The following is a 56,373-nucleotide window of genomic DNA, read 5'->3' on the forward strand; positions in this document are numbered from 1 at the left end:
CAGAGGTTGTTGCGGAGATCCCGCAGCATCGCAACCTGCGTGAGGCAACGGAGTCATTCCAGCGGGAGATGATCCGCCGGGCGTTGGCGCAAAATAATCACAGTTGGGCGGCAAGTGCGCGGGCGCTGGAAACAGACGTCGCCAACCTGCACCGGCTGGCGAAACGTCTGGGGCTGAAGGATTAGAGAATACCTGCCTGATAGAAATCCTGCAGGTTGATAGCACCGGTGAGTTTACCGTTTTCATCTACCACCGGTGCGGCAGTGATTTTGCGCTTCATCAGGATCTCTTTGGCGTCAATGGCGCGGCTCTGGGCCTGCAGCGTAATGCCATTATGGGTCATTGCTTCGCTAACCTGAGTGGTGAGCGCTCCGCCGCCAACCAGCCAGCGGCGCAGGTCGCCGTCGGTAAAGACGCCTTTCACCAGCGACTCGTCGTCGCAGACTGCCACCAGGCCAAGACCCGTACGGCTTAGTTCCAGCATCGCGTCCATGACGCTGGTGGTGAGCGTCACCTGCGGAATGGCATCGTCACGGCGCATCAGATGATGCACTTTATTTAACAGACGAGCGCCCAGCGCACCCGCCGGATGCGAGCGGGCAAAATCTTCTTCGTTAAAGCCGCGCGCCTGCATCACGGCGATTGCCAACGCGTCGCCCATCATCAGAGTGTTCACGGTGCTGGAAGTCGGTGCCAGGCGCATCGGACAGGCTTCGCGCTCAACGGAAATATCCAGCACGGCTTTGGCTGCCAGACCCAGCGGTGAGGTCGGTTTTCCGGTCATTGCCAGCAGAGCGACGGATTTGTCTTCCAGGCGCGGAATGATGAGATCCAGTTCTTTTGCGCCGCCGGAGTAGGAAATAAACAGCATGACATCACGGCTTTCAATCATCCCTAAGTCGCCGTGCAGCGCTTCAGCCGGATGCACAAAAAAGGCGGGTGTGCCGGTACTGGCGAGGGTCGCGGCTATTTTTTTGCCAATATGGCCTGATTTGCCAATCCCGGAGACAATCACTTTGCCTTCGCAGTGGATGATAGTATTGGCGGCGCGGACAAAATCATCGCCCAGTCGTTCAGGCAGTCGGCTGGCTTCCTGTAGCTCCAGCATTAACGTCTGACGGCCCGCGTTCAGTAGTGCATCACTCATTGGTTTCTCCGGTTATGATCACTTCAATCCCTTTTGCTTCCAGCGCCTGACGAAACGCAGGGTCGATACCCGCATCGGTAATCAGCTTGTCGACGCTTTCCAGACTGCACACAACATTGGGGCTTTTGCGCCCAAATTTTGACGAGTCAGCCATCAGAATCACTTCGCGAGCGGCATTGCACATCGCTTTACTGACGCTAAACACCTCATTAAAGGTGGTCACGCCGGCATTGAGGTCAATGCCGTCGGTGCCCATGAAGAGTTTATCAAAGCTGAACTGCTCAAAGGCGTTTTCTGCCAGCTGACCGTGAAATGACGCAGATTTTTTGCGAAAGGTCCCGCCGGGCATCAGGATAGTTTGCTCGTTGTCCAGCTCTGAAAGGGCGTTAACAATGTGCAGACTGTTGGTCATGACGGTGATGTTGCTAAAGCGGGTGAGCATCGGCACCATCTGCAATACGGTGCTGCCCGCATCCAGAATAATCGAGTCGCCATCGTGAATAAAACGGACGGCGGCTTCGGCAATCTGCTCTTTTTTATGCGTATTGATTAGCGTTTTGTGATCGATTGGCGGGTCGGATTCGTCTTTATTTAATACCACGCCGCCATAGGTACGAATGACGGTTCCGGCATTCTCCAGAATGACCAGGTCTTTGCGAATGGTCGTGCCGGTTGTGTCAAAGTAGTGGGCCAGTTCTTCAACCGAGCATTTTCCCTGCTTTTGCAGATGCTCCAGTATGGCCGCCTGTCGCTGACGAGGTTTCATAGGCGTGATTACCCTGACTTATTAGGTTGCAAAATGATAATTTCGCAAGCTATTAGCATTCACAACGAAATTACCCATGTTTCAGTTTAAGCGCCAATGATAGTGCATTCTGCGCTAACGGATCATGGGGAAAGATCACATCAGGCTGTAAATCATCAAGATGTTTGCCCATTATCGTGGCAATTTTACCGGGCCTGGCAAATATAGTAAGACCTTTCATAAATAACGAATCGGTAACCCGCTGCTGCTCATCCAGCGCGATGGCGACCACCACGCGGGGTTTAAACCGTCCACCGGAACGACCTACGCCAACCCGACCCCGCTGGCAGAGTTGATCAAACGCCCGGTTAAAGCGGGATATTTGCCAGCCACCGAGCGCCAGTTGCAGGCACCAGGCGATAGCGGCGACGGTAATCAGTGCGGAAACCATAATGTGCTCCTTTGATTTTGCCGGATGGCGGCTGTGCCTTATCCGACCAGATGTGTGTAGGCCCGGTAAGCGCAGCGCCACCGGGCAATCATGTTTCTTAGAACATCACCTGACCACCGGTCACGTTAATGGACTGACCGGTGCAGTAAGAGGCTTTCGGGCTGGCGTAAAACAGCAGCATGTTCAGCACGTCCTGATAATCGCAGCCGCGCTTAAGCGGAACCTTATCAATGTAGTACTGCTCGACTTCGTCTGGCTTAAGGCCAAGCTTGGTCGCATATTGCGGTAATAATGACTGAAACATCGGTGATTTCAGCAGATTGCCGAGCATCAGTGAATGCACGGTGATCCCGTACTCTGCCAGATCCAGCGCCAGCGACTGGGTTAAACCTACGCCGCCAAATTTTGCCGCGCTATAGCCTGAGTTGTGTTTACTGCCCACTTTCCCTGATTTGGAGTTGATCTGGATAATGCGTCCCTGGACGCCATCGCGGATCATCAGGCGTGAAAATTCACGTGCGCAGAGAAAGTAGCCGACCAGATTCACCTGCAACGAGCGGTCGAAATCCCCAAGCTGAAAGTCGCTGATAAACGCGGCTTTTGCGATACCCGCGCTGTAAACCAGCAGATCGACGCGGCCAAATATTTCATCCACTCCGCGCGACAGCGCCAGCACACTTTGTTCGCTGGTGGCATCAGCGCCAAAACCGTAGGCGGTGCCTTCGCCAAACTCGGCGTTAATTTCCTGCGCGACGTTGGCGGCTTTATCGCTTTGGATATCCACCACCGCGACGCGGTACCCTTCTGTCGCAAGCCCACGGCAAAGGAATGCCCCCAGGGTCTGGCCTCCACCAATGACAACGGCAACCTGATTCATCTTTATCTCCTTCAATCTTAAGCAATAAACTTCAAAATACAGCCCGGTGCGATACCGTCCGGTACGGGGCCCGCAACGTGTACGGTGCCGGGAAATTCCGCTTCACTCAGTCCGTCAAAACGCAGAGTGATATGCCCCAGTTCACGTAAGTTTTGTTCCGCCACGCTGCCAACGGCTGTGACCGGGTAGTGATGCTGGCCTAGCTCAAATTGGATCCCAGCCTGCAAAGAGCCGTTCAGCTCCCCATGGCAATGGATGAAGCAAAATTCTTCGATATCCGCAGGCGCGCCTTCACGAAAGGTAATTAGCATCTGGTCGCAGAGTGCATCCGGGGCGCTCTGGCCGATGCGGGTGATGGTGGTTTCATAAATCACGGTCATTTTTGAGTGCCTCTTATTGGTAAATAAAGCCGGAAACAAACCAGGCGATGAGAACGGTCGGTGCGCCGGTCAGAAAACGACTCACCAGTACGGATGGCACACCGACGCGGACCGTGTCCTGGCGCGCTTCGGCTAGCGACAATCCGACTGGAATAAAGTCGCATGCCGCCTGAGCGTTAATGGCGAACAAGGCAGGTAGCGCCAGATGCGGAGGAATGTTCCCCAAACCAATCTGTACGCCGATCAGGACGCCGATAACCTGGGCGATGACCGCACCAGGGCCGAGGAAAGGGGACAGCAGCGGGAAAGAGCAGATCAGCGCCAGGGTTACCAGCCCCAGCGGATGGCTGGCCAGCGGTGCGAGTCCATGGGCAATCCAGTCCCCCAGGCCAGACGCCATAATGATGCCGATCAGCGCCGAGACGAACGCCATAAACGGCAGAATGGTTTTCAGGACGGTATCGATAGTGTCTCGCCCGGCCTGAAACAGAACCGCAACGGCTGAACCCATTCCCATGCCGACTTTTGCCAGCAGACCGTCGCTTTGTTCGGTAATTTTCTTGCTGGTGTCGTACTCGCGACCCATCGTGCTGTTTGCTGGCGTTGGCGCAGCGGATGCTTCACCGACGACGGTAATGTTTTCTTCTTTCACGCCAGAGACATAGATATCTTCGATAATATATTGGGCCAGCGGACCTGATTTACCCGTCGCGTGAATATTCACTGTTGGTATACGGCGTTTTGGATAGATCCCGCAGCGCAGCGTGCCGCCGCAGTCGATGATCGCCACGCCAATTTCGTTCTCTGGCGGCTCGCCTTCTTTGAAGCCATCAACGGCCTGCCAACCTGTCAGGCTGGCTATCCTGTCGACAATTGCGGGGCGAGTCCCGGCGGTGATATAGACAATTTTCTTGCCTGGCTCGGCATCCAGTTCAAGCGGGCCGCCCCAGCCGCCGGTGCCTTTTTCAATACGAATACGCGTCATGATGCTGCTCCCGCCAGATGTACTTTCTGCTCAAGTTGAATGCCCATTTTTTTCTCAAAGATGGTGGTGGTGAAATCGGTCACCCAGCCGCGGAAGAAGTTGGTCACCAGGCCGACCAGCAAATAGCTCACCGCCAGCGGGCCGAGCGGAAGACCCAGCGTGGTCAGTCCGCTGGCGATCCCCAGATAGACGAACAGCTCACCGGGGTTGATGTGGGGAAATAAGCCGTTCATTGAATGGCAGCTGTAAGAGGCGGCTGCGTAGTAGCTGGGCTTGAACTTTTCCGGCATAAAGCGGCCCAGGCTCAGTGTCATAGGATTACAAAACACAAATGTGCCGATGCACGGCAGCAGTAGATAGCGGGACAGCGGGTTTCCGGCGCAGCGCTGGGCAAAACGTTCAATACGTTGCTGACCGATAAAGTTAATCAGCGCATTCATGATGACCAGCAGACTGATCAGCAGAGGCAGAATACCGGTCACCATGCCGGTAAACACCTCTCCGCCTTTCTGGAACAATCCGATAAACCACTCAGCACCGAGTGTGATGGTGTCGATCATTATTCTCTCCTGTAGGGGTTTTAGTTATCTTGCCAAACGGTAACTAATTTTAATCAGATCGAAAGATTTAAAAGTGTTATTTTGATCGCAAAATGAAAGATAAATATTTTAATTTGAAAGATTGTGCGTGAGAACGCGCAAATGTGCCGGTCAGGAGTGCAAGAGGGGGGAAATTCTGTGAAGGAGAGCGACTACTGCTTCCTTGTGTGGCGGAGGATGCTTTACCATACTTCTCCCAGGCTGAATTTGTTTAATGGATGTCTCATGTTCAAGCGTCGTTATGTAGCGTTACTTCCCCTTTTCGTATTGCTTGCTGCTTGTAGCAGCAAACCTAAACCTTCAGAGACTCAAACGACTACGGGTACGCCATCCGGCGGCTTCCTGCTTGAGCCACAGCACAATGTCATGCAAACGGGCGGCGATTTTGCCAATAATCCGAACGCGCAGCAGTTCATCGAGAAAATGGTGAATAAGCACGGCTTTGACCGCCAGCAGTTGCAGGAGATCCTGTCGCAGGCCAAGCGTCTGGACTCGGTATTGCGTTTGATGGACCGCCAGGCGCCGACGACTCAACCGCCAGCCGGACCTAACGGTGCATGGCTGCGGTATCGTAAACAGTTCATCACTCCGGATAACGTACAAAACGGTGTGGCCTTCTGGAACCAATATGAAGATGCGCTGAACCGTGCATGGCAGGTCTACGGCGTACCGCCGGAAATTATCGTTGGCATTATTGGCGTAGAGACTCGCTGGGGCCGCGTGATGGGTAAAACGCGGATTCTGGATGCGCTGGCGACGTTGTCGTTTAACTATCCTCGTCGCGCGGAATATTTCTCTGGTGAACTGGAAACCTTCCTGCTAATGGCGCGAGATGAAAGCGACGATCCGCTCGATTTGAAAGGTTCTTTCGCAGGGGCGATGGGCTACGGCCAATTTATGCCATCTTCCTATAAGCAATATGCCGTTGATTTCAATGGCGATGGTCACATTAACCTGTGGGATCCGGTTGATGCTATCGGTAGCGTGGCGAACTATTTCAAAGGCCACGGCTGGGTGAAAGGCGATATGGTTGCGGTTCCGGCGAATGGCCAGGCGCCTGGGCTGGCGAACGGCTTTAAAACCCAGTACAGCATTTCTCAGCTTGCCGCCGCAGGCCTGACGCCGCAGCAGTCCCTGGGTAATCATCAGCAGGCCAGCCTGCTGCGACTGGATATCGGTACCGGTTATCAGTATTGGTATGGACTGCCGAACTTCTACACCATCACCCGCTATAACCACAGTACCCACTATGCTATGGCCGTGTGGCAATTGGGTCAGGCGGTCGCGCTGGCGCGCGTGCAGTAATCATTTGTTATCGGTCTACAGGGGCAATTCCTTGTAGACCGAATAGGCTATCCTGGTGCGTTATCCGGTACTCTTTTGAATGCGGTTTATCTATTTTCTGAATGCCCCTCGTAAAATTGTCTCCTCATCCCCATCTTGGTTATGAAAGTGCTATCTTGTCCGGCATATTTTTTTAACTGACAGAGGCTGAAATGACCGACAGTGAACTGATGCAGTTAAGCGAGCAGGTTGGCCTGGCGTTGAAAGCGCGCGGGGCAACCGTGACGACGGCGGAATCCTGCACCGGCGGCTGGGTAGCTAAAGCAATTACGGATATTGCCGGCAGCTCCGCCTGGTTTGAACGCGGGTTTGTGACCTACAGCAATGAAGCCAAAGCGCAGATGATTGGCGTGCGCGAAGAGACGCTGGTCCAGCATGGGGCGGTGAGCGAACCTGTGGTGGTGGAGATGGCGATTGGCGCGCTAAAAGCGGCCCGCGCGCATTTCGCTGTTTCGATTAGCGGTATTGCGGGGCCAGATGGCGGCAGTGAAGAAAAGCCCGTGGGGACGGTATGGTTCGCTTTTGCCAGCGCGAGCGGCGAGGGGATTACTCGCCGGGAATGCTTCAGCGGCGATCGCGATGCGGTACGTCGACAGGCGACCGCCTACGCGTTACAAACCCTGTGGCAACAATTTCTACAAAATACTTGATACTGTATGAGCATACAGTATAATTGCCCCAACAGAACATTATCTATCACGTTTCGCGGTTTAACCCGAAAGCGGCATGACAGGAGTAATTAATGGCTATCGACGAAAACAAACAGAAAGCGTTGGCGGCAGCGCTGGGTCAGATCGAAAAGCAATTCGGTAAAGGCTCCATCATGCGCCTGGGTGAAGACCGTTCCATGGATGTGGAAACCATCTCCACTGGTTCGCTTTCTCTGGATATCGCATTGGGCGCGGGCGGTTTGCCAATGGGCCGTATCGTTGAAATCTACGGGCCTGAATCTTCCGGTAAAACGACGCTGACCCTGCAGGTTATTGCTGCCGCACAGCGCGAAGGTAAAACCTGTGCGTTCATCGATGCTGAACACGCGCTGGATCCCGTCTATGCGCGCAAGCTTGGCGTTGATATCGACAACCTGCTGTGCTCTCAGCCTGATACCGGTGAACAAGCGCTGGAAATCTGTGATGCGCTGGCGCGCTCCGGTGCGGTTGACGTTATCGTTGTCGACTCCGTTGCCGCATTGACGCCGAAGGCAGAAATCGAAGGCGAGATTGGTGACTCTCACATGGGCCTTGCGGCACGTATGATGAGCCAGGCCATGCGTAAGCTGGCCGGTAACCTGAAGCAGTCCAACACGCTACTGATTTTCATCAACCAGATCCGTATGAAGATTGGCGTTATGTTCGGTAACCCGGAAACCACCACCGGTGGTAACGCCCTGAAATTCTATGCTTCTGTTCGCCTGGATATCCGTCGTATTGGCGCGGTGAAAGAAGGCGACAACGTGGTTGGTAGCGAAACCCGTGTTAAGGTCGTGAAAAACAAAATTGCAGCGCCGTTCAAACAGGCTGAATTCCAGATTCTTTACGGTGAAGGTATCAACTTCTACGGCGAACTGGTTGATTTGGGCGTGAAAGAGAAGCTGATTGAAAAAGCCGGTGCATGGTACAGCTACAACGGTGAGAAAATTGGTCAGGGTAAAGCGAATGCCACTAACTGGCTGAAGGAAAACCCGGCAACTGCGAAGGAAATTGAGAAGAAAGTACGCGAGTTACTGCTCAATAACCCGGATTCAAAACCAGACTTCTCTGTTGATGACAGCGGTGAAGATGTAAAAGAAACGAACGAAGATTTCTGATAATCTGACGTTATCGCACATAGAAGGGCTGCATACGATGCAGCCCTTTTCCATTTCTGAAGGCTCACTATGACAGAAGCAACTTCCCGCCGCTCCGCTTATTCCCGACTTCTTGACCGCGCTGTACGTATACTGGCGATGCGCGATCACAGCGAGCAGGAACTGCGGCGTAAGCTGGCCGCTCCGGTGATGGGAAAAAATGGACCGGAAGACATTGATGCAACGCCGGAGGATTACGACAAGGTCATCGCCTGGTGTATTGAAAGTCGTTATCTGGATGATGACCGCTTCGTTCAGCAGTTTATCTCCAGCCGTAGCCGTAAAGGTTATGGACCCGCGCGTGTGCGTCAGGAATTAAACCAAAAAGGGATTTCGCGGGAAGCCGTTGAACGAGCCATGCGCGAGTGTGAAATTGACTGGGCAGCACTTGCGCGCGCGCAGGCCATTCGTAAATACGGAGAACCTTTACCTGTAGATTTTTCAGATAAGGTAAAGGTCCAGCGCTTTTTGCTCTACCGTGGCTATCTGATGGAAGATATTCAGGCAATATGGCGAAATTTTGACGATTGAGCGCATACGGGATTTTACTTCCCAGTAAAGAAAACTTATCTTATTCCCACTTTTCGATTGCCAGAGGCGCAGTTTACGTGCCGATGCTGGTAATGACATTTCGTTAGCTTGATTTCTTCAGGATAATTATGAGCAAGAGCACCGCTGAGATCCGTCAGGCGTTTCTCGATTTTTTCCATAGTAAAGGACATCAGGTAGTTGCCAGCAGCTCCCTGGTACCGAACAATGACCCTACTTTGTTGTTTACCAACGCCGGGATGAACCAGTTCAAGGATGTGTTCCTTGGCCTCGACAAGCGTAATTATTCCCGCGCAACCACCTCGCAGCGTTGCGTGCGGGCGGGCGGTAAGCACAACGACCTGGAAAACGTCGGTTACACTGCACGTCACCATACTTTCTTCGAAATGCTGGGCAACTTCAGCTTCGGCGATTATTTCAAACATGATGCTATTCAATACGCATGGGAACTGCTGACCGGTGAAAACTGGTTTGCCCTGCCAAAAGAGCGTCTGTGGGTCACCGTCTATGAAACTGACGATGAAGCCTATGAAATCTGGGAAAAAGAAGTCGGCATTCCGCGCGAACGTATCATCCGTATCGGTGATAACAAAGGCGCGGCTTATGCTTCCGACAACTTCTGGCAGATGGGTGATACCGGCCCTTGCGGTCCGTGCACCGAAATTTTCTACGACCATGGCGACCACATTTGGGGTGGCCCTCCGGGAAGCGCAGAAGAAGATGGCGATCGCTACATTGAGATCTGGAACATCGTCTTCATGCAGTTCAACCGTCAGGCTGACGGTACCATGGAACCGCTGCCGAAGCCGTCCGTGGATACCGGTATGGGCCTTGAGCGTATTGCGGCCGTGCTGCAACACGTTAATTCCAACTATGAAATCGACCTGTTCCGTTCACTGATTGAGTCCGTGGCGAAAGTCACCGGCGCGACCGATCTGAGCAACAAGTCGCTGCGCGTTATCGCTGACCATATCCGCTCCTGTGCATTCCTGATTGCCGATGGCGTTGTCCCGTCGAATGAAAACCGTGGTTATGTGCTGCGTCGTATCATTCGTCGCGCGGTACGTCATGGCAACATGCTGGGCGCGAAGGATACCTTCTTCTACAAGCTGGTTGGTCCGCTGGTGGACGTCATGGGCTCCGCAGGTGAAGAACTGAAGCGTCAGCAGGCTATGGTTGAGCAGGTTCTGAAAACCGAAGAAGAGCAGTTTGCGCGTACACTGGAGCGTGGTCTGGCGCTGCTGGATGAAGAACTGGCAAAACTGTCCGGCGATACACTGGATGGTGAAACCGCATTCCGTCTGTATGACACTTACGGTTTCCCGGTTGACCTGACGGCGGACGTTTGCCGCGAGCGCAACATTAAGGTTGACGAAGCGGGCTTTGAAGCCGCAATGGAAGAACAGCGCCGCCGCGCGCGTGAAGCCAGCGGCTTCGGCGCAGACTACAATGCGATGATTCGTGTTGATGGCGCCTCTGAATTTAAAGGCTACGAACACCTGGAACTGAACGGCAAAGTGACCGCGCTGTTTGTTGATGGTAAAGCGGTAGACGCAATTAACGCAGGTCAGGACGCAGTTGTCGTACTGGATCAGACTCCGTTCTATGCGGAATCTGGTGGTCAGGTTGGCGACAAGGGTGAACTGAAAGGCGCAGGCTTCGCGTTTGCCGTGAGCGACACGCAGAAATATGGCCAGGCCATTGGTCACATTGGTAAGCTGTCTGCGGGTTCTCTGAAAATTGGCGATGCAGTACAGGCTGATGTTGATGACACTCGTCGTGCGCGCATTCGCTTGAACCACTCCGCAACGCACCTGATGCACGCGGCGCTGCGCCAGGTACTGGGCACGCATGTGGCACAGAAAGGCTCGTTGGTTAACGATAAAGTGCTGCGCTTCGACTTCTCTCATACTGAAGCTATGAAGCCTGCTGAAATCCGTGCCGTTGAAGATCTGGTGAATGCGCAAATTCGTCGCAATCTGCCGATTGAAACGAACATCATGGATCTCGAAGCGGCGAAAGCCAAAGGCGCAATGGCGCTGTTTGGCGAGAAATATGACGACCACGTGCGTGTTCTGAGCATGGGGGATTTCTCTACCGAACTGTGTGGTGGTACTCATGCCAGCCGTACGGGTGATATCGGTCTGTTCCGTATTGTGTCCGAGTCAGGCACTGCGGCGGGCGTTCGTCGTATCGAAGCTGTGACCGGTGAAGGTGCTATCCAAACCGTGCATGCTGAGAGCGATCGCTTAAGCGATATTGCGCAGCTGCTGAAAGGCGATAGCCAGAATATTGGTGACAAAGTTCGTTCCGTGCTGGAGCGTACGCGTCAACTCGAAAAAGAATTGCAGCAATTGAAGGAACAGGCTGCGGCGCAGGAGAGTGCAAATCTCTCCAGCAAAGCGGTTGATATCAATGGCGTGAAGCTGCTGGTCAGCGAACTCGCGGATGTTGAGCCGAAAATGTTGCGTACCATGGTTGATGATCTGAAAAATCAACTGGGGTCTACCGTTATCGTTCTGGCAACGGTAGTGGAAGGTAAGGTTTCTCTGATTGCTGGTGTGTCTAAGGACGTGACAGATCGCGTGAAAGCAGGGGAGCTGGTTGGAATGGTCGCTCAGCAGGTAGGCGGTAAGGGTGGTGGTCGTCCGGACATGGCGCAAGCCGGTGGTACGGATGCTGCGGCTCTGCCAGCAGCGTTAGCCAGTGTGAAAGGCTGGGTCAGCGCAAAACTGTAATAATTATAAGCGTAAGTCGACGCTGCGGACTTCAATCCGCAGCGTTTGTATCAACGCTATCGACAACGATAAAGTCAGGTTGAAGTTGTGTATATCGGCTAAACTTAGGTTTAACAGAATGTGATGCCGTGACTGCTTACACTTAGGTGTTTGTCATCGCTTACTTTTTGGCGTTATATGATGGATAATGCCGGGATACAGAGAGACCCGACTCTTTTAATCTTTCAAGGAGCAAAGAATGCTGATTCTGACTCGTCGAGTTGGTGAGACCCTCATGATAGGCGATGAGGTCACCGTGACAGTTTTAGGGGTGAAGGGCAACCAGGTGCGCATTGGCGTAAACGCCCCGAAAGAAGTTTCTGTCCATCGTGAAGAGATCTACCAGCGTATCCAGGCTGAAAAATCCCAGCAGTCCAGTTACTAAGGTTTTCGCGTCTCACCTTTCTGGTGAGGCGCAACCTGATTGAATTATCCCTTTTCTTCTCTTTTCTTCTTCGTCTTCCTCATTTTTTCGATTCCCATCCGCGTATTGCCTTTCCCTGCGATTTTTCCGTTTGTTCATTGCCTCAGGAAATTGCCAATTTATCTGTTGATAAAACACTCTTTTTGCCGTTTTTGCAGACTAATTGCGCGTGAAATGTGCAAACGATAAAAGCGCTGGAAAAATTGTTTGACTTATAAGTCCCAGAAAGTAATATGTGCGCCACGCAGCGACGATGAGCAGAAACAAGTTCTTCGAAGCACTCGCAAGAGGCGTGTTGGTGAGGTGGCCGAGAGGCTGAAGGCGCTCCCCTGCTAAGGGAGTATGCGGTCAAAAGCTGCATCCGGGGTTCGAATCCCCGCCTCACCGCCATTTGCATCCGTAGCTCAGCTGGATAGAGTACTCGGCTACGAACCGAGCGGTCGGAGGTTCGAATCCTCCCGGATGCACCATATTATTTGATAGCGCTTTAGCAGCGGCATCAAATCTGCAGTAAAGTAAGTTTCCCTGACGCATCCGTAGCTCAGCTGGATAGAGTACTCGGCTACGAACCGAGCGGTCGGAGGTTCGAATCCTCCCGGATGCACCATCTTCTCCGAGATAACAGCAAAACTGTTGTTTCATGGTCTGCGAGATAATCGCGAGCACCAGGGAGGATAACGTTGCTTCAGCAACGGCCCACAGGGCGAGGCGCAGCCGAGTAATCCTCCCGGATGCACCATCTCTTACTTGATATCGCTCATTACGATATCAATATCGGCAGTAAAGCAAGTTTCCCGATGCATCCGTAGCTCAGCTGGATAGAGTACTCGGCTACGAACCGAGCGGTCGGAGGTTCGAATCCTCCCGGATGCACCATCTTCTCCGAGATAACAGCAAAACTGTTGTTTCATGGTCTGCGAGATAATCGCGAGCACCAGGGAGGATAACGTTGCTTAAGCAACGGCCCGCAGGGCGAGGCGCAGCCGAGTAATCCTCCCGGATGCACCATCTTACTTGATAGCGCTTTAGCAGCGATATCAAGTCTGCAGTAAAGCAAGTTTCCCTGATGCATCCGTAGCTCAGCTGGATAGAGTACTCGGCTACGAACCGAGCGGTCGGAGGTTCGAATCCTCCCGGATGCACCATCTTCTCCGAGATAACACCCGGATGCACCATCTTCTCTCCTTTGAATCATTTCCACATACTCCCGGAACACCCCTTAATTCGCTGTCAGCGACAAAATCAATCAATTACGATAAAATAACGTCTGGTCATTCGGCTTGTGAGAAGACGATGTACGAACGTTATGCGGGTTTGATTTTTGATATGGATGGCACCATCCTGGATACCGAGCCAACGCACCGTAAGGCGTGGCATGAGGTATTGGGGCATTATGGATTACGTTTTGATGAACAAGCCATGGTCGCCCTCAATGGCTCCCCAACGTGGCGTATTGCCCAGTCGGTAATTGAATTGAATCATGCCGATCTTGACCCTCATGCATTGGCGCGTGAAAAAACCGACAAGGTGAGAAGCATGCTGCTGGATAGCGTCCAGCCTTTGCCATTGGTTGACGTCGTGAAAGCCTGGCATGGTCGTCGTCCTATGTCGGTAGGTACGGGGAGTGAAAGCGCGATTGCGGAAGCTCTGCTCGCACACCTTGGGCTGCGTCGCTATTTTGATGCTGTAGTCGCAGCCGATCACGTACAACACCATAAACCTGCTCCTGATACGTTTTTGCTCTGTGCCGAACGTATGGGTGTTTCTCCGGCGCGCTGTGTCGTATTTGAAGATGCCGATTTTGGGCTGCAGGCGGCGCGTGCCGCAGGAATGGACGCGGTGGATGTCCGGTTATTGTGAGTGATGGACTATCGCTCCTGTCACTGTTTGCCAGCAGTTTTCTCAGCGCTACGCTATTACCCGGCAATTCTGAAGTTGTTTTAGTTGCTTTGCTGGTCTCTGGGGTAAGTCATCCCTGGGTCTTAGTCTTAACAGCAACAATGGGTAATAGCCTTGGAGGGTTAACTAACGTTATCCTTGGGCGTTTCTTTCCATTGCGTAAAACATCGCGCTGGCAAGAAAAAGCCACTGGCTGGCTGCGGCGCTATGGCGCTGTCACACTATTATTAAGCTGGATGCCGGTTGTGGGTGATTTACTGTGCCTGTTAGCTGGATGGATGCGCATCTCGTGGGGTCCAGTACTTTTTTTCTTATGCCTTGGCAAGGCGCTGCGCTATATAGTTGTCGCAGCGGTTACGACGCAAGGCATTATGTGGTGGCACTAATTGTGTTGTGAGATAGCCTTCAGGGTAACCAATACCATTATGCTAATTAAAACGATTTTGACAGGCGGGAGGTCAATTTGATCCCGGACGTATCACAGGCGCTGGCCTGGCTGGAAAACCATCCTCAGGCGTTAAAGGGGATTCAACGTGGGCTGGAGCGCGAAACGCTGCGCGTTAATGCAGATGGGTCATTAGCAACGACAGGCCATCCTGAGGTGTTAGGCTCAGCGCTAACGCATAAATGGATAACCACTGACTTTGCCGAAGCGCTGCTGGAGTTTATCACGCCTCCAGGCGACGACATTGAGAAAATGCTCACGTTCATGCGCGACCTGCATCGGTATACCGCCAGGAACCTGGGCGACGAGCGTATGTGGCCGTTGAGCATGCCTTGCTATATTGCCGAAGGTCAGGATATCGAACTGGCGCAGTACGGTACGTCGAATACTGGTCGTCTGAAAACGCTGTACCGTGAAGGCCTCAAAAACCGTTACGGCGCGTTGATGCAGACTATCTCCGGCGTACACTACAATTTCTCATTGCCGATGGCTTTCTGGCAGGCGAAATGTGGCGTAACGGACGGCGAAGATGCTAAAGAGAAGATCTCCGCGGGTTACTTCCGTCTGATCCGCAACTACTACCGTTTTGGTTGGGTGATCCCGTATCTGTTTGGCGCCTCTCCGGCCATTTGTTCCTCTTTCCTGCAAGGAAAACCGACAACCCTGCCGTTTGAAAAAACCGACTGTGGGATGTATTACCTGCCGTATGCGACGTCGCTGCGTCTGAGTGATTTGGGCTATACCAATAAGTCGCAAAGCAATCTCGGAATTACGTTTAACGATTTGCATGAGTATGTGGCAGGATTAAAGCGCGCGATTAAAACCCCTTCCGAGGAGTACGCGGCGATCGGTCTGGAGAAGGACGGTAAGCGTCTGCAAATCAACAGCAACGTTCTGCAGATTGAAAATGAGCTGTATGCGCCTATTCGCCCGAAACGCGTCACTCGTCGTGGCGAAACGCCTTCTGACGCGCTTCTGCGTGGCGGTATTGAGTACATCGAAGTTCGTTCACTGGATATCAACCCGTTCTCACCGATCGGCGTGGACGAGCAGCAGGTGCGTTTCCTCGATCTGTTTATGGTCTGGTGTGCGCTGGCCGATGCCCCGGAAATGAGCAGCGATGAATTGCTGTGTACGCGTAAAAACTGGAATCGTGTGATTCTCGAAGGTCGTAAGCCTGGGCTGACGTTAGGTATTGGCTGTGAAACAGCCCAGTTCCCGCTGCCTAAGGTAGGGAAAGATCTGTTCCGTGATCTGAAACGCGTGGCACAAACGCTGGACAGCATCGATGGGGGAGAGGAGTATCAAAAGGTCTGTGATGAACTGGTTGCCTGTTTTGACAACCCAGAACTGACTTTCTCTGCCCGCATCCTACGGTCTATGATTGATGAAGGCATTGGCGGCACGGGTAAAGCGCTGGGTGAGGCTTACCGAAATCTGCTGCGTGAAGAGCCGTTAGAAATATTGCAGGAAGCGGAATTTATTGCTGAAACCGAGGCTTCAAAGCGTCGTCAGCAGGAGATCGAAGCGGCTGATACTGAGCCGTTTAGCGTGTGGCTGGAAAAGCACGCTTGATACAAAAGAAAAAGGCCACTCGGGAGTGGCCAAAATTTCATCTCTGAAAACAGGGATGATGATAACAAATGCGCGTCTTTCATATACTCAGACTCGCCCCGGAACAAAGAGTTCAGATTATTTTCAAAAAATTTATCGGAGGTGGCTAAATGCCGTTGTTAGATAGTTTTACTGTCGATCACACCCGGATGGAAGCTCCCGCGGTCCGGGTTGCAAAAACGATGAACACCCCGCATGGCGACGCAATCACCGTGTTTGATCTGCGTTTCTGCATTCCGAACAAAGAAGTGATGCCTGAGAAAGGTATCCACACGCTGGAACACCTGTTTGCAGGTTTTATGCGTAACCATCTCAACGGCAACGGCGTGGAGATTATCGATATCTCTCCGATGGGATGCCGCACTGGCTTTTACATGAGCCTGATTGGTACGCCAGACGAGCAGCGTGTTGCCGACGCGTGGAAAGCGGCGATGGCGGACGTGCTGAAAGTGCAGGATCAAAACCAGATCCCGGAGCTGAACGTTTACCAGTGTGGCACGTATCAGATGCACTCTCTTAGCGAAGCACAGGATATCGCACGTCATATTCTGGAGCATGATGTACGCGTTAACAGCAATGAAGAGCTGGCGCTGCCGAAAGAGAAACTGCAGGAACTGCATATTTAGTCATACTGATTAGTTGTTCCAGTATTTAAATTAACCTCGGCTTATAACCGGGGTTTTTTATTGCCTCCCGTAAACCATCTCCCTGGGAGGTGGTTTACGGGGCAATAAAAAAGGGATCCGCAGATCCCTTTTATCAGATATTTAGTGCGCGCCGCCGCCGCCGCCGCCCGCACCGAAGGGTGGCTTGGCAAACCACACCAGGCCAAGCAAGACCAGGAAGATCCCCGCCGACATCCAGAAGATTTCGTTGGCGGAAATAATCAGCCCCTGATTGGTGATCTGCTGGGCTATCCAGCCTGACGCCTGCTGGTGCGTCATCCCTAAATCCTGCAGCTTATCGTACATTGCCTGCGCGTTTGGATTGTAGGGATTAACGGATTCCGTTAACTGCGCATGGTGAAGTGACTCACGGTTAGTCCACATCGTCGTCGTAATTGATGTGCCAATAGAGCCGGCCAGCGTTCGCGTAAAGTTCGACAAACTTGATGCCGCGGCCAGACGCTCAGGTGGTAAGCCGGACAGCGTGATAGTCGTCAGCGGCATAAAGAAGCAGGCTACCGCGAAACCCTGAATAAACTGTGGCCAGGCCGATGCGCCAAAGTCCATACCTGGTTCGAACGTCCACGCACGCCAGTAGAAACAGACGGCGTACATAATAAAACTGAACGTGACTAACCGACGCATATCAAGCTTGTGCGCGAAGCGGCCGATAATCGGCGATAAGATCACCGGAATCACCCCAACCGGCGCTGACGCCAGACCGGCCCAGGTTGCCGTATAGCCGTATACCTCCTGCAACAGCTGCGGCAGCAGGACGATTGCGCCGAAGTAGAGCATATAGGCCAGACTGATACACAGACAGCCGATGGTAAAGTTGCGCGACTTAAACAGCGAGAGGTCGACAATGGGGTGCTCGTCAGTAAGCTCCCAGACGATCAGGAAGCTGATGGCGACAACGGCGACCACCGTCAGGATGATAATCTCCTGAGAGGCGAACCAGTCCAGCTCTTTGCCGCGGTCGAGCATAATCTGCAAACTGCCGATACCAATGACCAGCAGGGCCAGACCAATGGCATCGATGCGCCGCTGCTCGGTTTTGGTTTCCCGACCGCGCAGGGTTTGCAGAGTCATCAATACCACCGCAGCACCGATTGGCACGTTGATGAAAAATATCCAGCCCCAGTGATAGTTGTCGCTGATATAGCCCCCAAGAATAGGGCCACATATCGGGGCAACAATCACCGTCATCGACCATAGCGCCAGGGCGATGGAACGCTTGGCGGGAGGATAGTTATTCAGCAACAAGCTTTGTGACAGTGGAATTAATGGACCGGCGACAATCCCCTGGATTACGCGGAAGAAAATCAGCATGTTCAGGCTGGTGGACATCCCGCATGCCCATGACGCAATGACGAAGGCGATAGTTGACCACATGAATAGCCTTACTTCGCCAAAACGCTTTGCCAGCCAGCCGGTGATCGGAATCGAGATAGCGTTCGCCACCCCGAATGAGGTGATCACCCAGGTTCCCTGGCTCAGTGAAGAGCCGAGGTTCCCGGCGATAGTGGGGATCGCCACGTTAGCAATGGTGGAGTCCAGCACCTGCATGAATGTCGCCAGGGACAGCGCGATCGTCATAATGACGAGCTGCGCGCCTTCCAGCGGTTTTTGCTGTTGCATCACACGCACCTTTGAATTAGCCCGCGTTGGCCTGCACGATCTCTTCGATCATCTTATTGACCGGAGCAAGGTTGATTTCCCGTGCATTACTTTCTGATACCGGCGTGGTGCGAACCTGGCTTGCCAGAATTTGTCCGTCACGATTTGAGGTATCTACCTTAACCAGCGTAGATAAACCGATACGCAGCGGATGCTGCGCCAGCTGCTGTGCATCCAGTTCAATACGCACCGGCAGACGCTGGACGACTTTGATCCAGTTACCCGTTGCGTTTTGTGCTGGCAGCAGGGAAAAGGCGCTGCCCGTACCCATATCCAGCCCGACAACCTTACCGGTATATTTCACGTCATCGCCGTAAATATCGCTGATAACGGTCGCCGGTTGACCGATACGCATGTGCGCGAGCTGTGTTTCTTTGAAGTTGGCATCCACCCACAGGTTAGTGGCTGGAACGACCGCCATCAGCGGCGTGGTCGGGCTAATTTGCGCACCCGGCTGCACGGAACGACGGGAAACATAGCCAGTCATTGGGCTGACGATTCGGGTTCGTTCCAGCGCCAGCCAGGCATTGCGCACTTCAGTGGCCGCCTGTTGCACGGCGGGCTGGTCTTCCAGCTTACTGCCGAGAATCATCGCCTGGTTGGCATTATATTGTTGGATAGCGACATCAAGCTGAGCCTGAGCGCTGGCGACGGCATCACGCGCATGTTGCAGCTCTTCGCGGCCAATCAGGTTGGCGTTGCCCAGCGGGACACGGCGATTAAAGTCGCTTTGTGCCTGCGCCAGCGCGGTTCTCTGCACTTCAATGCTTGCCTGTAACTGCTTGCTATTGATCATCAACTGGTGCGTCTGACGCACGCTGGAAGCCAGCGCAGTTTTGGCTTTTTCAAATGCCTGCTTTGCGTCCGTCTGGTCGAGGGTGACCAGCACATCGCCTTGTTTTACAAAGTCAGTGTTATCAGCCCAGACTTTCGTCACGCTGCCTGATACCTGCGCCATGATTTGAACCTGGTTCCCTGCCACGTACGCATCGTCTGTCTCTTCGACATGACGCAGTACTAAAAACCAATAAATCCCATATGCCACGGCAATAATAATAAAGAGCAAGGTCAGAAGAAGCAGCATACTTTTACGTTTGCCATTCTTCTTGACCGGTTGCTGCGGGGTTTGAGTCTCCGCATTTACGCTCATGTTGTTCTCCACGATCTTCTTTTTTTTTCACATCGGCTGAGCCGACCTGTTTATCAGACAGGCCAGCAGTATGCGTGCTGGCCTGTCGGTTTTTTCATTTATAAATCTGGATTTCTGAGCGAGTCGGCGCGTTAGCGCAACGCTTCTAATACCGCGCCATCCTGTTCCATCTGGTCAAGACGGGTCAGAAGTTTACGGGTAATTTGCTCAAGCTGATCTTTTTCGGTGGTGCTGAGAGATGACCAAAGCTGATGCAGGCAGTTATGCTGAGGCGGTAACACCTCTTGCAAAAATGCGTGGCCTTTCTCGGTCAATTGCAGATGCAGACAGCGGCGATCGTTATCGCTTTCGCGACGTTCGATCCAGCCACGTTTTTCTAACTCATCCGCAATGCGGGTTGCGTTAGTGCGTGACGAGCCAAGCGCGCAACTCAGTTCAGAAGGCTGAATACTGTGGTTTTCCTGAGACTCCAGCGTAATCAACGCCATAAACAATGTCTCGTTAATCCCTTGAGCTTTCAGCATCTTATTGCGGTTTTCCAGCAGCTTGCCCTGCATGTGCATGCATAGACGAGTCAGAAGCACTTCCTGATAAGGGAACTCTTCGTAGCGGCTGGCGCGAAATTTTAGCATTTGTTCAATGGGCGTAAACGAACTATCCATTTGGGTATAACCTCATTAATTTCAGCCGATATAGTAACGACAGTGACAAATAAAGTAAATGTATTATTTATTTAAAATGATTGTTTTTATCTATAAGACAATCAGCATTTTCCAGGCTAATCCATAGCCCAGAGCACTCAGTAAGGTTGGAATGATGATGCTGCGGGTCTTATAGAAGCTTGCGCCCAGTATGACAAACCCCACCAGCGTAGGCACGAACCGACGAGAATCGTGCATCACTTCTGGCGCGGTAGACACCACCAACAGGGCGCAAATTGATGCAATGCCAATGGTGTCGAGTAATATGCCCGTCGCGCCGCGCTTCGTCGGGCGAACATTCCCCACTCCAAGACGGAGCGGCAAATAACGAAAACAGTAGTTAACGCAGCCGACCAACAGGCCAAGCAGCAGGACCTCATAGCTCATCGGGACCTCCCTGCCAAAATGACTGGATAAGAGCCGTCAGACATCCGCAGACAATGCCTGCAAGGATGGCGGCAGGAATGGAAAACAGCATGACGCCAGCCAGCGCGCCGGTCAGTGCTGCAGTCACGCAGAGTGCTTGTTGACGCTGGAAAGAGGCGAGCAGGAAGCTCATGAACAGCGCCGGGAGCATGAAGCCCAACGCCGCTTCAACTGCCGGGTAATCCTTGAGTAAACCACTGCCGGAAAACGCGCCGATCACCGTGCCAAACACCCAGGAGGCCCAGGAGCATAGCGCAATGCCGATCATCCAGTTTTCACTCCAGCGCCGGTTATCCCGTACCAGCTTCGCGGTGGCGGCGGCAAAGACTTCATCGGTGAGGCCAAAGGCCCACAGCGCGCTTTTGGGTTTGCTCAGTCGCTGGGCGATTCGGCTACGCAGGGAAGGTCCGTACAAAACATGGCGTACATCCATGGCCATGACGGTCAGTGCGGCGACCCACAAAGAACTGCCTGCGGCGAGCATTGTGGTGATGACAAACTGGCTGGCTCCCGCATAGATAATGCAGGAGAAAAACACGCTTTCAACCGGAGTAAAGCCAAGGCGAGTGGCATTGAGACCAAATGCAAAAGCGACCGGAATATAGCTGATGACTATTGGCAGGCTGTCTTTGAATCCTTCAGTTAGCGTCGCAGAACTGGGTTCAGACTGGGATATCGGGCTTTCCATAGGGTTATAGGTTTCATTACCGAAATTAATATAACTTGGTTCAATGAGTTATAACCTTAGCAGACTGATGGGCTCCTTAACACCCTGCGGAGCCCAATCAGCGGTAAACATACGCTATATGCTTAATTTACGGCTTCCTGACGGTGATATCCTCGCCACCAGACCAACAGGTTGAGTAGGGCAACGGTCGTACCGGCCAGACAAACGCCAGCCCAACCGGCATGCTGCCAGGCGGAGGCCGAAATCAGCGAACCTGCCGCCCCGCCAATAAAATAGCTGGTCATGTATCCGGCGGTCAGGCGATTACGCGCGTCCGGATGAATGCGATAGATAACCGTCTGGTTGGTGATATGCACGCCCTGAACGGTGAGGTCCAGGACCAGGATACCGATAATCAGCATTGGTACGGAACTATGCCCTAACCAGATAGCCCACCAGGAGAGCAGCAGTAATAACAGACCTGTGGTCGTGGTGAGATGTGATTTTCCCTTATCGGCAAAACCACCTGCCGGACGCGCGCCTAACGCCCCTGCGGCCCCTGCCAGGCCAAACAGCCCGATCGTTCCTTCGGAGTAGTTAAACGGCGGCGCGGCGAGCAAAAACGCCATAGAGGTCCAGAGAATACTGAAATTGGCAAAGGTCAGGCAGCCCAGCATCGCGCGGGTACGCAGCAATTTATCATGGATAAACAGGCTGAATACGGAGCCTAACAGTTGCGGATAGTTGAGATGAGTATCTGATTTCATCTTCGGCAGACCGCGCCACAGCGCAATCGCCATCAGCGCCATTAATATCGATGCGACCCAAAATACGGTGCGCCAGCCGCCAAGATTGGCCAGTAATCCCGCCACGGTGCGCGCCAGCAGGATACCCAGCAGCAGGCCGCTCATAATGGTGCCGACAACTTTACCGCGCTTATCCGGCGTGGCAAGCGTCGCCGCCAGCGGAACCAGAATCTGTGCCACTACCGAGAATAATCCGGTAAGGGCGGTGCCGAGGATCAGCATGCCCAGCGACTGGCTGCTGGCGGTAATAAGCATGCCGCCTGCCGCTAACAGCGTCATGGAGACGATCAGCATCCGACGTTCAAACATATCGCCAAGCGGTACTAAAAACAGCAGGCCGGCGGCATAGCCGAGCTGGGCCGCGGTGACGATAAAGCCAGCGGTACTGGCCGATAGCGAAAAGTTACGTGCGATGGTGTCGAGCAGCGGCTGCGCGTAATAGTTACTGGCGACGGCGAGGCCGGTGGCGATAGACATTAACAGGATCAGCGAAGGGCTAAGTCCCTGAGTGGTTTTCGTCATGGTTTTCAACTGAAAAATGGGTTGCAGAAAACAATCATAACGTAAGTGATTAAATGTTGCTGATTTGTTGGGTGATGGATTGTGCGGTTGGGAGGAGGGCGTGTAGGCCGGATAAGGCGCATCGCGCCACCATCCGGCATTGGTGTGATGGCGCTACGCTTATCAGACCTATGAGGGGGTTATTTCTGCGCAGCCAGCGCTTCTTTCACCCAGCCATCAAACTGTTGCTGGTGGGCTTTGATCCAGCCGTCGACGTGACCCTGCACGTCGGCTTCAGATGCTTTCCCGTCGTGCATCATCGCGTTCTGCGCGTTGATATCCGCCAGCGGCAGCTTCATGACGGCAAACAGTTTCGCCGCAGCCGGGTTTTTCTCCGCCCAGGCTTTGTTGGCGACGATATGCATAGTGTTCACCGGGAAGCCGTAGTTGGCGCCGTTTGGCAGCTTGGTATCAATGTCTTTCTGCTCGCCTGGCAGGGAAGAGAACGGCACCTGCAGCCAGACCACATCTTTACCCGGTTTCATAACGTCGCTCACCCAGTACGGTGTCCAGGTGTAGTAAAGAATGGGTTTGCCTTCTTTAAAGCGGGTAATAGTGTCAGCCATCATCGCCGCATAGTTACCGTGGCTGACCTCGACGGTTTTTTCCAGATCGAAGGCTTTGTTCTGGTGGTTGATCACCGCTTCGCAGCCCCAGCCCGGCGAGCAGCCCATCATGTCTGCTTTTCCGTCGCCGTTGGTGTCAAAGATTTTGGCGATCTTCGGATCTTTTAACTGGGCAATGTTGGTGATTTTATACTGCTCAGCGGTTTTTTTATCGATCAGATAACCTTGCGCGGCACCCGTAACGAATACCCCCTCGCGATAGAACTTTTTGTCTCCGCCCGCTGCGGCATACATATCATCATGCAACGGCTGCCAGTTCACAGCGGTAAAAGTTGCATCGCCAGAGGCAATGGAGGTATAGCCGACGTTGTAGTCAACTTCGCTTGTTTTGTTAACGGTATAACCCAGTTTCTCCAGCGCACGGGCGACCAGTTGCGTCTGGAAGGATTCTTCAGAGATAGTGCTCTGGATTGGCTGTACAGTGATGCCTTTGCCTGGCAGATCGGCAGCGAAAGTGCTGGTGGAGACAAGGGTGGCAAACGCTGTGGCAATAATGACGTTCTGTCGCATCGTTGTTCCTTAATTATTGGAGGGACGTATAGGCCCGGTAAGCAATGCGCCACCGGGCAACGGGTGAATTACTTCGTGAATGGGCGAGTGATAAGCCCAACGGGACCGGTGGTGTACCAGCGACGGTTGCCACGGCTACGGGCGTCGCGACCGACAGCCTGCGTCAGGCGGTCGAGAATGATGGCGAGGATCACGATCCCAACCCCGCCGACGGTGGCAAGCCCCATATCCAGACGACCGATTCCGCGCAGAACCATCTGACCCAGTCCGCCGACGGCGATCATCGACGCGATGACGACCATTGAGAGCGCCAGCATCAGCGTCTGGTTGACCCCGGCCATAATGGTAGGCATCGCCAGCGGGAGCTGCACTTTAAACAGCATCTGGCGCGGGCTGGCGCCAAATGAGCGCGAGGCTTCAATCAAGTCGGCAGGCACCTGGTTAATCCCCAGAATGGTCAGACGCACGATTGGCGGCAGGGCGAAGATAATCGTCACCACCACGCCCGGGACGTTGCCGATACCAAACAGCATGACGATCGGCACCAGATAGACGAACGCCGGTGTGGTTTGCATGGCGTCCAGCAGCGGACGAACAATTTTTGCCGCCCGTGGACTGCGCGCCAACCAGATCCCCATCGGTAGACCGATCACCACGCAGAACAGCAGCGCGGTTAGTACCAGCGCCAGGGTGATCATGGCCTGCGACCACGCGCCGATGGCCCCGATTGCAATCAATGAAATCAGCGTAGCAACGCCCATTCCAACGCCAGAAATCTGCCAGGCAATCAGAGCGAACAGGATAATCGCCACCGGGGCAGGCATACCCAACAGAAGCTGCTGGAAGCCGTTGAGAATATAATCTACCGGGACTCGAATGCCCTGGAAGACCGGACGGAAATGGGTAACGACCCAGTCGATCCCTTCTGTGACCCAGCTATCCAGCGGGATCAGCGTTTTATGGAACGGATCCATAATATTGAAATGCTCTGGCGCCGGCGCGGGTGCGCTGGTCAGCCAGTCTGCGCCACCGCCGTCAGCTGGCGCACCTGATGGCGTACTCCAGGCATCGGCGGTTTGTGCGGCACTGTCGGCCGCTGGTGTGGTATCCCACGGATTGGTTTGATCAGCCATTGTTTGCCCCCTCACGATCTAAAGCCTGTAACAGCATGCGTTTTGAAATGATGCCCACATACTGTTGTTCCTCATCAACAACCGGCACCGCGCACGGGGCCTGGCCGACATGAGAAAGCAACTCGCTGAGAGGAGTTTGTGCATCCACGGCTAGCGGCTCATCGATCAATGCCGCTTCAATACCTTGCGCCTGACTTAATGCTGTTTTTAAAGAGTCGATAGAGACAACGCCGACGAATTTATTGCCGCGCTCGATCACGTAACCATATTCGCGATCTTTGTCCTGCAATAATTGCAGCGCTGAACGTGGACCGACCCCGGGCGTTTTACGAATTAAACCTTCAGGGCTACGACGTGAAATATCTTTGGCACTAAAGACCTGGCTAATATCAACGCCGCGGAAGAAGGTGCGTACATAATCATTGGCCGGATTATTCAGGATTTCATCTGGCGTGCCGACCTGGACCACTTCACCGTTTTGCATAATGGCAATTCTGTCGCCAATACGCATAGCTTCGTCGAGATCGTGGGAAATAAAGACCACGGTACGTTGATGTTTCGCCTGTAGTTTTACCAGTTCATCCTGCATCTCGGTACGAATTAACGGATCGAGGGCAGAAAAGGCCTCATCCATTAATAAGATGTCAGGGTTTATGGCTAATGCACGGGCGAGGCCCACACGCTGGCGCATCCCTCCGGAAAGTTCATCCGGGTATCCGTGAGCATAATTCTCCAGACCAACCTGACGCAGCGCATCTAACGCTTTTTCACGACGTTCATCCGCGCCAACACCGGCTAATTCCATGCCGAATGCCGTATTGTCCAGGACCGTCATGTGCGGCATCAGGGCAAAGGACTGGAAAACCATCGCAATCTTTTTTCTGCGCACCTCGCGAAGCTCAGCATCGGATATCCGGGCGATGTCTACGCCGTCAATCAATACTTGCCCGCGGGTGGGTTCAATCAGGCGATTGAGAAGGCGTACCATTGTGGATTTACCCGAACCGGATAATCCCATGATGACAAATATCTCGCCTTCTTCAATGGCCAGACTGGCGTTCTTAACGCCAAGCGATAGCCCTGTTTTATCCAGAATCTGCTCTTTTGAAAGTCCTTTTTCAATATATTTGAAAGCTCTCTGCGGATGCTCTCCAAATATCTTATAGAGATTTTTAACTTCTAATTTAATTGCCATGCAATAGAATGATTCCTGTTATTTGTTTATATCGATATATTACCTGATGGAAATAGTGACCTTTTTCTACCCTAACATACTGAGAATCTGAGACAACCCTGAATTTGTTTGTGGCACGAATATTGCCGAAGGCCATGTGGCGGGACTTCCCGTGATATAAGGGCTGAGCGCGAATGTGAATGGGGTAATATTTTTTGTAAATGGCAATGAAAAGTCGCCTGAATTGCTGAAATGCAGGCGAATAATGCGGCTGATATTGAGTGTAGATCACACAATTATATTTGCACGACAAAAGTGTGATCCTGTTAAAATATTTCCGCGAAAAATGTACGGTATTTCCCGCGGAAATGAGTGCTAGAAATTCCAGTCGTCGTCTTCGGTTTCGACAGCTTTTCCCATCACGTATGATGAGCCGGAACCCGAGAAGAAATCGTGGTTTTCGTCAGCGTTGGGCGACAGCGCGGCAAGGATTGCCGGGTTAACCTCCGCCATTTCTGGCGGAAATAATGCCTCATACCCCAAATTCATTAATGCCTTATTGGCGTTGTAGCAAAGGAAGGCTTTGACGTCATCCACCCAGCCGGTTTCTGCATACAATTCTTCCGTATAACGCGCTTCGTTATCATACAATTCCATCAGCAGGTCGAGGGCAAAATTCTTTAACTCCTCGCGTGCGGATTCAGAAATGTGCTCCAGACCTTTTTGATATTTATAACCAATGTAATACCCGTGAACGGCTTCATCACGAATGATCAGACGAATGAGATCGGCGGTATTGGTCAGTTTTCCGCGGCTGGAGAAATACATTGGCAACCAGAAGCCGGAATAGAACAGGAAGGATTCCAGAAACACGCTGGCAATTTTTTTCTTCAACGGTTCGTCGCTGGCGTAATGTGTCAAAACGATCTGCGCCTTGCGCTGGAGTGGGGTATTTTCTTCACTCCACGCGTAAGCCGCATCCACGTCTTTGGTCTGGCAAAGAGTGGAGAAAATTGAGCTGTACGAACGGGCGTGCACCGCTTCCATAAAGCTGATATTCGATAGCACCGCCTCTTCATGCGGCGTTAACGAATCGGCCATCAATGCTGGCGCACCGGCTATGTTCTGAATGGTGTCGAGCAGCGTCAGCCCGGTAAAAACGCGGATAGTCAGCTGCTGTTCGGCGGCGTTCAACGTTTGCCAGGCCGGGATATCGTTGGAGAGCGGGACCTTTTCCGGTAACCAGAAGTTACTGGTCAGGCGATTCCAAACCTCGAGATCTTTATCATCCTCAATCTTGTTCCAGTTGATGGCACTCACGCGGGATAATGTCATGTTGTCCTCCTTACAGCGCGCATGACACGCAACCTTCGATTTCGGTTCCTTCCAGCGCCAACTGGCGTAGTCGGATGTAATACAGCGATTTGATGCCTTTACGCCAGGCGTAAATTTGCGCTTTGTTGATATCGCGAGTGGTGGCGGTATCGGGGAAAAAGAGCGTCAGTGAAAGCCCCTGATCGACATGCCGCGTTGCTTCAGCGTAGGTATCAATGATTTTTTGTGGACCAATCTCGTAGGCATCCTGATACAAGGCCAGATTCTCATTGGTCATAAACGGGGCAGGGTAGTAAACGCGCCCGGTTTTGCCCTCTTTGCGAATCTCCACTTTTGACACGATCGGGTGAATGCTTGATGTCGCATGGTTGATGTAGGAGATAGAACCCGTTGGCGGAACCGCTTGTAAATTCTGGTTATAAATGCCGTAGCGCATGACATCTTCACGCAACTGCGACCACATTTCACGCGTTGGCAGCGTAATGCCGCTGGCGGCAAACAGTGTGCGAACCTTGGCGGTTTTTGGCTGCCAGTCGCCCTGCAGATACTGGTTAAAATACTCACCGCTGGCGTAGCGGGACTGCCTGAATCCGGCAAAGGTTTTGCCGCGTTCCCGGGCGAGCTTCATCGACGTATTCAGCGCATGCCAGGTGATGGTGTAGAAATAGAGATTGGTGAAATCCAGCCCTTCAGGTGAGCCGTAGGCGATACCTTCCCGTGCCAGATACCCGTGCAGGTTCATCTGCCCAAGACCGATAGCGTGCGATGCGCTGTTCCCGGCCTCAATTGAGGGTACGCTGCGGATATGGCTCATGTCCGAAACGGCCGTTAAACCGCGAACCGCCGTTTCCACGGTCCGCCCAAAGTCTGGCGAATCCATGGTATGAGCGATATTCAACGAGCCGAGGTTGCAGGAGATATCGTGCCCTGTTTGTGCGTAATTGAGGTTTTCATCGTAGGTGGAAGCGCTGTTAACCTGCAAAATCTCTGAGCACAGGTTGCTCATATTGATACGACCGGCAATTGGATTAGCGCGATTCACCGTGTCTTCAAACATGATGTAAGGGTAGCCGGACTCGAACTGGATCTCGGCCAGCCGCTGGAAGAAATCGCGGGCGTTAATGTATTTTTTGCGCACTCGTTTGTCGGCAACCAGTTCGTCATACCGTTCAGTTACGGCGATATCACCGAATGGTTTGCCGTAAATGCGTTCCACGTCATACGGTGAAAACAGCGCCATTTGGGCATTTTCTTTGGCTAACTGGAAGGTGACATCCGGGATCACCACACCAAGCGAGAGCGTTTTGATACGGATTTTCTCGTCGGCGTTTTCACGTTTGGTATCGAGAAAACGCAAAATATCCGGATGATGCGCGTGCAGATACACCGCGCCCGCACCCTGACGCGCCCCTAATTGATTCGCATAAGAAAACGCATCCTCCAGCATTTTCATTACCGGGATCACCCCTGAGGACTGGTTCTCAATGCGCTTAATGGGCGCACCCGCCTCACGCAGGTTAGAGAGCAAAAATGCCACACCGCCGCCGCGTTTGGAGAGTTGCAGCGCCGAGTTGACCGCCCGTCCAATTGACTCCATGTTGTCTTCAATGCGTAACAGGAAGCAGGAAACCAGCTCGCCGCGTTGCTGTTTACCGCAGTTTAAAAAGGTTGGCGTGGCGGGTTGAAAACGCCCGGAGAGCATTTCATCGGTCAGTTGCAGAGCGAGCGCTTCATCGCCCTGCGCCAGCGTGAGCGCCACCATCGTTACGCGATCCTCAAAGTCTTCGAGATAGCGCTTCCCGTCGAACGTTTTCAGCGTATAGCTGGTGTAGAACTTCCATGCGCCGAGGAACGTCTGGAAACGGAATCCGCTGGCGTGGGCGTGGGCGAATAGCTTCAGCACAAACGCGCGATCATAGCGGGCTAACACGCTGGCATCGTAATAGCCTTCATCCACCAACGTGTCCAGACGCGCCTGCTGGCTGGCAAACGCCACCGAGTTGGGGCGGACGTGGGCGGTAAAGAATGCTTCCACCGCCTGATGGTCTTTGTCGAACTGAATGCGCCCGGCCTTATCGTACAGATTCAGCATGGCGTTCAGGGCGTGATAATCCAGCGTCTGCTGTTCTACACGTTCTGCGGTTGTCGTTGCCAAAATTCGCTCACTCCTTTTTGCACGTTGTCGATATCGCTTTGGGTGCCCATCAGCTCAAAGCGATAGAGCCACGGCACGCCGCATTTTTGTGAGATGACATCACCCGCGCGACCGTAGGCATCCCCGAAATTGCGATTGCCGGAGGCGATCACTCCACGGATTAACGCCCGGTTGTGCGTATCGTTTAAAAAGCGGATCACCTGTCTCGGGACCGCGCCAGCTGTACCGCCGCCACCGTAGGAGGGCACGATTAAAATGTAAGGTTCGTCTACCCGGATCCGCTCGCGTTCGTTAAGCGGAATGCGGATGGCAGGCAGCCCCAGACGCTGCATGAAGCGGTGCGTATTTTCGGAGCTGCTGGAAAAGTAGACGAGCTGACTCATGCGCTGGCCACTTGAGGAGCCGGGCGCAGACGGTTGATCATGTCCGGGCGAAATCCTGACCAACTGGTTTCCCCTGCGACCACGACCGGTAACTGACGAAAGCCTTGATCGCGCAGGCGATCAGCCATATCGGGGTGTAAATCGACGTTTACCATCTCAAAGTCAAACCCGCGGCTTTCCATCGCCCGCTTTGTGGCGTGGCACTGAACACAGTTGTTACGAGTGTAAATAACAATGCGCATGATTCGTATTTCCATCTAAAAGTAAAAGAATGACGCGATAGAGGGCGTCAGGTTGTGTGTGTCTTGATAGAGGAGATACTAGATGTAGTTTTAAAAAGATTCAACCATACAAGATATGGTAATTTTAGATTGATGAGGGCCTGGGTGATGAGCGTGACGGAGGAAGTGATAGAAACTATGGCAGGTTGCCGGATGGCGTTTATGTCGCCATCCGGCAGCGCAGAATCACATGCGCATCCCTACCGCCAGACGGTTAAAGCAGTTCATCAGGCTAATAGCAAACGTCAGATCGCTAATCTCTTTCGCGCTAAAATGGTCGAGCAGCGGCAGATAAACGTCATCTTCGGCATGGGTGCTGGCTATATGGGTGACGGATTCGGCCCACGCCAGTGCCGCACGCTCCTGCTCGCTGAAGTGATGACTCACCCGCCAGCCTGCCAGCGCGTCCAGTTTGGCCTGCGCAACACCGGATTTGCGCAGCGCCTTACTGTGCATTTCCAGGCAAAAGGCGCAGCCGTTGATTTGCGAGACTCGCAGGTAAATCAGTTCCGTCAGCGTAGGTTCCAGCGCGCAGTTTTCCAGCGCTTTGCTGGCCTGAACCAAAGCGTTATAGATTTCAGGACTGAGTTCATAATAGGGCTGGCGTAACATTGTCATGGTATTTCTCCTCGTTTGGATGACCCGCAATGTAGCACTATAATGGACTGCTACAGAGAGCCATATTGTTGCCAAAAAAGCAGACCATAAATGCCACGCTATCAGCAAATCGCCCGTCAGTTAAAAAACGCCATTGAGAAAGGTGAACTAAAGCCAGGCACAAGATTGCCCTCCAGTCGGACCTGGGCCCAGGAGCTGGGGGTATCACGTTCGACGGTGGAAAATGCCTATGCAGATCTGGTGGCGCAGGGCTGGCTCACGCGGCGCGGGCAGGCAGGAACATTTGTCAGTGAGCAACTGCGACCGGAAAACGCACCTGTGTCTCCCGCCATCTTCGCCGGAGAAAACCCCAGGCCGCAGCCTTTTCAGATGGGATTACCCGCACTCGATCTCTTCCCGCGGGACGTCTGGGCGCGGGTGATGGGGCGGCGTTTACGCACCCAAACGCGTTTTGACCTGGCCGTGGGCGATGTTTGCGGCGAACGGGTTTTACGTCAGGCGATTGTCGATTACCTGCGCGTCTCACGCAGTATTGAGTGCCAGCCGGAGCAGATTTTTATTACTTCAGGCTACGCGGCATCAATGACGTTAATCCTGCGCGCTCTGTCTCAACCTGGTGAGGGGATGTGGGTCGAAGATCCTGGCTTTCCGTTGATTCACCCCGTGGTGGCTCAGGAGCGCATTGAGCTGATGCCGGTGGCAGTTGATGCCGATGGCCTGGATGTCTGCGCTGGGATCCGTGACTACCCGCAGGCGCGTTTTGTGCTGCTCACACCCGCACACCAAAGTCCGCTGGGCGTCGCCCTGTCATTAGACCGTCGCCACCAACTGCTTGAATGGGCGACTCGGGCGCAGGCGTGGATCATTGAAGATGATTACGACAGTGAATTTCGCTACCACGGCAAACCGTTGCCGCCGCTAAAAAGTCTGGATGCGCCCCAGCGGGTGATTTATGCCGGAACGTTCAGCAAATCGATGTTTCCGGCTTTGCGCACGGCATGGCTGGTGGTACCCCTGACTCAGGTCGAACATTTTCGTCAGCAGGCGGCGCTAACGGCCTGTAGCGTTCCGGTTTTATGGCAGCAAACGCTGGCGGATTTTATGCAAGATGGCCACTTCTGGCGGCACTTAAAACGTATGCGCCAGAATTATGCCCTGCGACGTCAATGGATGGAAAACGCGCTGAGCGAACAAGGATTTAACGTCATTCCTCAGGAAGGAGGGATTCAGCTGGTGATAACTGTCGACGGAGATGATGTTGCGCTAGTGCGCAAAGCGAATCAGGCCGGGCTGGCGGTTCAGGCGTTAAGCCGCTGGCGAATAACTTCAGCAGGAAAGGGGGGAATATTGCTGTCGTTTACCAACATCATCTCGGTGGAAATGGCGCAGCAGGCGGCGTATCAACTGCGGATGTCGCTGACATAATTCTGCGCGGTTCTTAAGATATTCCTCCCACCATCGCCACTCGTTTATGGACTTTTCTGAAAGCGTTGCTAATGCTGAATCAGGTAAGGTAAGCCCGCAGTAAAAAAGATAACGAGGAAAATATATGTATTTACGACCTGATGAGGTGGCGCGCGTACTTGAAAAAGTGGGCTTTACCGTCGATGTAGTGACGCAAAAAACGTACGGCTATCGTCGTGGCGAAAATTATGTGTACGTTAACCGTGAAGCACGTATGGGACGTACCGCATTAGTTATCCATCCCACGCTAAAAGAGCGCAGCTCTTCGCTGGCGGAACCTGCGACGGATATTAAAACCTGCGATCACTACCAGCAATTCCCGCTATATTTAGCCGGAGAGACTCACGAACATTATGGTATTCCGCACGGCTTCAGTTCGCGAATTGCGCTTGAGCGTTATCTGAGTGGGTTGTTTGGCGACGTTAGTTCAAACTAATAATGCGACTGGCAGGGCCAGTCGCGAAGAGATCTGTCAGGCTTTAGCCTGGTGATAGCTGCTGACCTTAAACAGGCGGCGGCAATAATCAAGAAAGTAGCCATAGACCGCGCCCATCAGCATTGATACCACGATGTTCGAACTTACTGCAGCCGTAATCTGGTGCCAGTCTGCGCCAACCGTCAATAGAATAATCACATACACTGGTGACTGGAAGGTGACATAAGCCAGCACGTCCGCCAGGTTTTTCCCCCATCCTGCTTGCGTGGCTTTACGCGCCGCGCGCATAAACAAATCGCGATACATGCCGTATGGCCACGCGATCAGGATGTTGACGGGGATAGCCACCAGTCTGGAGTACAGAGACTGTTCGAAGCTCATTCCTGAAAGGAATATTTCGATCAACATGTTCACGACAGAACAATAAACAACCATCGCGAACGTGTCTGCTACTGCATGACGCAAGCGTGACTGCGGAGAGAACATGTTAATGCTCCTTGTAAAAAGGGAAAAAAAGGTTTTGAATACCTTCTTGCTAGTGATTTGTCTTGCTGCTTTCGCGTTTGAATAGGATATCTGCCTGGATAATAACTAGCAACTAGCTTAAAATTTTTATTTATTACCTTTTTGTCGATAAAATGCTCTGCAATGGTTTGTTTTTTGTTCGTTTTGGTATTTTCGTTGCTGATTTAATTAAAGGCATTTTAGATCAATGGGTTATGGAAACTTGTTTTTCTGAATTTTTTGCGCTCCTTTTCTCAATGTTGACTAATGTGCAATATGTATACGCACCGGCTCCGCGCGATGTTGTGGCCTGTTTCTCGACTGATACCCTGAGACTCCTTGCAGGTATATTTATAGCGACTAGCAGAGGAATAGAATATATCGCATAGGCGATATCAAAATGGATGCAATAAATACACGAATTAGCTTTTTTGATTAGTAATATGCGAATAAATTAGACTGGAAATATAATAAGCAGTTGCATACAATATTTAGGGTAATACCGTTTTTATGTTTTACGTTAAAGAGGTTTTGTTAATATGAGTTCAATGTTAAAAAACTTAAATAATATCCGCTCGCTGCGTGCAATGGCTCGTGAATTTTCCGTTGATGTGCTGGAAGATATGCTTGAAAAATTCAGGGTAGTGACCAAAGAACGCCGCGATGAAGAAGAACAACTACAGCGCCAACGTGCAGAACAGCAGGAAAAAATTAATACTTTGCTGGCGCTGATGCAGGCAGACGGGATCAATCCGGAAGAGCTGCTGAGCATGACGCCTGCGACGGCACGTTCAGTTAAAAAACGTCAGCCGCGCCCGGCGAAATATCGTTTTACCGATCTCAATGGTGAAACAAAAACATGGACCGGACAAGGTCGCACACCGAAGCCAATTGCCCAGGCACTGGCTGCCGGTAAATCTCTTGATGACTTTTTGATCTGATTATTAATGCGGTGAGGGCGACCTCACCGCTTATTTTCAGCAAACGCCAAAATCACCCTCTTCGGTATATCGCGTCACGTCAACTGCTTTTAGCGTGAATTTTTCGCCGCTTTCATTACTGGCGTGTACCGCCACAATGTGATCGCCATTGACTTCGACAACTTTCAGTTTAGGTCCACCCATGCGTGGTTGAACCAGATCGCCAGGTTTAAACATATTGCTCTCCTTTATTTATCGCAGAACTCACCATAGATCACGTCAATCAGCGGGTACAGTGCAGTTTCAATGATTACCGCTTAATGAGTACGTCGGTTCCAGGGCATGATATCCAGCAATCGCGCCATGCCGCAAAAGCCGGTCACGCCAGCGAGTATTAGCCCGGCGCCCACAAAACCGCTCAGCAGGAAGAAGGCGCTGCTAACGGTGTAGCCCAGAATGACGCCGAGTAAGGCAAGGCTGCCTGCGGCTATCTGCACCTGGCGCATCAGCGGTAACGGTTGTGAACGATCTTTTGCCACCGGAAAACCTGCGGCTTTCCAGCCGTCAATGCCACCTTCCAACAACCAGACCTGCGCAGGCGCGGCAATAGCGTTTAGTTTTGTCGCCGCGTTTTGTGTACGTTTGCCTGACTGGCAGTGAAAAATCACCTGCCCGGCGCGTAAATTCGCAGGCAGCGATCCCTGCTCTAGCGTAGGTAATGGCGCCAGATGCGCCTCCGGAATATGCTCGTACAGATACTCGTCAGCATCGCGGATATCAATCAGTTTTGCGCCTTGTGCGACCAGCGTCTGCGCCTCGCGCGGGGAAATCGTCCCAATGGTCATGATGGCTCCTTATGGGCAATACAGTGTTTTTAATGTGGCGATCAGTGAATTCACGGCCGCATTTTTGATGGAGTACAGGATGCGCTGGGCATCGCGTTGGCTGTCTATCAGGCCCTCTTCACGCATACGCGCCAGATGCTGCGAAGTGGCGGAAGGACTCAGGCCGGTAACACGGGCTAATTCGCCCGCGCTGGTACCGGGTGAGCCGCAGAGCATGCACAAAATCAGCAACCTTTTCGGGTTACTCATCGCTTTTAGCAGGGCGGCAGCCTGCTCAGCGCTGGCCTGGAGTTGTTCAAGTTCAGTCATATGTATTTAAGCATATTCTAAATTAAGCTTATTCTAAAATAAACGGTCAACGTACGCCAGCGTAAAGAGCGTAAAGGAGGGTAAAACAGCAGGGGAAGGCTGGCAGAGTTAGGTACACTGACTATGCTTAGAGATAAAATCTCTTTTTAAACAATGAGTAACTTTTTGCTTGTATGGAGTGTGTATGGGTTTCTGGAGAATCGTTTTTACTATTATTCTGCCCCCGCTTGGCGTGCTGCTGGGGAAGGGGTTCGGCTGGGCATTTATCCTCAATATTGTTCTGACGCTGCTGGGCTACATCCCGGGTCTGATCCACGCCTTCTGGATACAAACGCGTAACTAATTACCTTTCTACTACGGCGCTCTGGCGCCGTTTTCTTTGCGCTCCTTTCTCCTCTGCTACACTTCCTGGTGTTGATTGTTAACTACCGAGGTGGATATGGGACTCTTTAATTTTGTAAAAGATGCGGGTGAAAAACTGTGGGATGCGGTTACTGGCAACCATGACACTGCCGATCTGGCAAAAAAGGTACAGGAACACCTGAATAAAACGGGCATCCCGGATGCGGATAAAGTGAACGTCCAAATTAACGAAGGTAAAGCCACCGTTTCTGGCGATGGATTAAGTCAGGAAGCGAAAGAAAAAATCCTGATTGCGATTGGTAATATCTCTGGTATTGCCAGCGTCGACGATCAGGTAAAAACTTCTGCGCCGGCGAGTGAAAGCCAGTTTTATACCGTAAAATCAGGAGATACCCTGAGCGCTATTGCCAAACAGGTATACGGTAACGCCAACCTGTATAACCAGATATTTGAAGCGAATAAACCGATGCTGAAAAGCCCGGATAAAATTTATCCAGGGCAGGTTTTGCGTATTCCAGAACAATAAGAAAGTTCAGGCTTATTGCGTCAGCAATTTGCCGGACATCGCTTGTTGAATAATCGGAATGGGCGTCAGCAGGTGCTGGCGCATTAATTCGCTGGCACGTGCAGCATCGCGTGCCAGAATTGCTTCGGTCAGCGTTTGGTGCTGATCGTGTTTATCTTCCAACATCTCCACCGACAGCACCGTTTTTCGCAGCCAGATAAACCGGTAGCGCGCCGCCAAATCGAATAGCCGTTCGCGCATTTGCAGCAGATACTGTGAACCGCAGCCAGCGACAATTGCCGAGTGAAAAGCCTGATGGCGCTGATCCCACTCGTCGAGCATCTGTTCACTAGCGTCAACGGCTTCAAGCTTGCCGAGCATATGCGCCCGCGCCAGGATTTCAGCTTCCCAGGCGTCGCCGCCGCGTTCAATGGCCAGCGCGACCAGCATGGCTTCCATATTTGCGCGGGCATCGAAAATATCGAGCAACTCCTGTTCGGACATTGGGGCGACACGATACCCTTTCTGATTGACCACCGTGACCAGCCGCTCGGCAACCAACTGCGAAAGCGCTTCGCGTAGCGGTCCCACGCCAAGCTCATAGCGTGAGGTCAGCAGGCTCATACGCAGTTTTTCATCAGGCTGATACACACCGCGGATGATGTCGTTTTTCAGCCAGCGGTATCCATCAATGGCCGTCGGTTGGGGAATGGCGGTCATGGTCTTACTCCTGAACGGTTTTCCCGGCCTGCGCCGGGAAAAGGTTTAATGCGTATTTTGCAACGGTGCTTTTTGCCACGATAGCAGTTTTTTCCAGCGTGACATAATAGGCACGGTGCAAATAATTCCTATGGCTAACAACCCGGTAGAGATAACTTCCAGCTGTTGAGCCGGGCGAAAGAGCATCACCACCAGCACAAAGATAATAAAGGCGATTACCAGCCAGGTAAGCCACGGATAGAGCCACATTTTCAGTTTAATTTCACCGCCTCGCGCCAGCAGGATTTTGCGCATCCGCAGTTGGGAAATTGCAATCACCAGATAAACCAGCAGGGCGATGGCGCCGGAGCTGTCGATCAGGAATTTGAACACCTTGGCCGGGGCGTAATAGTTGACCACCACGGTGAGGAACGCGGCACCCGTAGACAGCAACACCGCCACATAAGGCGTTTTACTCCGGTTCGTTTTACCCATAAAGGCGGGAGCATCGCCACGACGGCTCAGGGAGTAAAGCATACGCGAGGACGTATACAGCGCGGAGTTCAGACAACTGGTTACCGACAGCAATATGACACAGTCCATGATCAGCTTCGCGTGTGGGATATGCAGTAACTCCAGCACCGAGCGATAAGAGCCCACCTCTTTCAGTCCCGGCATGTTCCACGGAATCAGCGCGACGACCACGAAAATAGAGCACAGATAGAAGATGGAGATACGCCAGATAACCGAGTTGGTGGCGCGGACGATGTGCTTATCCGGGGTATCGGACTCGGCGGCGGCGATGGTAACAATCTCTGCGCCCATAAAGGAGAACATGGTGATTAGCATCGCGCTGATCACCGCGCCAAAGCCGTTGGGCATGAAGCCGCCCTGATCCCACAGACGCGAAACTCCGCTGACCTCGGCATAGGGATAGAAACCGCTAATCGCCACCGCGCCGAGAGTGATAAACGCCAGAATGGCAATCACTTTGCACAGCGCCAGCCAGAACTCGAACTCACCGTAATTTTTGACGCTCAGCAAATTACTGCCGGTTAATGCCAACGTGATAACCAGAGAAAACAGCCAGATAGGAATGCCTGGAACCCAGGAGTGCAGAATGATGGCGGCGATATTCGCTTCCAGCGGGATAACCAACACCCAGAACCACCAGTACAGCCAGCCGATGGTATAACCCGCCCACGGCCCGATGGCCTTATCGGCGTAGGTGGAAAAGGAACCGGTATCCGGGGTGGCAACGGCCATTTCGGCCAGCATGCGCATAATCATCACCACCAGCAATCCGGCGAACAGATAGGCCAGTAATACTGCGGGACCGGCTTCTGCAATCGCCACGCTTGAACCCACAAACAAACTTGCGCCGATAACCCCGGCAATAGACAGCATGGTGACGTGGCGTGATTTCAGCCCGCCCCCTAAATCATGTGATTGTGACACTTGCCCCATCTTTTAAACCTCTCGAAAGTATTTCACTTGGGAGAGCACCCCGGCATTCCCGCGCCGGGGCACGCGTATTTATTGTTATTGACCCTGTCTGCCGGATGGCGGCTCCGCCTTATCCGGCCTGAGGATTGCGTTTTTTATTGGTCGAATGCGGTGTTAACCCTGCTTCGCTTCGGCAAAACACTGAGCGATAATGTCCAGCCCCTGGCGGATTTGGGCATCTTCAATGGTCAGTGGGACAAGAATGCGCAGTACGTTGTAGTAAGGTCCGCAGGAGAGCAGGATCAGCCCTTTATCGCGCGCACGCGCGACGATTTCCGCGGTCAGTTTGGCGTCTGGTTTCGTGTGATCGCCGTCTTCAAACAGTTCGATTGCGATCATCGCTCCCAGCCCGCGTACATCGCCAATCTCGCGGTGGCTTTCCGCGATAGCCAGCAGGCCTTCGCGCAGGGTTTGCCCCAGCTCGTTGGCTTTTTGCAGCAGATTTTCCTGTTCGAAAATATTCAGTACCGCCAGGGCGGCGGCACAGGCAATCGGGTTACCGGCATAGGTACCGCCCAGACCGCCCGGTGGGATAGCGTCCATGACTTCGGCGCGCCCGGTCACTCCCGCCAGCGGGAAGCCACCAGCAATAGATTTGGCAAAGGTGGTGAGATCGGGCGCAACGCCCATCTGCTCCATAGCGAACAGCGTACCGGTACGGCCCGCGCCGCTCTGTACTTCATCGGCAATCAGCATGATGCCGTGCTCGTCACAAATGGCGCGCAGACGTTGCATAAAAGCAGGAGAGGCGGCGTAAAAACCACCTTCGCCCTGGACGGGCTCAATCACGATGGCGGCAACGTCTTCCGGAGCGGCATCATTTTTGAAGATACGGTGAATGCTGGCGATAGCATCGTCTTCACTGATGCCGTGCAGCGGGCAAGGATAAAGCGCACGATACACGTGGCCCGGCATCAGTCCCATTCCTGCAGAGTACGGGTTTACTTTCCCGGTCAGCGACAGGGTGTAGTGGGTTCGACCGTGGTAAGCGCCGCTGAAGGCGATAGTGCCGGTTCGTTTGGTGGCAGCGCGGGCGATTTTCACCGCGTTTTCCACCGCTTCCGAGCCGGTTGTCACCAGCAGGGTTTTTTTGGCGAAATCGCCCGGCACTTTCTTATTCATGATTTCGCACAGCTCCAGGTACGGCTCATAGGCCAGCACCTGGAAACAGGTATGGGACAGCTTTTTCAACTGTGCTTCTACCGCAGAGACGATCTGCGGGTGCAGGTGGCCGGTGTTCAGCACCGCAATACCGCCAGCAAAATCGAGGAATTCACGGCCTTCAACGTCCCAGACTCGACAGTTTTCTGCACGCTCGGCAAAAATAGGGTGGATTTGTCCTACGCCACGGGGAACGGCGTTGCTGCGACGTTGCATAAGTTCTTTGTTGGTGCTCATCAGGTGTTCTCCAGTATTTATTTTATTAAAGGCCGATGCACATATATTTGATTTCTAAGTAGTCTTCGATGCCGTATTTCGATCCTTCACGGCCAAGACCGGAGGCTTTAATTCCCCCAAACGGGGCGACTTCGTTGGAGATAATGCCGGTGTTAATCCCGACAATGCCGTATTCCAGCGCTTCGCCAACGCGAAAGACGCGGCTCAAATCACGGGCGTAGAAATAGGCGGCCAGACCAAACTCGGTGTCATTGGCCTGAGCGATGACGTCAGCCTCGTCCTTAAACCGGAACAGCGGAGCCAGCGGGCCGAACGTCTCTTCTTTGGCGACCTTCGCGTTGTCAGGCACATCCACCAAAATGGTGGGCTGGAAGAAGTTGCCGCCGAGTGCGTGAGGTTTGCCGCCCGCGATAATGCGCGCGCCTTTATCCAGAGCATCGGCGATGTGTTCCTGCACTTTGGCTACCGCTTTCTCGTCGATCAGCGGCCCGGTGGTGACGTCAGGTTGCAGACCATCACCGAGGTGCAGTTTGCTCACTGCCTGCTGGAGTTTTTCGGCAAAACGGTCATACACGCCGTCCTGCACGTACAGGCGGTTGGCGCAGACACAGGTTTGGCCTGCGTTACGGAACTTCGATGCCAGTGCGCCTTCCACGGCTTTATCAAGATCGGCATCGTCAAAGACGATAAACGGCGCATTGCCGCCCAGCTCCAGCGACACTTTTTTGATGTCTTTGGCGCACTGCTGCATTAACTGACGGCCAATTTCGGTTGAGCCGGTAAATGACAGCTTGCGTACCAGCGGGTTGCCGGTCAGCTCGTTGCCGACCGCGCTCGCTGAACCGGTCACCACACTGAAAACGCCTGCCGGGATCCCGGCGCGATTGGCAAGCTCTGCCAGCGCCAGTGCGGAGTAGGGGGTCTGGCTGGCCGGTTTAAGCACCATTGTGCAACCAGCCGCCAGCGCCGGACCGGCTTTGCGGGTAATCATCGCCGCGGGGAAGTTCCACGGCGTAATCGCGGCGGTAACGCCGATCGGCTGTTTGATGACGATTAGGCGTTTGTCGGCCTGGTGGCCGGGGATCGTATCGCCATAGATACGTTTGCCCTCTTCGGCAAACCACTCAATAAAGGAAGCGGCATAGGTGATTTCACCTTTGGCTTCTGCCAGCGGTTTACCCTGTTCCAGGGTCATCAGACGGGCGAGATCGTCCTGATGCTCAATCATCAGGTTGAACCAGCGGCGCAGGATGTTGGCCCGCTCTTTGGCGGTCAGCGCACGCCAGGCGGGCAGAGCGCGGTTAGCGGCGTTAATCGCTTCGCGGGTTTCATCCGCCCCCATTTTCGGTACGCTACCTAATTGCTGACCGTTGGCGGGGTTGGTCACCGCGATGGTCTCGCCGCTGTTGGCGTCACGCCAGTTGCCATCGATCAGTGCTTGCTGGCGAAATAAGGTTGGATCGTTAAGTTGCATAATTGCGTCCTGTCTTAATCGTTTTAACGGGTGAATGCGGCGTGTAATGTTTCCACGCTACGTGCCGCACGCAGCGTGCGTCCGGGATTACTCTGGTTCTCCAGCAGCGCATGAACTTTGCTGACAATATGCGCGCCGATAGGGATCGCCGACGTTGCTGCCGGAGAAGGCGCGTTACAGGTGTGAATTGAGCGTGGTGTGGTGACAAACAGGAAATCGTCGATTAGTTTGCCGTCCGGTGATACAGCCTGTGCCCGCACGCCAGCAGGCCAGGGCTGCAGATCCTTGAGCGTCAGACTCGGGCAGTACTTTTGTACCAGCCGCAGATAACCGCTTTTGCACAGCGAATTCTTCATTTCGCCAAGTCCTGAGCGCAGGTTGTTTTGCAGCACGCGACGAATGCCGGAAGAGCTGAGGATCTCCAGCGTATCGCTGAGCGAGAAGTCGCGTTTACGGTAGCCTTCACGTTTAAATGCCAGTACCGCGTTGGGGCCCACGGTGACGCTGCCGTCAATCATCCGGGTCAGATGAACGCCGAGAAACGGCATCGCCGGGTCGGGGATGGGGTAGATCAGATGGTTGACTATCTGGTTATGTTCTGACGCCAGACGGAAATATTCGCCACGGAACGGACAGATGATAAAGCCGGGTTTAACGCCGAGCATTTTCACTAGTCGGTCCGCCATCAGGCCAGAGCAGCTAATCAGCGTCGCTCCCTCAAATTCCTGACCCTGACGGGTATGTACGACAACGCCCGCAGCGTGCTCTTTTAGCGCGCTGACCTCAGCGTTGTAGATAATCTCACCGCCTTTGGCCTGAAATATCTTCGCCATCGCGGCGGTGACTTCGCGGTAGCTGACGATCCCGCTCGACGGAACAAAAATACCGCCCAGCCCGGTGATGTTGGGTTCACGCTCGCGAAGCTCCTGCGCATTCAGCCATTCGCGCTCAAGGCCGTTAGCGGCGGTGCGATCCCACAGCGCGCGCATGCGCTCCATTTCCAGTTCGGAGGTGGCAACCAGCATTTTTCCGCAGACGTCGTAGCGGATGCCGTTTTGATCGCAAAAGGCTTTTGTGGCGCGATTTCCGGCCAGGCAAAACTGCGCCTTCAGGCTGCCGGGGGTGTAATAGACCCCGGCATGAATTACGCCGCTGTTGTGACCCGTCTGATGACAGGCCGGGCCGGACTCTTTTTCCAGCAGCGCGATTCTGGCGTCCGGATAGACATCAATCAGCTGCATGGCGGTCGACATGCCGATAATGCCGCCGCCAATAATCACAAAATCATACATCCGCTTTATTCCTTCGCGCTTACTGATGAGTCTGGTAGTGGTTTGTCGCGTAAGCGAAATAACCACGCTGGCGCATCAGCTCGCGGCGCAGGTCAGGATGCGAGGTGAAGCGATCGCGACCGTGCAACCAGAACAGGTTGTTGATTAGCAGGAATTTACCGACTGAAACCGGAACGGAAATAATGGCCTTGCTGGTTTCCAACGCATCGGACAAATCGCTCAGCCAGACGCCTTCTTCATAATCTTTTGGCTGGACGAACTGGTCGATGTAGCGCATCACCGGACGGCCTTGCTGGTCAACGTCAAACACCGGATGGAACACTTCCTGGCTGACGTTTTTGCTTGGCGGTGCGGCAAAGCGCATGGCGCGACGCGCCAGCGGGTGGGTAAAGTACTGATCCAGATGTTCCCAGTCGTCGAGGTGCAGCAGCAGCGAGTTACCGCCGGTCATGTTCTGCTCGTCAATCTTCATCATCAGCACATAGTCGGTGATTTCTTCGAGGTAGGTTCCGTCGTTATGCAGCTCCATTACACGGTGCGGCTGGCGCAGATAGCTGTCTGAGTTATCAACGTTTTTCACCACAAAACGGGCATAGTATTGACCGCTCATCGCATCAAAATTGGAGCGCCCGATAAGATGCGCTACCGCCGTCGCCAGCTTGACCATCTCTTCAGCCTGTGCCACATCATCCACGCCGACGGCGTTGATCAGCAGTGCGCCTTCGGCACGATCGAGCAACGTTTTCAGCAGCAAAGGCTGCAACTGATTGCCGCACAGGTCGTCGAGGATCTTGCCCACTTTGAAGCGCAGGAAGGATTTGTATTCCAGTGCCTGCACCGGCCACTGCGCTACGGCTTTCAGAAATTGCTCAGTGGTCTCAGCGGAAAAAGTCAGCTCCAGCAGGCGTGGGGACTGGGCTGATGGTTTCAACGTGAAACCGCTGTAGTGCTGGGCTGGATCATCAGCGTTCGGTTTTACGGCAGTCAGTGCGTTCATCAAATCGTTCCTCTCAGTAGATTGTCAGGGAGATATGGCGCAGCTCGTTTCGTAGCCATAAATTAAAAATATCTACATTTTTGAAAAACGCGCACAGAATGAGCTTGTTTGTTTATTATTTGTGATCAAAAACAACAATTATTTAACATTATAAAAGGTGAGGTTAAGTGCGGGGAGGAGAAGGGAGGACAGGTAATGTTATTTTAAAACAAAGAGTTAATTATGCTGCCGCTGAGGGTAACTCAACGGCAGCAGCAAAGTCAGTAACCGACTTTATAAATACGTCCGGTTTGGATGCCTTCCACGCTGCGGCGATAGGCGTTGGCAACGGTAGCGGCGGGGACGCTTTCAAAGCCTGGGAAGAAACCATCGTATGCTTCGGCGGATTCACTGAGTACGGTTGGGCTTATCAGGTTAATGCGCTGACCACGACCTAGCTCACAGGCAGCAGCGCGCACAAATCCTTCCAGCCCGGCATTGATCGTTGCCGCATTCGCCCCTTGTGCGATGGGTTCATGGGCGATAATGCCGCTAATCAGCGTAATCGAGCCGCCATCATTGAGGAAATGTTGCCCGGTTAATGCCAGACGTATCTGGCCTAACAGCTTATCCTGTAATCCCTGATTAAAGTCCTCGTCGGTCATTGTCGACAGCGGGCCAAAGAACAGGTTGCCGGTGGCGGAAACGATCGCATCTACCCGACCGACTTTTTCAAACAATGCCTCGACACTCTCCTGCGAGGTGATATCGACCTGGTAATCTCCCTGCGTGCGACCTATGCGGATCACCTCATGTTTACGGCTTAACGTTTCTGTGACTGCGCGCCCCACTGTACCGCTGGCACCAATAATGACGATTTTCATAACCACCTCCAGAATAGTGTGAGCCACTATTCTTTAATGAAAATGAAATCGGATAAACTGGCTATAAGTTAGATGATTACTAACCAGAGGTTTGTAATATGGATAAGCTGCGCGGCATGGAAACGTTTATCGCCGTGGTGGAGAGCGGAAGCTTTACCTCCGCGGCAACTAGACTCGAGATGTCTGCGGTGATGGTGGGAAAATATATCACCCAACTGGAAGCACAGCTTGGCACGCGTCTGCTGGAGCGCAATACTCGCCGCCAGAGCCTGACCGATGCCGGGCGTGTCTATTTTGAAGAAGCCCGCCGCGTGCTGGAGCAGGTGTCGATAGCTGAGCGTTCGGTAGAGCGTCTGCGGCTGGCCCCTGCGGGGACGCTGCGCATTAGCGCGCCTACTTCTTTTGGCGCTTGCGTTATCTCGCCGCTGGCCGCTGCGTTTTTACAGGCCTGGCCAGAGGTGCGCATTGAGCTGGATCTGACCAACCGGATGGTTGATCTGGTGAATGAAGGCGTCGACCTGGCGATCCGTATTGGCGATATCCATCAGACTGATGTGGTGGCGAAATACCTGTGCCCTTACCGTATGGCGATCTGTGCATCAAAGGATTATCTTGCCCGTCATGGCACGCCCCTTACGCCAGCGGATCTGGTGGATCATCTGTGCCTGTCCCATACCGTGTGGACGGCTCGCAACGAATGGATACTGCCTGGCGTGACGGGTGAAGTCAGATGGAAGCGTGATGCGATCCTGCGCTGTAACGATGGTCATGGCCTGCGTATGGCGGCGGTAGCGGGGGCTGGACTGTTATTACAACCGGAGGTGCTGCTGGCGCAAGAGCTGGCTACCGGGAAACTGATTCGGATACTGGAAAAGTTTACGCCGCAGCCGCGGCCGATTCATCTACTGTGGCGACAAGATTTGCGTCCGCTGCCCAAGCTGACGCGGTTTGTTGAGCACGTACTCAGTGCCGTTCAGGAATTAAGATGAAAATGCCGGATAAGACGCGTCAGCGCCGCTATCCGGCATATTATTAGCTGATATCCACCTGCGGTTTGCTGTTACGTTTACGAATCAGGCGTAGCACCGGCGGGACCACGATAACCAGTACCGCCATCACCAGCAGCACTTTCGCCACGCCGCTGGCCCACAGAATATCCATATTACCGTTACTGATAGACAGCGCCCGACGCAGGTTCTGCTCCAGCATTTCCCCGAGAACGAAGCCTAAAATCAACGGCGACATCGGGAAGTGCATTTTGCGCAATATGTAGCCCAGCACGCCGAGGGCAACCATCAGCACCAGATCGAAAGTGGTGCTGTGGACGGCATACACGCCCACCGCGGAGACTGCCGCGATAGCCGGTACCAAAAACCACAAGGGGATGGTCAGCATACGGGTAAACAGGCCGATCAACGGGATGTTCATCACCAGCAGCATCACGTTAGCAATCAGCAGCGCCGCAATCAGCCCCCAAACGATATCCGGCTGTTCGGTGAACATGGCCGGACCCGGGGTGATATTGTACAGCGTCAGCGCGCCCATCATCACCGCCGTGGTGCCGGAACCCGGTACGCCGAGCGTCAGCATCGGGATAAAGGAGCCACAGGCCGAGGCGTTGTTGGCGGCTTCGGGGGCCGCCACGCCGCGTATATCCCCTTTGCCGAAGCTGTCGCTATTGCCGCTGAGCTTTTTCTCGGTCATATAGGTGATAGCGCTGGCAATGGTTGCGCCCGCGCCGGGCAGGACGCCGACGAAAAAGCCAATCACCGATGAACGCAGGGTTGCGCCAACGCACTGCGCACCTTCTTTGGCGTTAAATAACATGCGGCCCGTTTTACGCACCAGCGTCTGGCCACTGCTGGTATGTTCCAGCATTAACAGTATTTCAGAGACTGAGAACAGCCCAATCACTACCACGATAAACTGCACACCGTCGGAGAGATGAACGCTGTCAAAGGTAAAGCGATAAACCCCGGTATTGGCGTCTACGCCAACGGTCGCAAGGCCGAGACCGATAAGCGCTGCCAGAAATGATTTCAGCGGGTTTTGCGCCATCATGCTGCCGAGGCAGGCAATGGCGAAAACCATTAAGGCAAAGTATTCCGCCGGACCGAAGGCCAGCGACCATTGGGCTAACGCCGGGGCAAACAGAATGATGCCGCCGATAGCGATAAGCGAACCAATGAAAGAGCTGACCGCCGAGATAGAGAGCGCAACGCCGCCGCGGCCTTGCTGCGCCATCGGGTAGCCATCCAGCGCGGTCATAATCGCCGCCGCATCGCCGGGAACATTCAGCAGGATGGAGGAGATACGTCCGCCGTATTCACAACCTATGTAGACCGTAGCCAGCAGGATCAGCGCAGATTCTGCTGGCAGATGCAAAGCGAAAGCCAGAGGCAGCAGGATCGCCACGCCGTTAATGGGTCCAAGACCAGGCAACAGCCCGACAATGGTACCGACAAAACAGCCAATCAGGGCGATGACCAGGTTTTCCGGCGTCATGGCCACCGCGAAACCCTGAGAAAGATAAATCCAGGTATCCATCGTTTCTCCGTTAACCCAGCCAGGCGCCGAGTGGTAATGTGACGTCAAGCAGTCGGTCAAAGGCATACCACAGCAGAATGCCGAGTACCGCGCCGGAAATACCCGCAGCCGGAATGGTTGCGCCGAACAGCATGCCAATCACCACGGTGAGAATGGCGGTGGAGATGGGAAAACCGAGCCATTCGAAACCCCAGGCGTACATCAACAGAACAATCACCATCGTCAGCAGCTTTTGCAGCACGTGACGGCGGGGCCAACTGATGGTGTCGGGATGGCGCAACAGCAGCGCCACGGCGCATACCAGCATCAGGCTGATAATGCCAAGCGGAAAGGGACGCGGCCCAACCGGCTCATAGCTGTATTCGCTGGTGATTTGCCAGGCCACGAACAGCCCGGCTATGCAGAGCAACAGCCAGATACCTGCAAAAATACGATCGCTCATCATCTTTGCCTCTGCGCTTATTTCGCCAGACCGAAGGCTTTCGCCTGCTCACGGTAATCCGTGACCTGCTTTTTCACGTATTCGTCGAGCTGCTTACCGCTCATGTTGAATTCAAACAGGCCGCGCAGATCGCGCTGCTTTTTAAACTCATCGGTCTGCTGGAGTTTGTTAAAGGCATCAACCCACCACTGATACTCGGCGTCGCTGACTTTTGGTCCAACGTAGAAGCCACGAATGATGGGCCACACGAGGTCATAACCCTGCTCTTTGGCGGTTGGTACGTTAGCTAACTGGCCTGGCAGACGTTGATCAGAGAACACGGCGAGCACGCGGATTTTGTCGCCGCTAAGATAAGGCACCATCTCGCTGAGATCGCCGGAAACCACCTGTACGTGATTCCCCATCAGCGCGGTGACCGGTTCGCCGCCGCCCTCAAAGGCCACATAGCGCATCTTGTGTGGATCGACGTTGGCTTTTTGCGCCAGCAGCGCCGACTTCATCCAGTCCTGACTACCGATAGAGGCGCCTGCGCCAATGACCACGCTGTTAGGATCTTTCTCCATAGCCGTCAGCAGATCTTTCAGCGTTTTCCATGGTGAGTCCTGGCGTACGGCAATCATGCCGTAGTCAGTGCCCACGCTTGCCAGCCAGCGGACATCATCAACGCCGTAGCGACCAAACTTCCCTTGTGACAGGTTCAGCAGCGAGCCGCCGGAGAATGCCACTACGGTACCCGCTTCAGCCGGACGTTGCGCGACGATCGCGTTATAGGCCACGGCGCCAACGCCACCGGGCATGTAGGTTACGCGCATTGGTTTTTCGATAGCGCCGGTTTCCATCATGCTCACTTGAATCAACTTACAGGTGAGATCGAAACCACCGCCAGGTTTAGCAGGGGCGATACATTCTGTGCGCGATGGCGCTTGTTCCGCCAGAACAGAGGTACTCATCAGTAAAATGCTTGCAGTAAGGGTACGAAGTAACTGTTTTTTCATTGTTTATCCTCACGCCGGAAAACCGGATTTTCGGGTACGGAAGAAGATTTTTGTGATTATGTGAGCCGATGTGTAGCAGTTCGGTTGCATGATTGTTAAAACATTAACCTTTCAATTCCCTTTCAATGCGGCAGAAACTTTACAGGATGTGATATGCGTCTCTTATTAGCGGAAGATAACCGTGAGTTAGCTCACTGGCTGGAGAAAGCGCTGGTGCAAAACGGTTTTGCCGTCGACTGCGTTTTTGATGGCCTGGCGGCCGACCATCTTTTACATAGCGAAACGTACGCGCTGGCGGTGCTGGATATCAATATGCCGGGACTGGATGGTCTTGACGTCGTTCAGCGCCTGCGCAAACGCGGGCAGACGCTTCCTGTGCTGCTGCTGACGGCGCGCAGCGCGGTGGCCGATCGGGTGAAAGGATTGAACGTCGGGGCCGATGATTATCTGGCAAAACCGTTTGAAATCGAGGAGCTGGATGCGCGGCTGAGGGCTTTGCTACGCCGCAGCGCGGGGCAGGTGCAGGGCATACAGCAACTGGGCGAACTGGCGTTTCACGATGAGGGCTATTTTCTGTTGCAGGGGCAGCCGCTGGCGCTCACGCCGCGCGAACAGGCATTGCTGACGGTGCTGATGTACCGTCGATTGCGACCGGTTTCGCGTCAGCAGTTGTTTGAACAGGTCTTCAGTCTAAACGATGAGGTCAGCCCCGAAAGCATTGAATTGTACATCCATCGTCTGCGTAAAAAGCTACAGGGAAGCGATGTGCGCATCGCCACGCTGCGCGGGCTGGGCTATGTGCTGGAGCGTAGCGATGAAGTGGGTTAAACCCCAATCGTTGTACCTGCAACTGCTGATGTTTCTGGGTTTGCCGCTCATGTTGTTGTGGGGGCTGTCGGCATTTAACAGCTATGTCAGCGCGCTACAGGCGGCGACGCAGGCGTATGACCGGACGCTGCTCTCGTCTGCCAGAACCGTCTCCGAGCGACTGGTGGTGCACAACAAACAGCTGGAAGTGAATGTGCCGTGGGTGGTGCTGGACAGCTTTGAGCTGAATATGAACGACAGGTTGTATTACAAGGTGGTCGACCCGGCGGGGAAGGTTATCTCAGGTTATGACGATTTACCTGCGATGCCGCCTGCGACATCGCGTACGCGGCTTTATCCGGCGCTGGCGTGGTTTTATCACACTGAATATCGCGGGGAGGCAATTCGCGTGGCGCGTCTGCTGCAGCCCGTCAACGAGGGCGGCATTATCGGCATGGCCGAGATTTATGTCGCCGAAACGCTGCAATCGCGACGTTACCTGGCGCGACAGCTGCTGTTTTCCTCGTGGGTTTCGCAAGGGCTGCTGGTGCTGCTCACGCTGGTGCTGGTCGGCTGGCTGCTGCGTCGGGTGTTACGCCCGATGCGCCAGCTGTCATCGCTGATGGTGCGTCGCGAGCCTGGGCTGCTGACGCCGCTGCCGGAGCTGCTGCCGTGGTCGGAAACCCGTCTGTTGATTGTGGCATTCAACCGTTATCTGGACCGACTTCGCGGCCTGATCTCTCGCCAGGAGCGCTTCAGCGCGGATGCTTCTCATCAGCTTAAAACGCCGCTGGCGGTGCTAAAAACTCAGGCGGCTGTGGCCCTCGCCAGCCAGCAGCCGCAGCAATGGTATGAGAGTCTGCAAGCCATGAGCTCCACGCTGGACAACACCATTCAACTGACGGAAAGGCTGTTACAGCTGTCGGCTGTGAAGCGCAAAGAGCAAGGAGAAAGGCACTTCTCGCCGGTTAATTTGTATGAGGTGGTGCAAAGCAGTTGTTTCACGCGACTGGCGCAGGCGCGCAGTAAAAGGATCGATCTGGGCTATGAAGGGGAACAGGATGCGGTGTGGATTGAGGGCGATGAAGTCCTGCTTGGCGAACTGTGCGGGAATCTGCTGGATAACGCACTGAAATACACGCCGCCGCATGGTGTGGTAACCGCCCGTCTGCTGCGAAAAGGAGAGGCGGTGGTGCTGGTGGTTGAAGATAGTGGGCCGGGTATCGATGAGCAGATGGTGCACCAGGCGCTGCTACCGTTTCATCGCCTTGATAACGTCGGTAATGTCCCTGGCGCCGGGATAGGCCTGGCGCTGGTCAACGACATTGCTCGTCTGCACCGCACGCACCCTCAGCTATCACGGAGTGAAACATTAGGCGGGTTAAGCGTACGACTGCGGTTTTTATGTCTGGTGCGAGACGCGCAGGACGATCAGCATCGTCCTGCGCCTGTTATTTAAAGGTCACCGTCGCATTGACAGGGATACTAAATGTGCCGGGTTGGGGAGGATTTTTCAGCCAGAACAGGGTTGCCATGAACTCTTTGCGTCGGCTGTCGCTCTGGTTGGTAAACGCGCTGCTGGCAAAATCGATACGGTTGCCGCTGATAATGTCCCCGGAGCCGGGGTGTGCAGCATCCTGGAGCGTAACGCCGATATCTGGCGTCCCCTGACCGGTAAAAACTGCGCCGCTGTTGCTTGTGGTGCCGGTAAAGGTTACCGCGTAGTTGATGCCGCGACATTCATGCTTCCCGGCGGCTTCTGTGGCAATAACGGCAAACTGTTTACTGTGGCTGTTATCTTTTCCCACTTTTGCTTCGGTAATGCTGATCCTGCCAAACTCGACGGTATCCGTTCCTTTGTCAGAGCTGATAGAGACGATCGGTTCGCAGTTGATATAACTGATGTTATTCAGGCCATTAAGCGCGGGGCCAAAGTTTTTTGCCGGATTGCTGGTGGAGCAATGCGAACCGCAGGCGTTAATGCTGCCAATACCGTCGACGACGAAAACTTTGTTGATGGTGCGACCGGCCAGCGCAGGCAAAGGATCCGGGAGTTTTCCGGTAGCGACCAGACTGAGGTTAAAGGTGAAAGAAAATGTTTGTGGGCGCGCCTGGCAGTCACTGGTATGGCTGTGGTTATTACTCCTGCAGTAGTTGTCTGAACCTGCTCGGGGCAACGTTGCCTGATATTGGGTGGTGACGGCCTGGGCGCTTTGATCGTAGGGGCGACCATCAATGCTCACCACCAGTTTCATATTGGTTCCCTGCAGAAAATGCGCAAACTCATGATCAGGGTCGATGTAGATTCTGGCGGCTTCGCCGTGGGGCATATAGTCTGTGTCGCGGCAAGTGACGCTAACGGTTTGTGGATTGGACACCCAAACGGTGTCCCCAGCGGTGGTACTGTGGCTGATTTTAATGGGATCAACGTGTACGGAGACGCTGTTTGCTGTACAGGTAACCGCATAGCTTGCACAACTGAATATCGGCAAACAAAGCAGCACCACGAGTTTAACTATTTTTAACGGATTCATTGATTGCACCTTACGAGCCGACGCACTGGGCGGTAATTTGTGTATATCCGATTTTCTTCACCGGCTGGTTATGGTTATCCGGCATTTGAATAAAGCAGTGTTCATTTGCGTGGGAGCCCCAGCGCACTTCCAGGCGAGAATTGTCCTCCACGCCGCTGGCATACAGTGCGCCATGCATACCGACCAGACCGTGGCTACGACCTTTCGTATCTCGTACGTTCGCGCCGACCGGGGGGGCAATATTGCCGGGCATGACGGCATTGACCAGATAGTTGCGGCCGCTGAAGGTTTCAAACACCACTTTGCCGATGGCTTTCTCTGTTGGAACAATTTTTTTCTGTGCCTGCGGAATATCCAGCCCGGCACCAATATCAGCGGTATTCAGACTCACCACGTTGTAATGCCATGCGTCTGCGGCGGTAAGGACCGCATAGCCGTTACCGTCAATTGCCACGCCATTTTGTTGCTGGATATGGACACCGTCGGCATTTTTGGCCTCGACCAACACCATGGTGTCGCCAGGAGAGTGCATGAGCGTCACGCCGCCTGGGTGCAGCATTGCCCCGCCGCTGATGCCCATATTCATATTCTGGTAGTTGCGTCCTGCGCTGTAGCCCCCCTGAACATTCATCTTGTCACCTTGCCAGGCGGCGTTAACCCCGGCAGAGGAATCCTGTCGATCGGTGGTACTGCCCTGAACGCCCCAGCTCAGACGATCGTCAAATGCTGTATTGCTGTAGCTGGTGGAGTAGCTGTCGCCATTCTGCTGGCTATGCATGATGTTGGTGGAGACAAAGCCGCGGCTATCCATGAAATCGAATGGAATGGAAAGCGTCAGGTTGATACTGCGGTCCTGGTAGTCGTACTGGTTACGGGTATCCTGTACATAAACGCTCCAGTTGATTTTCCCCAGTGTATCGTTGTAACCCAACTGTATCGTGCGGTCGTGACTCCCGTTGTGCCAATAGTTTTGCTGGCTGGCGCTGACGTAAAGAGAGGCGTTATCCCACAAACGCTGGTTAACAGAGACCTCAAAACGTTGACGGCGATTATTGTAGTTAGTGGTGTAGTAATGCTTTTTGTTGTGCTCTTCGCCAGGAAAACGCAGCTGTTGATTCGGGTCGTCATAGGCGATGTCGTAATAGCCCGAGGACCAGCTGTTATGCTCGTTAATGGTGTCGCTAAAGCTGTAATAACCGGAGGTATTGTAGCGGTAGCCTACCAGACGGAAATCCGTACCGTACTGGTTCAGCGATTTGGAGTATAAGAAACGATAACTTTGTCCTGTGGACGCATCTCCACTGGCAAGCTGCGCTCTGGCGGTAGTGATATCGAAAGAGATCGCGCCGAACTGGTGCAGATCCTGAGCGATCCCGGTGGCAATCGCATTATAGCTTTCTGCGGTCAGGAAACCACCGTACAACGTGGAGCCAAAGCTGAGACCATAACTCAATGTGCCTTGAACAAAGCGGGGCCGCCAGCCGCCGCTGTAACCGTCGCGGTATTCCCCTGCCGTAAACTGAAAGCGGCTGTTACCTGCACGCAGCATGTTCGGGACCGCCGAATAAGGCACACTGAAATTACGCCGACTGCCATCGGCTTCAATAACGCTAACGTTCAGGTCGCCGCTTTGGTTGCTGGGGTTGATATCGTCAATGTCAAACGCGCCTGGCGCGACGTTTTTGCTGTAAATCAGATAGCCATTTTGACGGATTTCGATTGTGGCATTGCTATTGGCGACGCCGCGAACGACTGGCGCAAAATCGCGTTGGCTATCAGGCAACATGTTTTCATCGCTGGTGAGCTGTGCCCCGGTAAACTGGATGCTGTCAAATACATCGTCGTCCGTATATGTTTGCCCGAAGCGCAAGCGGCTACGCAGCGCAATAATATTACGTTCCACCCACGTGGAAACCGCCTGCCATTGACGGCCTGAACCGCTGGCATAGCTGAAAGTAGACTGGTTGCGAAAATGCCATCCCGCCAGGTTTATACCGTTGGCAAAACTGGCAAAAACAGAGTCATGATCCTGGCCCTGTTCAATCAGGTGCGTCGTATTGGCGTTGTAGCCGACAAAAGCGGCATTAATCCCATCGTCATAGGCCGATTCAGGCACGGCGTCATGCGCAGTCGAAAGCAGAAACGCTTCCGGTACTGAAATATCAATGCGCTGGTAGTTTGCATCTGCCGTCAGGCGACTGTTTGCGATCAGCGCCGTGAGCTCCACGCAGGTATCGGCGTTACCTTCAGGGATTTTAATCCCGTATTTGCGCAGATCGTCCGCGCTCAGGCAAGGTTGCGGCTTGCCTTGTGGTTGACGTCTTTTAAAGTCAATATTGCGCGTTTCGACGAAGCTATGGTCAAGATATATATAGTATTCAAACGTGCCTTCGCTAAGTCCGTCATTACGGGCTATTTGCACTACGGAGGTAATATTTTGCGTACCATGTACAAAACGGGTATTAAACTGCGGCGTGCTGCTGGCGTATGCAGGTATGCACACGGCCAGCGTTGACAGCGTAAAGAGGGTGTACCGTTGCGGCTGCTTATTTTTTTTCATCATGTGCAACCCTAACTTAATTGCAAGATACCGGGACGTTATTAACCGCGTTAGTGCCGCCGTAATCATCTACCCAGCTAAAACCGATATGGCTGACTTTTTGCTGTGACAACGCAAACGTGCGTTCGCCATGCGGATTAACCATGTCGGCATCGATGTTTTGGCCGTTAATATGTAATTGCGTCAGGGAGATATGTAACGGCGTCGCATTGACTGCCCGCAGAGTATGACCGTGGCACTGCCACTGTAATTTCTCAACGGCTTCAGGTAGCGTCATATTCAGCCCAACAGGGCGATAAAATAGTTTGATGCGAATACGCTGCGCCAGCTGTAAGGTATTTTCTTCATTCTCGATGGTGGGGATTTCCTGCACATTAATCCACACTACAGATTCAACATCCTCAGGAAAGCCGTTGCCCTGATAAATAGCTCGCAACACGGCTGATTTATGGCCGTCAAGTTTCAGGATCGGAGGCGTAATTAACATTGGCAGATTGGCAGGTGTCTCATCCGGATTACCATTATCCAGCCACGTCTGTACCATATATGGCTTGTCTGTATTATTGTTGACGTCAAACATCGCCGCTTTATCGTTCTCATTATAAATAACGCGTGTTTGACCCAAATTAATTGCGCTGTGAGCGGTGCTAACCACACACAGCAACAGGTAAAAGAATATTTTATTCATCAGGTGCACTTTCCAGGTTCAGGGAAGAGTGCCATCCATAGCAATCAACGTCCGTTATTTATAAATGACGGTGTAATTCATATCCGCAGTGATCGTGCCTGCCGCAGGCAGCGTTCCGCCAATTTGCTGATATTTGGCGACCAGATCGATTTGTGCATCGCCATTTTGATCTGCTGTTAAGCTCACCTCATTACTACCGGAAGCGAAATCGAGGGCATGACCCGCTTGATCCACTTCGATGCCAACATCGGTGGCAGGAGTCGAACCACGAGTCGCTTGCAGAAGTGCTGCGTTACTGCCAGGGGTTTTACCGGTAAAGACCACCACATAGCCGTTTACTCCTGCTGTCTTACTACAGCCGGTAAACTGCAACGTAAACGGAGTATCACCGGTAGTAGCGCCATCATTGCCAAAAAACTGGTTGGTAACTTTTGGCAATGTCACTGTCGTATTTTGCAGGTTTGCTGAGCTAACCACGCAGGTACTGGCAACAATTTCACCGGCAAAATGGACCGTTGCGGTGGCTTTAGAACCAGCTCCTGGAGTGGTAACGCTAGCAGCGCCTGCATTAGCGGCAAACAAAGCGACCAGTACACTGCTGGTAAGTGCAGTTTTCATCATCATAACTCCGTTAAATTTATTATTTACCCAGAAAAGTACTTGTCAGAGGCACAGATTCAGCTGGAGTTCATCAACGTCAAAAAATGATGTAGGACTTCATTTGAAAGAAATGATTAACGTGCGTAAATTGCTCAACAAGTAATCCGGCGCGGATATTATTTATTTGCGAAAAATAAGTAAACAAAATTTTTTGGCATGATTGAATGGCTTTGGAAGGTGTTTTTATATATATCTTAACAAAACTGTATACATTGTTATCAATAATTCGTTGGGTCGATTTACGCTGCTTTTAACAAAATTTTAATGCTGTCATTTATTCACTTCTCTTTATTTTAAATCGATATGTTGGTAAGCGCTGAAAATTCTGATGTTAAAGGTGTGTTCATGCAGAATGTTGATATTAGTAATATGTAACACGCATTTTCTCAATGATTGGCTACAGTTTTAATTTAAGCCATGCTTACCGCTTCTACTCATCGGAGTTGCTACAATTATTTAAACTAAATTTTTTTTACTATTCGTTTTTTTTTGAATTTTGAGCGTGAAAATGAAAGCAATCGCATACTCTTCGTAAAATACCTTATTTATAATAAGGTTGCTAATCATTGCTTTGTAAATGTGTTACTAAGTTATTTTTATGGTGGGAATTAT

The 56,373-nt window shown here is 53.1% G+C and carries 58 protein-coding genes and 5 tRNA genes (1 of these 63 running past the window's edge); 24 read left to right on the forward strand and 39 right to left on the reverse strand.

Annotation, left to right across the window (positions count from 1 at the left end; all coding sequences use genetic code 11):
- Nucleotides 1-185: the 3' end of a nitric oxide reductase transcriptional regulator NorR gene (norR, locus tag HV237_RS05770; RefSeq protein ID WP_047357860.1), read on the forward strand. It extends 1,333 nt beyond the left edge of the window; the window shows 185 of its 1,518 coding nt (coding positions 1,334-1,518); its start codon lies off the left edge, out of view; it ends in the stop codon at nt 183-185.
- Here norR and gutQ read toward each other — a convergent pair.
- The 7 genes from gutQ to srlA all read right to left on the reverse strand — a co-directional run bounded on the left by gutQ (nt 182) and on the right by srlA (nt 5,145).
- The gene (gene gutQ, locus HV237_RS05775; RefSeq protein WP_046274841.1) at nt 182-1,147 is read right to left on the reverse strand and encodes an arabinose-5-phosphate isomerase GutQ; all 966 of its coding nucleotides are present in this window, start codon (nt 1,145-1,147) and stop codon (nt 182-184) included. The two genes, norR and gutQ, sit on opposite strands and share 4 nt — an antisense overlap.
- Nucleotides 1,140-1,913: a DNA-binding transcriptional repressor gene (locus HV237_RS05780; RefSeq protein ID WP_003037350.1), complete on the reverse strand. Its 774-nt coding sequence runs from the start codon at nt 1,911-1,913 to the stop codon at nt 1,140-1,142. Before HV237_RS05780 ends, gutQ begins: the two co-directional genes overlap by 8 nt.
- A 70-nt stretch (nt 1,914-1,983) precedes the next feature.
- A complete protein-coding gene (gutM, locus tag HV237_RS05785) occupies nt 1,984-2,343 on the reverse strand; it encodes a transcriptional regulator GutM (RefSeq protein WP_047357859.1) in 360 nt (119 codons plus the stop codon).
- Between the two features lie 97 nt (nt 2,344-2,440).
- Entirely contained in the window at nt 2,441-3,220 is a 780-nt protein-coding gene (gene srlD, locus HV237_RS05790) for a sorbitol-6-phosphate dehydrogenase (protein ID WP_003037345.1), read from the reverse strand.
- 17 nt (nt 3,221-3,237) lie between these two features.
- Nucleotides 3,238-3,600 carry a PTS glucitol/sorbitol transporter subunit IIA gene (gene srlB / locus HV237_RS05795; RefSeq protein ID WP_016157310.1) on the reverse strand — a complete coding sequence of 121 codons (363 nt, stop codon included), beginning with the start codon at nt 3,598-3,600 and terminating at the stop codon, nt 3,238-3,240.
- Between the two features lie 13 nt (nt 3,601-3,613).
- The gene (locus HV237_RS05800; protein WP_047357858.1) at nt 3,614-4,585 is read right to left on the reverse strand and encodes a PTS glucitol/sorbitol transporter subunit IIB; all 972 of its coding nucleotides are present in this window, start codon (nt 4,583-4,585) and stop codon (nt 3,614-3,616) included.
- On the reverse strand, nt 4,582-5,145 hold the full coding sequence (gene srlA, locus HV237_RS05805) for a PTS glucitol/sorbitol transporter subunit IIC (protein ID WP_016154169.1): 564 nt from the start codon (nt 5,143-5,145) through the stop codon (nt 4,582-4,584). The genes HV237_RS05800 and srlA overlap by 4 nt, the downstream gene beginning before the upstream one ends.
- Nucleotides 5,146-5,409: 264 nt before the next feature.
- Between srlA and mltB the strand changes: the two genes are divergently transcribed.
- The 15 genes from mltB to luxS all read left to right on the forward strand — a co-directional run bounded on the left by mltB (nt 5,410) and on the right by luxS (nt 16,708).
- Nucleotides 5,410-6,489, forward strand: a complete 1,080-nt coding sequence (gene mltB / locus HV237_RS05810; RefSeq protein WP_046274844.1) for a lytic murein transglycosylase B — start codon at nt 5,410-5,412, stop codon at nt 6,487-6,489.
- 191 nt (nt 6,490-6,680) lie between these two features.
- Nucleotides 6,681-7,178, forward strand: coding sequence for a nicotinamide-nucleotide amidase (pncC, locus tag HV237_RS05815; protein WP_016154167.1), 498 nt, complete (start codon nt 6,681-6,683; stop codon nt 7,176-7,178).
- A 92-nt stretch (nt 7,179-7,270) separates the two neighbouring features.
- Nucleotides 7,271-8,335 (forward strand): recombinase RecA, encoded by a 1,065-nt coding sequence (recA, locus tag HV237_RS05820; RefSeq protein ID WP_016154166.1) that lies wholly within the window; start codon nt 7,271-7,273, stop codon nt 8,333-8,335.
- Between the two features lie 69 nt (nt 8,336-8,404).
- On the forward strand, nt 8,405-8,905 hold the full coding sequence (gene recX, locus HV237_RS05825) for a recombination regulator RecX (RefSeq protein ID WP_016154165.1): 501 nt from the start codon (nt 8,405-8,407) through the stop codon (nt 8,903-8,905).
- 128 nt (nt 8,906-9,033) lie between these two features.
- Nucleotides 9,034-11,661, forward strand: a complete 2,628-nt coding sequence (gene alaS, locus HV237_RS05830; protein WP_047357857.1) for an alanine--tRNA ligase — start codon at nt 9,034-9,036, stop codon at nt 11,659-11,661.
- A gap of 238 nt (nt 11,662-11,899) precedes the next feature.
- The gene (gene csrA / locus HV237_RS05835) at nt 11,900-12,085 is read left to right on the forward strand and encodes a carbon storage regulator CsrA (protein WP_000906486.1); all 186 of its coding nucleotides are present in this window, start codon (nt 11,900-11,902) and stop codon (nt 12,083-12,085) included.
- Between the two features lie 336 nt (nt 12,086-12,421).
- Nucleotides 12,422-12,514: transfer RNA gene (locus HV237_RS05840), tRNA-Ser, on the forward strand.
- 3 nt (nt 12,515-12,517) lie between these two features.
- Nucleotides 12,518-12,594, forward strand: a tRNA-Arg gene (locus HV237_RS05845).
- A gap of 60 nt (nt 12,595-12,654) precedes the next feature.
- Nucleotides 12,655-12,731, forward strand: a tRNA-Arg gene (locus tag HV237_RS05850).
- A gap of 192 nt (nt 12,732-12,923) precedes the next feature.
- Nucleotides 12,924-13,000, forward strand: a tRNA-Arg gene (locus HV237_RS05855).
- A gap of 192 nt (nt 13,001-13,192) precedes the next feature.
- Nucleotides 13,193-13,269 (forward strand) — tRNA-Arg (locus tag HV237_RS05860).
- A 148-nt stretch (nt 13,270-13,417) separates the two neighbouring features.
- Nucleotides 13,418-13,984, forward strand: a complete 567-nt coding sequence (gene yqaB, locus HV237_RS05865) for a fructose-1-phosphate/6-phosphogluconate phosphatase (protein ID WP_047358813.1) — start codon at nt 13,418-13,420, stop codon at nt 13,982-13,984.
- Nucleotides 13,981-14,409, forward strand: coding sequence for a YqaA family protein (locus HV237_RS05870; RefSeq protein WP_047358814.1), 429 nt, complete (start codon nt 13,981-13,983; stop codon nt 14,407-14,409). Before yqaB ends, HV237_RS05870 begins: the two co-directional genes overlap by 4 nt.
- 77 nt (nt 14,410-14,486) lie before the next feature.
- Nucleotides 14,487-16,043: a glutamate--cysteine ligase gene (gene gshA / locus HV237_RS05875; RefSeq protein WP_016154161.1), complete on the forward strand. Its 1,557-nt coding sequence runs from the start codon at nt 14,487-14,489 to the stop codon at nt 16,041-16,043.
- A 149-nt stretch (nt 16,044-16,192) separates the two neighbouring features.
- Nucleotides 16,193-16,708, forward strand: a complete 516-nt coding sequence (luxS, locus tag HV237_RS05880; protein WP_016154160.1) for an S-ribosylhomocysteine lyase — start codon at nt 16,193-16,195, stop codon at nt 16,706-16,708.
- Between the two features lie 141 nt (nt 16,709-16,849).
- On the opposite strand, the gene emrB is transcribed toward luxS, so the two are convergent.
- The 14 genes from emrB to HV237_RS05950 form a co-directional block, all read right to left on the reverse strand.
- Entirely contained in the window at nt 16,850-18,388 is a 1,539-nt protein-coding gene (emrB, locus tag HV237_RS05885; RefSeq protein WP_016154159.1) for a multidrug efflux MFS transporter permease subunit EmrB, read from the reverse strand.
- Nucleotides 18,389-18,404: 16 nt separating this feature from the next.
- Nucleotides 18,405-19,577, reverse strand: a complete 1,173-nt coding sequence (gene emrA / locus HV237_RS05890) for a multidrug efflux MFS transporter periplasmic adaptor subunit EmrA (RefSeq protein ID WP_047358815.1) — start codon at nt 19,575-19,577, stop codon at nt 18,405-18,407.
- A 131-nt stretch (nt 19,578-19,708) separates the two neighbouring features.
- Nucleotides 19,709-20,239: a multidrug efflux transporter EmrAB transcriptional repressor EmrR gene (gene emrR / locus HV237_RS05895; RefSeq protein ID WP_003037300.1), complete on the reverse strand. Its 531-nt coding sequence runs from the start codon at nt 20,237-20,239 to the stop codon at nt 19,709-19,711.
- 90 nt (nt 20,240-20,329) lie between these two features.
- On the reverse strand, nt 20,330-20,665 hold the full coding sequence (gene ygaH / locus HV237_RS05900) for an L-valine transporter subunit YgaH (RefSeq protein WP_016154157.1): 336 nt from the start codon (nt 20,663-20,665) through the stop codon (nt 20,330-20,332).
- Complete coding sequence (locus HV237_RS05905; protein ID WP_047358816.1) at nt 20,655-21,392, reverse strand: AzlC family ABC transporter permease; 738 nt, start codon at nt 21,390-21,392, stop codon at nt 20,655-20,657. Before HV237_RS05905 ends, ygaH begins: the two co-directional genes overlap by 11 nt.
- A 122-nt stretch (nt 21,393-21,514) precedes the next feature.
- Complete coding sequence (locus tag HV237_RS05910; protein WP_047358817.1) at nt 21,515-22,699, reverse strand: MFS transporter; 1,185 nt, start codon at nt 22,697-22,699, stop codon at nt 21,515-21,517.
- 179 nt (nt 22,700-22,878) lie between these two features.
- The gene (proX, locus tag HV237_RS05915; RefSeq protein WP_016154154.1) at nt 22,879-23,874 is read right to left on the reverse strand and encodes a glycine betaine/L-proline ABC transporter substrate-binding protein ProX; all 996 of its coding nucleotides are present in this window, start codon (nt 23,872-23,874) and stop codon (nt 22,879-22,881) included.
- A 68-nt stretch (nt 23,875-23,942) separates the two neighbouring features.
- Nucleotides 23,943-25,007 carry a glycine betaine/L-proline ABC transporter permease ProW gene (gene proW, locus HV237_RS05920; protein WP_016157302.1) on the reverse strand — a complete coding sequence of 355 codons (1,065 nt, stop codon included), beginning with the start codon at nt 25,005-25,007 and terminating at the stop codon, nt 23,943-23,945.
- Nucleotides 25,000-26,202, reverse strand: a complete 1,203-nt coding sequence (proV, locus tag HV237_RS05925; RefSeq protein WP_016157301.1) for a glycine betaine/L-proline ABC transporter ATP-binding protein ProV — start codon at nt 26,200-26,202, stop codon at nt 25,000-25,002. The genes proW and proV overlap by 8 nt, the downstream gene beginning before the upstream one ends.
- 354 nt (nt 26,203-26,556) lie before the next feature.
- Nucleotides 26,557-27,516 carry a class 1b ribonucleoside-diphosphate reductase subunit beta gene (gene nrdF, locus HV237_RS05930; protein ID WP_019077528.1) on the reverse strand — a complete coding sequence of 320 codons (960 nt, stop codon included), beginning with the start codon at nt 27,514-27,516 and terminating at the stop codon, nt 26,557-26,559.
- Nucleotides 27,517-27,526: 10 nt separating this feature from the next.
- A complete protein-coding gene (gene nrdE / locus HV237_RS05935; protein ID WP_047358818.1) occupies nt 27,527-29,671 on the reverse strand; it encodes a class 1b ribonucleoside-diphosphate reductase subunit alpha in 2,145 nt (714 codons plus the stop codon).
- Entirely contained in the window at nt 29,644-30,054 is a 411-nt protein-coding gene (nrdI, locus tag HV237_RS05940; protein WP_016157298.1) for a class Ib ribonucleoside-diphosphate reductase assembly flavoprotein NrdI, read from the reverse strand. Before nrdI ends, nrdE begins: the two co-directional genes overlap by 28 nt.
- Nucleotides 30,051-30,296, reverse strand: a complete 246-nt coding sequence (nrdH, locus tag HV237_RS05945) for a glutaredoxin-like protein NrdH (protein WP_016157297.1) — start codon at nt 30,294-30,296, stop codon at nt 30,051-30,053. Before nrdH ends, nrdI begins: the two co-directional genes overlap by 4 nt.
- Nucleotides 30,297-30,521: 225 nt before the next feature.
- Complete coding sequence (locus tag HV237_RS05950; protein WP_016154147.1) at nt 30,522-30,953, reverse strand: carboxymuconolactone decarboxylase family protein; 432 nt, start codon at nt 30,951-30,953, stop codon at nt 30,522-30,524.
- A gap of 90 nt (nt 30,954-31,043) precedes the next feature.
- On the opposite strand from HV237_RS05950, the gene HV237_RS05955 reads away from it, so the two are divergent.
- Entirely contained in the window at nt 31,044-32,378 is a 1,335-nt protein-coding gene (locus tag HV237_RS05955) for a PLP-dependent aminotransferase family protein (RefSeq protein ID WP_047358819.1), read from the forward strand.
- A gap of 124 nt (nt 32,379-32,502) precedes the next feature.
- Nucleotides 32,503-32,853, forward strand: a complete 351-nt coding sequence (locus HV237_RS05960) for a DUF2002 family protein (protein ID WP_016154145.1) — start codon at nt 32,503-32,505, stop codon at nt 32,851-32,853.
- Between the two features lie 36 nt (nt 32,854-32,889).
- Here HV237_RS05960 and alaE read toward each other — a convergent pair whose 3' ends face one another.
- Complete coding sequence (gene alaE / locus HV237_RS05965) at nt 32,890-33,339, reverse strand: L-alanine exporter AlaE (protein WP_016154144.1); 450 nt, start codon at nt 33,337-33,339, stop codon at nt 32,890-32,892.
- Between the two features lie 557 nt (nt 33,340-33,896).
- On the opposite strand from alaE, the gene stpA reads away from it, so the two are divergent.
- Nucleotides 33,897-34,298 carry a DNA-binding protein StpA gene (gene stpA, locus HV237_RS05970; RefSeq protein WP_019077523.1) on the forward strand — a complete coding sequence of 134 codons (402 nt, stop codon included), beginning with the start codon at nt 33,897-33,899 and terminating at the stop codon, nt 34,296-34,298.
- Nucleotides 34,299-34,334: 36 nt separating this feature from the next.
- Here the strand turns inward: stpA and HV237_RS05975 are convergent, their stop codons facing one another.
- The 3 genes from HV237_RS05975 to HV237_RS05985 form a co-directional block, all read right to left on the reverse strand.
- Nucleotides 34,335-34,514, reverse strand: coding sequence for a hypothetical protein (locus tag HV237_RS05975; protein ID WP_047358820.1), 180 nt, complete (start codon nt 34,512-34,514; stop codon nt 34,335-34,337).
- A gap of 80 nt (nt 34,515-34,594) precedes the next feature.
- Nucleotides 34,595-35,122 (reverse strand): rhodanese family protein, encoded by a 528-nt coding sequence (locus HV237_RS05980; RefSeq protein ID WP_016154140.1) that lies wholly within the window; start codon nt 35,120-35,122, stop codon nt 34,595-34,597.
- Nucleotides 35,123-35,131: 9 nt separating this feature from the next.
- Entirely contained in the window at nt 35,132-35,431 is a 300-nt protein-coding gene (locus HV237_RS05985; RefSeq protein ID WP_016154139.1) for a metalloregulator ArsR/SmtB family transcription factor, read from the reverse strand.
- 184 nt (nt 35,432-35,615) lie between these two features.
- Between HV237_RS05985 and HV237_RS05990 the strand changes: the two genes are divergently transcribed.
- Nucleotides 35,616-35,774: a YqaE/Pmp3 family membrane protein gene (locus HV237_RS05990; RefSeq protein WP_003037242.1), complete on the forward strand. Its 159-nt coding sequence runs from the start codon at nt 35,616-35,618 to the stop codon at nt 35,772-35,774.
- Nucleotides 35,775-35,870: 96 nt separating this feature from the next.
- Nucleotides 35,871-36,320, forward strand: coding sequence for a peptidoglycan-binding protein LysM (gene lysM, locus HV237_RS05995; RefSeq protein WP_016154138.1), 450 nt, complete (start codon nt 35,871-35,873; stop codon nt 36,318-36,320).
- 12 nt (nt 36,321-36,332) lie between these two features.
- On the opposite strand, the gene csiR is transcribed toward lysM, so the two are convergent.
- The 7 genes from csiR to HV237_RS06030 form a co-directional block, all read right to left on the reverse strand.
- On the reverse strand, nt 36,333-37,019 hold the full coding sequence (gene csiR / locus HV237_RS06000) for a DNA-binding transcriptional regulator CsiR (RefSeq protein WP_047358821.1): 687 nt from the start codon (nt 37,017-37,019) through the stop codon (nt 36,333-36,335).
- A gap of 45 nt (nt 37,020-37,064) precedes the next feature.
- On the reverse strand, nt 37,065-38,465 hold the full coding sequence (gene gabP / locus HV237_RS06005; RefSeq protein WP_016154136.1) for a GABA permease: 1,401 nt from the start codon (nt 38,463-38,465) through the stop codon (nt 37,065-37,067).
- A 153-nt stretch (nt 38,466-38,618) separates the two neighbouring features.
- Nucleotides 38,619-39,902 carry a 4-aminobutyrate--2-oxoglutarate transaminase gene (gabT, locus tag HV237_RS06010; protein WP_047358822.1) on the reverse strand — a complete coding sequence of 428 codons (1,284 nt, stop codon included), beginning with the start codon at nt 39,900-39,902 and terminating at the stop codon, nt 38,619-38,621.
- A 25-nt stretch (nt 39,903-39,927) separates the two neighbouring features.
- Nucleotides 39,928-41,376 carry an NADP-dependent succinate-semialdehyde dehydrogenase gene (gabD, locus tag HV237_RS06015; RefSeq protein WP_016154134.1) on the reverse strand — a complete coding sequence of 483 codons (1,449 nt, stop codon included), beginning with the start codon at nt 41,374-41,376 and terminating at the stop codon, nt 39,928-39,930.
- A 23-nt stretch (nt 41,377-41,399) separates the two neighbouring features.
- Nucleotides 41,400-42,668 carry an L-2-hydroxyglutarate oxidase gene (gene lhgO, locus HV237_RS06020; protein ID WP_047358823.1) on the reverse strand — a complete coding sequence of 423 codons (1,269 nt, stop codon included), beginning with the start codon at nt 42,666-42,668 and terminating at the stop codon, nt 41,400-41,402.
- 19 nt (nt 42,669-42,687) lie between these two features.
- A complete protein-coding gene (gene glaH, locus HV237_RS06025) occupies nt 42,688-43,665 on the reverse strand; it encodes a glutarate dioxygenase GlaH (RefSeq protein WP_016154132.1) in 978 nt (325 codons plus the stop codon).
- A gap of 260 nt (nt 43,666-43,925) precedes the next feature.
- Nucleotides 43,926-44,528: a short chain dehydrogenase gene (locus HV237_RS06030; protein WP_047358824.1), complete on the reverse strand. Its 603-nt coding sequence runs from the start codon at nt 44,526-44,528 to the stop codon at nt 43,926-43,928.
- Nucleotides 44,529-44,626: 98 nt separating this feature from the next.
- Between HV237_RS06030 and HV237_RS06035 the strand changes: the two genes are divergently transcribed.
- Nucleotides 44,627-45,517 carry a LysR family transcriptional regulator gene (locus tag HV237_RS06035; protein WP_016157283.1) on the forward strand — a complete coding sequence of 297 codons (891 nt, stop codon included), beginning with the start codon at nt 44,627-44,629 and terminating at the stop codon, nt 45,515-45,517.
- Between the two features lie 43 nt (nt 45,518-45,560).
- On the opposite strand, the gene HV237_RS06040 is transcribed toward HV237_RS06035, so the two are convergent.
- From HV237_RS06040 to HV237_RS06050, 3 genes are read right to left on the reverse strand one after another with little or no spacing between them, the layout of a single operon-like run.
- A complete protein-coding gene (locus HV237_RS06040; RefSeq protein ID WP_016154129.1) occupies nt 45,561-47,075 on the reverse strand; it encodes a tripartite tricarboxylate transporter permease in 1,515 nt (504 codons plus the stop codon).
- Between the two features lie 10 nt (nt 47,076-47,085).
- Nucleotides 47,086-47,520: a tripartite tricarboxylate transporter TctB family protein gene (locus tag HV237_RS06045; protein WP_016154128.1), complete on the reverse strand. Its 435-nt coding sequence runs from the start codon at nt 47,518-47,520 to the stop codon at nt 47,086-47,088.
- Between the two features lie 14 nt (nt 47,521-47,534).
- Nucleotides 47,535-48,512: a tripartite tricarboxylate transporter substrate binding protein gene (locus HV237_RS06050; protein ID WP_016154127.1), complete on the reverse strand. Its 978-nt coding sequence runs from the start codon at nt 48,510-48,512 to the stop codon at nt 47,535-47,537.
- Nucleotides 48,513-48,665: 153 nt separating this feature from the next.
- Here HV237_RS06050 and tctD point away from each other — a divergent pair, with 153 nt between their 5' ends.
- Nucleotides 48,666-49,340, forward strand: coding sequence for a transcriptional regulator TctD (gene tctD, locus HV237_RS06055; RefSeq protein ID WP_016157281.1), 675 nt, complete (start codon nt 48,666-48,668; stop codon nt 49,338-49,340).
- The gene (locus HV237_RS06060; protein ID WP_047358825.1) at nt 49,327-50,778 is read left to right on the forward strand and encodes a sensor histidine kinase; all 1,452 of its coding nucleotides are present in this window, start codon (nt 49,327-49,329) and stop codon (nt 50,776-50,778) included. The genes tctD and HV237_RS06060 overlap by 14 nt, the downstream gene beginning before the upstream one ends.
- On the opposite strand, the gene HV237_RS06065 is transcribed toward HV237_RS06060, so the two are convergent.
- The 4 genes from HV237_RS06065 to HV237_RS06080 are packed head-to-tail and all read right to left on the reverse strand — an operon-like array spanning nt 50,771 to nt 55,725.
- Complete coding sequence (locus HV237_RS06065) at nt 50,771-51,853, reverse strand: fimbrial protein (RefSeq protein WP_047358826.1); 1,083 nt, start codon at nt 51,851-51,853, stop codon at nt 50,771-50,773. The two genes, HV237_RS06060 and HV237_RS06065, sit on opposite strands and share 8 nt — an antisense overlap.
- Nucleotides 51,854-51,863: 10 nt before the next feature.
- Nucleotides 51,864-54,416 carry a fimbria/pilus outer membrane usher protein gene (locus tag HV237_RS06070; protein ID WP_047358827.1) on the reverse strand — a complete coding sequence of 851 codons (2,553 nt, stop codon included), beginning with the start codon at nt 54,414-54,416 and terminating at the stop codon, nt 51,864-51,866.
- A gap of 13 nt (nt 54,417-54,429) precedes the next feature.
- The gene (locus HV237_RS06075) at nt 54,430-55,101 is read right to left on the reverse strand and encodes a molecular chaperone (protein ID WP_016157277.1); all 672 of its coding nucleotides are present in this window, start codon (nt 55,099-55,101) and stop codon (nt 54,430-54,432) included.
- Between the two features lie 54 nt (nt 55,102-55,155).
- Nucleotides 55,156-55,725 (reverse strand): fimbrial protein, encoded by a 570-nt coding sequence (locus HV237_RS06080; RefSeq protein ID WP_249415302.1) that lies wholly within the window; start codon nt 55,723-55,725, stop codon nt 55,156-55,158.
- Nucleotides 55,726-56,373: the final 648 nt, after the last annotated feature.

The sequence above is a fragment of the Citrobacter sp. RHBSTW-00570 genome (assembly GCF_013739755.1).
In the GTDB taxonomy this organism is placed as follows: Bacteria; Pseudomonadota; Gammaproteobacteria; order Enterobacterales; family Enterobacteriaceae; genus Citrobacter; species Citrobacter braakii.

Bases quoted from the DNA above. Each gene is read 5' to 3' on its own strand.
- nrdH (WP_016157297.1), bottom strand. From the start codon at position 30,296: ATGCGCATTGTTATTTACACTCGTAACAACTGTGTTCAGTGCCACGCC.
- HV237_RS05975 (WP_047358820.1), bottom strand. From the start codon at position 34,514: ATGTTTAAACCTGGCGATCTGGTTCAACCACGCATGGGTGGACCTAAA.
- mltB (WP_046274844.1), top strand. From the start codon at position 5,410: ATGTTCAAGCGTCGTTATGTAGCGTTACTTCCCCTTTTCGTATTGCTT.
- ygaH (WP_016154157.1), bottom strand. From the start codon at position 20,665: ATGAGCTATGAGGTCCTGCTGCTTGGCCTGTTGGTCGGCTGCGTTAAC.
- emrR (WP_003037300.1), bottom strand. From the start codon at position 20,239: ATGGATAGTTCGTTTACGCCCATTGAACAAATGCTAAAATTTCGCGCC.
- lysM (WP_016154138.1), top strand. From the start codon at position 35,871: ATGGGACTCTTTAATTTTGTAAAAGATGCGGGTGAAAAACTGTGGGAT.
- HV237_RS06070 (WP_047358827.1), bottom strand. From the start codon at position 54,416: ATGATGAAAAAAAATAAGCAGCCGCAACGGTACACCCTCTTTACGCTG.
- HV237_RS06050 (WP_016154127.1), bottom strand. From the start codon at position 48,512: ATGAAAAAACAGTTACTTCGTACCCTTACTGCAAGCATTTTACTGATG.
- luxS (WP_016154160.1), top strand. From the start codon at position 16,193: ATGCCGTTGTTAGATAGTTTTACTGTCGATCACACCCGGATGGAAGCT.
- gutM (WP_047357859.1), bottom strand. From the start codon at position 2,343: ATGGTTTCCGCACTGATTACCGTCGCCGCTATCGCCTGGTGCCTGCAA.
- HV237_RS06075 (WP_016157277.1), bottom strand. From the start codon at position 55,101: ATGAATAAAATATTCTTTTACCTGTTGCTGTGTGTGGTTAGCACCGCT.
- glaH (WP_016154132.1), bottom strand. From the start codon at position 43,665: ATGAACGCACTGACTGCCGTAAAACCGAACGCTGATGATCCAGCCCAG.
- pncC (WP_016154167.1), top strand. From the start codon at position 6,681: ATGACCGACAGTGAACTGATGCAGTTAAGCGAGCAGGTTGGCCTGGCG.
- csrA (WP_000906486.1), top strand. From the start codon at position 11,900: ATGCTGATTCTGACTCGTCGAGTTGGTGAGACCCTCATGATAGGCGAT.
- proW (WP_016157302.1), bottom strand. From the start codon at position 25,007: ATGGCTGATCAAACCAATCCGTGGGATACCACACCAGCGGCCGACAGT.
- srlA (WP_016154169.1), bottom strand. From the start codon at position 5,145: ATGATCGACACCATCACACTCGGTGCTGAGTGGTTTATCGGATTGTTC.
- proV (WP_016157301.1), bottom strand. From the start codon at position 26,202: ATGGCAATTAAATTAGAAGTTAAAAATCTCTATAAGATATTTGGAGAG.
- HV237_RS05905 (WP_047358816.1), bottom strand. From the start codon at position 21,392: ATGGAAAGCCCGATATCCCAGTCTGAACCCAGTTCTGCGACGCTAACT.
- HV237_RS06080 (WP_249415302.1), bottom strand. From the start codon at position 55,725: ATGATGATGAAAACTGCACTTACCAGCAGTGTACTGGTCGCTTTGTTT.
- HV237_RS06030 (WP_047358824.1), bottom strand. From the start codon at position 44,528: ATGAAAATCGTCATTATTGGTGCCAGCGGTACAGTGGGGCGCGCAGTC.
- srlB (WP_016157310.1), bottom strand. From the start codon at position 3,600: ATGACCGTGATTTATGAAACCACCATCACCCGCATCGGCCAGAGCGCC.
- HV237_RS05990 (WP_003037242.1), top strand. From the start codon at position 35,616: ATGGGTTTCTGGAGAATCGTTTTTACTATTATTCTGCCCCCGCTTGGC.
- HV237_RS06065 (WP_047358826.1), bottom strand. From the start codon at position 51,853: ATGAATCCGTTAAAAATAGTTAAACTCGTGGTGCTGCTTTGTTTGCCG.
- alaS (WP_047357857.1), top strand. From the start codon at position 9,034: ATGAGCAAGAGCACCGCTGAGATCCGTCAGGCGTTTCTCGATTTTTTC.
- HV237_RS06040 (WP_016154129.1), bottom strand. From the start codon at position 47,075: ATGGATACCTGGATTTATCTTTCTCAGGGTTTCGCGGTGGCCATGACG.
- HV237_RS05950 (WP_016154147.1), bottom strand. From the start codon at position 30,953: ATGACAATGTTACGCCAGCCCTATTATGAACTCAGTCCTGAAATCTAT.
- recA (WP_016154166.1), top strand. From the start codon at position 7,271: ATGGCTATCGACGAAAACAAACAGAAAGCGTTGGCGGCAGCGCTGGGT.
- gabT (WP_047358822.1), bottom strand. From the start codon at position 39,902: ATGAGCACCAACAAAGAACTTATGCAACGTCGCAGCAACGCCGTTCCC.
- gabD (WP_016154134.1), bottom strand. From the start codon at position 41,376: ATGCAACTTAACGATCCAACCTTATTTCGCCAGCAAGCACTGATCGAT.
- csiR (WP_047358821.1), bottom strand. From the start codon at position 37,019: ATGACCGCCATTCCCCAACCGACGGCCATTGATGGATACCGCTGGCTG.
- HV237_RS06035 (WP_016157283.1), top strand. From the start codon at position 44,627: ATGGATAAGCTGCGCGGCATGGAAACGTTTATCGCCGTGGTGGAGAGC.
- tctD (WP_016157281.1), top strand. From the start codon at position 48,666: ATGCGTCTCTTATTAGCGGAAGATAACCGTGAGTTAGCTCACTGGCTG.
- HV237_RS06045 (WP_016154128.1), bottom strand. From the start codon at position 47,520: ATGATGAGCGATCGTATTTTTGCAGGTATCTGGCTGTTGCTCTGCATA.
- HV237_RS05980 (WP_016154140.1), bottom strand. From the start codon at position 35,122: ATGACCATTGGGACGATTTCCCCGCGCGAGGCGCAGACGCTGGTCGCA.
- HV237_RS06060 (WP_047358825.1), top strand. From the start codon at position 49,327: ATGAAGTGGGTTAAACCCCAATCGTTGTACCTGCAACTGCTGATGTTT.
- yqaB (WP_047358813.1), top strand. From the start codon at position 13,418: ATGTACGAACGTTATGCGGGTTTGATTTTTGATATGGATGGCACCATC.
- stpA (WP_019077523.1), top strand. From the start codon at position 33,897: ATGAGTTCAATGTTAAAAAACTTAAATAATATCCGCTCGCTGCGTGCA.
- gutQ (WP_046274841.1), bottom strand. From the start codon at position 1,147: ATGAGTGATGCACTACTGAACGCGGGCCGTCAGACGTTAATGCTGGAG.
- nrdI (WP_016157298.1), bottom strand. From the start codon at position 30,054: ATGAGTCAGCTCGTCTACTTTTCCAGCAGCTCCGAAAATACGCACCGC.
- nrdF (WP_019077528.1), bottom strand. From the start codon at position 27,516: ATGACATTATCCCGCGTGAGTGCCATCAACTGGAACAAGATTGAGGAT.
- lhgO (WP_047358823.1), bottom strand. From the start codon at position 42,668: ATGTATGATTTTGTGATTATTGGCGGCGGCATTATCGGCATGTCGACC.
- HV237_RS05780 (WP_003037350.1), bottom strand. From the start codon at position 1,913: ATGAAACCTCGTCAGCGACAGGCGGCCATACTGGAGCATCTGCAAAAG.
- srlD (WP_003037345.1), bottom strand. From the start codon at position 3,220: ATGAATCAGGTTGCCGTTGTCATTGGTGGAGGCCAGACCCTGGGGGCA.
- HV237_RS05800 (WP_047357858.1), bottom strand. From the start codon at position 4,585: ATGACGCGTATTCGTATTGAAAAAGGCACCGGCGGCTGGGGCGGCCCG.
- HV237_RS05985 (WP_016154139.1), bottom strand. From the start codon at position 35,431: ATGACTGAACTTGAACAACTCCAGGCCAGCGCTGAGCAGGCTGCCGCC.
- HV237_RS05955 (WP_047358819.1), top strand. From the start codon at position 31,044: ATGCCACGCTATCAGCAAATCGCCCGTCAGTTAAAAAACGCCATTGAG.
- alaE (WP_016154144.1), bottom strand. From the start codon at position 33,339: ATGTTCTCTCCGCAGTCACGCTTGCGTCATGCAGTAGCAGACACGTTC.
- emrA (WP_047358815.1), bottom strand. From the start codon at position 19,577: ATGAGCGTAAATGCGGAGACTCAAACCCCGCAGCAACCGGTCAAGAAG.
- gabP (WP_016154136.1), bottom strand. From the start codon at position 38,465: ATGGGGCAAGTGTCACAATCACATGATTTAGGGGGCGGGCTGAAATCA.
- proX (WP_016154154.1), bottom strand. From the start codon at position 23,874: ATGCGACAGAACGTCATTATTGCCACAGCGTTTGCCACCCTTGTCTCC.
- HV237_RS05960 (WP_016154145.1), top strand. From the start codon at position 32,503: ATGTATTTACGACCTGATGAGGTGGCGCGCGTACTTGAAAAAGTGGGC.
- recX (WP_016154165.1), top strand. From the start codon at position 8,405: ATGACAGAAGCAACTTCCCGCCGCTCCGCTTATTCCCGACTTCTTGAC.
- emrB (WP_016154159.1), bottom strand. From the start codon at position 18,388: ATGCAACAGCAAAAACCGCTGGAAGGCGCGCAGCTCGTCATTATGACG.
- HV237_RS05910 (WP_047358817.1), bottom strand. From the start codon at position 22,699: ATGACGAAAACCACTCAGGGACTTAGCCCTTCGCTGATCCTGTTAATG.